Origin of the sequence: Rhodococcus sovatensis (assembly GCF_037327425.1) — a bacterium.
Lineage (GTDB): Bacteria > Actinomycetota > Actinomycetes > Mycobacteriales > Mycobacteriaceae > Rhodococcoides > Rhodococcoides sovatense.
This window is the reverse complement of sequence record NZ_CP147846.1, coordinates 2,472,213-2,529,883: the sequence shown is the minus strand read 5'-3', so window position 1 is coordinate 2,529,883 and position 57,671 is coordinate 2,472,213. Positions and strand designations below refer to the sequence as shown.

Sequence of the window (57,671 nt, the reverse complement as noted above, 5' to 3'; positions counted from 1 at the left end):
GAGACCGATTCGCTCGCTGCGGAACTCATCGCGAAGTACCCGGCGGCCGGCTTGACCAAGATCGTCGTCTCCGAGGCAGGTGCATCGGTGTACTCGGCGTCGGCGTACGCGTCGAGCGAGCTGCCCGAGCTCGACGTCTCGATCCGCGGCGCAGTGTCTATCGCGCGACGTCTCCAGGATCCGCTGGCCGAATTGGTGAAGATCGATCCGAAGTCCATCGGAGTCGGTCAGTACCAGCACGACATCTCCGAGTCTCTGCTCGCTCGATCCCTCGGTGCGGTGGTGGAAGACGCCGTGAACGCGGTTGGGGTCGACGTCAACACCGCATCCGTGCCGCTGCTGTCGAGGGTCTCCGGCATTGCAGGCTCGCTGGCGGAGAGCATCGTCGCGCATCGCGACGAGCATGGGCCGTTCTCGAGCCGTACCAAGCTCAAGGACGTCGCACGACTCGGCCCGAAGGCGTTCGAGCAGTGCGCGGGATTCCTTCGCATCTCCGGCGGCGAGGATCCGCTCGATCGATCGAGCGTGCACCCAGAGGCGTATCCGGTCGTTCGGCGCATCGTCGACTCAGCCGGCATCGGCGTACGTGAGGTGATCGGCAATAGCTCGTTGCTACGGTCACTGAATCCGGAGCAGTTCGCCGACGACCGATTCGGCGTCCCGACCGTCACCGACATCATTTCGGAGCTCGAGAAGCCTGGTCGAGACCCGCGCCCGGAGTTCAAGACCGCCACGTTTGCTGCCGGAATCGAAAAGGTGGCCGACCTGTCGCCGGGTATGACGCTCGAGGGGGTCGTCACCAACGTCGCAGCTTTCGGAGCATTCGTCGATGTCGGTGTGCACCAAGACGGCCTCGTTCACGTGTCGGCTATGTCGCACAACTTCGTGAAGGATCCCCGCGAGGTAGTCAAGTCCGGCGATGTTGTGAAGGTGAAGGTGATGGAGGTCGACATCCCGCGTCAGCGCATCGGGCTGAGCCTGCGTCTCGACGACGAACCAGGGGCAACCGCGAAGGACAAGTCCCGTGGCGGTGGCGAGAGTCGCCGCCAGCAGAGCGGGCCGCCTAGCGAGAACCGAGCTGGCCGTGACAACCGGGCTGGCCGTGACAACCGAACTGGCCGTGACAATCGAGGGGGCGGCAAGCAGGCAAGCACGCCTGCGGGCGGTTCTATGGCCGACGCGCTACGGAAGGCGGGGTTCGGCAAGTAGTCTCGGAGTCCTTCGGGATCGACGGGGTCGGAAAGGTTTGGATGCCGGCGTGAGATGGCTGGATCACGAGATCATCGCGCACGGACGGTTGCCTCTGTTGTGCTTCCTTCTGGGGTTCCTCGGAGGTTTCCTGCTGATTCGTCTGAGCGTCAGGATGATTCGGGCCCAGGTGAAGTGGTGGCCGGGCAACATCACCCCGGGCGGGCAGCACATCCACCACGTGGTGTTCGGAATCGTGTTGATGCTCGTCTCCGGTATTTCGATCATCGCGGTGTTCGAAGACGGGACCCAGGAGACCGGTGCGATGCTCGCGGCGCTCTTCGGAATCGGCTCGGCTCTCGTACTGGACGAATTCGCGCTGATCTTCTATCTGAAGGACGTCTACTGGTCGGAGCAGGGGAGGACATCGGTCGATGCGGTGTTCGTCGCCGTGGCAGGGACCGGCCTCCTCCTGCTCGGCTTCCATCCGTTGGAGCTGCTGAACGTCACCGAGATCAGGCGTGACCCGGATCCACTGATGCGGTTCGCGCTCGTGACTCTGGCGTTCGGGCACCTGGGGCTATGTGCTGTGGTGTTGTTCAAGGGAAAGATCTGGAGCGGGTTGATCGGTCTGTTCTTCGCTCCGATACTCGTTGTCGGTGCCGTGCGCTTGAGCCGGCCAGGTGCGCCGTGGGCGCGGTGGCGGTACACACTCCGACCGAAGAAGATGGAGCGTGCGCTCCGGCGCGAGCGAACCATCAGGCGGCCCGCAATTCGAGCCAAGATCTACATCCAGGATCTGGTGGCGGGCAAGCCGAACCTCGACCATGTCCTCGCTGCCACCGAGGACGAGCTGGACAGGACTGTCCACGCGGCGCCTGCTCCCGCCGTCCCGTCGCCGATGACCGACGCGATTTCGCGACCTGCTGAGTGATCTGGCATGATGGACAGGTTGCCTGTACCAGGCACAGACCTAATCGGAGTACGAACCAGCCGAGTGCCACGAAGTCGTGGTGCCGCTCGGTTCCTCTACTCGTGCGAAGAACGCAAGGATGGCACTACCTATGAACACTCTGGACTTCTTGGACAAGCAGTCGCTGCGCAGCGACATTCCTGATTTCCGCCCCGGCGACACGCTCAACGTGCACGTCAAGGTTATCGAAGGCTCGAAGGAGCGCGTGCAGATCTTCAAGGGCGTCGTCATCCGTCGCCAGGGTGGTGGCGTCCGCGAGACCTTCACCGTTCGTAAGGTCTCGTTCGGCGTCGGTGTCGAGCGCACCTTCCCCGTCCACAGCCCGAACATCGCGCAGGTCGACGTCCTCACCCGCGGTGACGTCCGGCGCGCCAAGCTCTACTACCTTCGCGATCTTCGTGGCAAGGCTGCCAAGATCAAGGAAAAGCGCTGAGAGCAGAGTTACCTCCAGCATTGAACTCGAGCGCCGCATCGACCGTCACGGTCGGTGCGGCGCTTGTCGTTCGAGAGTGTGCAGCTAATCTGGTGCGGTGTCAGATTCCCCGCAGGATCCTCACGGCCGGTCAGACTCGTTGAGCGAGGATGAAAACACCAAGCGTCGTGAAAAGAAGCCCAGATCTTTCTGGCGTGAACTGCCCATCCTCATCCTGGTAGCTCTGGTTCTGAGCTTCCTCCTCCAGACGTTCATCGCCCGCGTCTATCTCATTCCGTCGGAGTCGATGGAGCCGACATTGCACGGGTGTGCAGGGTGCACGGGTGACCGCATAGTCGTGGAGAAGATCGGATATCACTTCGGAGATCCACAGCCCGGGGATGTCGTGGTCTTCCGCGGCCCGGAGTCATGGAACAGTGAGTTCGTTTCCACGCGCTCGTCCAATGCAGTCATTCGTGGTGCGCAAGAGGTGGGTTCTCTCATCGGAGTCGTCGCACCCGACGAGAACGACTTGGTCAAGCGTGTGATCGCCACCGGCGGACAGACTGTCGAGTGCTGCGACGAGCAGGGAAGGGTGCTCGTGGATGGTAAGCCACTCGACGAACCGTACATACAGATGGATTTTCCGTTCACGCCGGGAGTTCTGACCTGTGACACCGAGTTGAAGTCCGGTCGGTGCTTCTCGGCCGTCACCGTGCCCGAGGGAAATCTCTGGGTGATGGGTGACAACCGCAGCAACTCGGCCGACTCACGGTTTCATGTGACGGACGAGCTGATGGGAACCGTCCCGGTCGACAATGTCATCGGCAAGGCATTCCTCATCGCGCTGCCGCCTTCGCGTTTCGGAACCCTCGATTCGCCGGACATTCAGGGGCAATGAGCCGGGGAGTAGCAATGACCGGTACCAGCAGTCGTGCGCGTAGCCGCCCACCGTGGCCGCCCCGACCTGTCATTCGCAGGTCGTCAGGTTTGCGGACGATGGAATCTGCACTCGACCGAAATGGCCTAGGACCCGTTGCCGGAGTCGACGAGGCCGGTCGAGGGGCGTGTGCCGGACCGCTGACTGTCGCGGCGTGCGTATTGGGCCCGAAGCCGTACGCTTCGCTCGCCGATCTCGACGATTCCAAGAAGCTGACCGAGAGGCGTCGGGAGGAGCTCTTCCCGAAGATCAAGCGGTGGGCACGCGCATGGTGTGTGGTGTTCATCGAAGCCGAGGAAGTAGATCGAATCGGCGTGCACGTAGCCAATATCGAGGGTATGCGGCGCGCGGTAGCTGGTCTCGGTATGACGCCTGGCTACGTGCTGACCGACGGTTTCAGGGTGCCCGGCCTCTCGGCGCCGTCACTGCCGGTGATCGGTGGAGACGCTACCGCGGCGTGCATTGCTGCGGCCAGCGTTCTCGCGAAGGTCTCACGTGATCGTGTGATGGTCGAGATGGACGGTCGCATTCCCGGATATGGATTCGCCGTGCACAAGGGATACAGCACGAGGGCACACGCAGCTGCGCTGGCGGAGCTCGGGCCGTGCGCAGAGCATCGAATGTCCTACGCGAATGTTTCCGCGGCCGGGAATCGGCTGCGGGACGCCGCCCCGAGCCCGGGCCGAATGGACTGCGACGAGCCGAGTGCGAGATGATTGTCTTTCACGCTATGAGGACAGGATGAGAGAAAACCGATGAGTGCCGAGGATCTCGAAAAGTACGAAACCGAGATGGAACTCTCGCTGTACCGGGAGTACCGAGACATCGTCGGCCAGTTCAACTACGTCGTCGAGACCGAGCGTCGCTTTTATCTAGCGAACTCGGTGGAGCTGATCCCGCACAATGCCGATGGAGAAATCTATTTCGAGCTGCGAATGTCCGATTCCTGGGTGTGGGACATGTACCGGCCCGCTCGTTTCGTGAAGCACGTCCGGGTGATCACCTTCAAGGACGTCAACATCGAAGAGCTGGAGAAACCCGATCTCAGGCTGCCCGAGTAAAGACGCACGTGACCCCCACGCTGTGGCTGCTGCTCATTGCGTCCGCGATGTACGTCGTCGGCCGTCGTCGGTCCCGGACGAAGCTGGTGATGTGTGCACAGTTGATCGGAGCTGCGACGGTGTGCCTCGTCGTCGGGCAAGTCGTCTGGGCGATTCTTACGCAATGAACGACACTGAGTGAATTGATTTGTCGTAATCTATTGACCTGCAGTGCTTTTCGAATTGATTTGAGGGTCGAGTAGTGGCTGATTCATGGTGTCGAATACCTGAAAGACGACTGTGGATTTCAGGTTTCTTTTGTATTCGACAGTATCTAGTGGTAGAAACGCATTCATCAGCATATTCCCTTCACTGTTAGAGGTTCGGACATGGCGCGCAAGACACTCGTCCAAATGATCGATGATGTCGACGGTTCCGTCATCAAAGATGGACAGGGAGAAACCATCGAATTCGGTATAGGCGGCACCCAGTACCGGATCGATCTGAACCTGAAGCACGCGAACGAATTGCACGAACAGCTTGCGTTCTGGATCGAGCACGCAGAAAAGGTATCTGCCCGTCGTGGGCGCAAAGCGTCGAGCGGCCAGGCCCGCGGTAAGGCGGATCTGCAGGACATCCGGACGTGGGCACGTGAGAACGGTCATGACGTGAGCGCACGTGGGCGGATCAGCCAAGAAGTGCAGTCCGCGTACGAGGCTGCTCACTGATCGATAGAACTCTTCCTGATCGGTAGCACTCTCACTGCTCCCTGGAAACATCGCGGTGCCCCGGCGCTCAGGCCGAAAAGCCTGTTTGCGACCGGGGCACAGTTGTATCCGCCGAATGCACATCGGTCCGACAAATCCGGTTTCTCGGCCAGCGCAAAGTCTCGTTTGTCCACAGGTCCATTCTTTGTGCACAGGGCAATTGTCGACCTGCTGGTTCGCGAGGTATCCACTCCGGTGACGGTGCACAGTCGGATCTGGGTTCGGCAGTCGGCGAACCGATGACCGCAGGGGGACGACGATGTCGAAGTCGAGTTCGGAATTGGGAGCGCGGGGGGAAGCGCTGGCGGCGTTGCACGTAGCCGACAGTGGGATGGAAGTAGTCGATCGTAATTGGCGGTGTAGGTACGGCGAATTGGACATCGTGGCCAGAGATGGCGACACCATGGTCTTCGTCGAAGTGAAGACCCGATCCGGCATCGGCTTCGGGACGCCTGCAGAGTCGGTGACGTATTCGAAGCAGTTGCGCATCAGGCGGTTGGCGTTGGCGTGGCTCGACGAGCGCGGTAGCCCGTGGGTTCGTATGAGATTCGACGTCGTGGCAATTCTGATGACCGGTGACGGTGATCCAGTGATCTCGCATCTGCGCGGGGCCTTCTGATGGCCCTGGGGCGCGCCTTTTCGGTTGCGGTGAGCGGTGTCGACGGTCAGGTGGTGGAGATCGAGGCCGACATCGGACGCGGACTCCCTGGGGTCCACCTGGTGGGTCTACCCGATGCGGCGCTGAACGAGTCGCGCGATCGAGTGAAAGCCGCCGTGAGCAATTCGGGCGGAAAGTGGCCCGACTCGCGGGTGATACTCGCTCTGTCGCCGGCGACACTGCCGAAGGTGGGTTCGGTCTACGACCTGGCCCTCGCGCTCTCCGTTCTGGACGCGGACAAACAGATTCCGCGTCGTGCTCTGGAGAAGACGGTATTCCTCGGAGAGTTGGCGCTCGACGGCCGGCTTCGTGGAGTGCGAGGGGTTCTGCCGGGAGTGTTGGCGGTCAAACGGGCAGGATGGCGCCGGGTTGTCGTCCCGTTGGCCACTCTGGCCGAGGCGGGTCTTGTCGATGGCATCGAGGTTCTCGGCGCGGTGTCGTTGAAAGAAGTCGTCTCCTGGCTACGTGGTGAGACTGTCCTCGATCACCCAGTGCCCGCAGTGTACGACGACGGCACTACGTACCCCGACATGAGCGAGGTCGTCGGCCAGCAGGATGCTCGATGGGCTCTCGAAGTCGCGGCGGCGGGAGCCCATCACATCATGCTGACCGGACCCCCGGGAATCGGTAAAACGATGCTTGCGCAACGGCTTCCGGGGATCCTGCCGCCATTGACCGACGAGGAGTCGCTGGAGGTGACTGCGATTCACTCCGTGGCGGGAACATTGACCGGGGATCGCCCGTTGATCTCGTCGCCGCCGTTCATCGCTCCACATCATTCGACCACAGTGAGTGCTTTGGTCGGCGGAGGCACCGGCATGGCCAAACCAGGTGCGGTCAGCCGAGCGCACAGGGGAGTGCTGTTCCTCGACGAATGTGCCGAAATGGGTGTGAAAGCGTTGGAAGCGTTGCGAACTCCCCTCGAGGACGGTGAGATCAGGATCGCGCGTAGAGATGGAGTCGCTCGCTATCCGGCACGCTTTCAGCTGATTCTCGCAGCCAATCCATGCCCGTGCGCGCCGGCCAGAAATGCCGATTGCGTGTGTGCTCCCACTGCCCGTAGGAAGTACTTGGGAAGGCTGTCAGGGCCACTGCTAGACCGGGTCGATCTGCGAATCGCCATGCAGACAGTGGCAACCGGGGCTCTGGCTGACGAGGTGGGGGAAACGACCGAGGAGGTGCGCGCAAGGGTGACCGGTGCGCGCGACGCTGCAGCAGCACGATGGGCCGAGTACGGCTGGCGTACCAACGCCGAGGTGCCCGGACCCGCGCTGAGGCAGAAGTTTCGGCTGGGGAACGAGGCGTTGCGTCCACTCGAACGGTCGTTGCGAAATGGCTCTTTGACCGCACGTGGCGCAGACCGCGCACTGCGAGTGTCGTGGACACTCACCGACTTGGCCGGTGGCGATATGCCGGGACTCGACGAGGTCGGGGCAGCTCTCGACTTTCGAGACAGGGGGATGATGTGAGCGCACACGATCCGCGCCGTCTTGCGTGGGCGTATCTGTCGCGGGTAGCCCAGGGGCCGCACCGCGCCCTTCTCGAATTCGCTGCAGCGGCGGGGCCCGAGGAAGCGCGGGCTGCTGTCATCGGAGGAGGTCTCGGCGAACGGCTCCAGGTTCGGTCTGGCATCGACACCGCAGCAGTCGATCTCGACCTCGTGGCAGCCATTGGGGGTCGGTTGGTGACTCCGGACGACGAGGAATGGCCAATGTGGAAGTTCCTGGCCTTCGACGGTGTGGGGATGCCCGTCGGGTCGGATCGATGTGCGCCCTGCGCGTTGTGGGTGCTCGGCAGCAGGCCGGTGGCCGAGCTGGTGGACCGGGCGATTTCGATTGTCGGGACTCGGGCCGCCAGCGCCTACGGCGAACACGTGACGGCAGAAATCGCCGGCGATCTGGCGGTGGACGGCTGGACGATCGTGTCGGGCGCGGCCTTCGGCATCGATGCAGCCGCCCACCGCGCAGCGCTCGGGGTTGCCGGAACGACTGTTGCGGTCCTGGCGTGTGGCGTGGACCGTGCCTATCCGTCCGGTCATTCGAGGCTCCTGCAGAGGATCGCCGGCAGTGGTGCAGTCATCAGTGAGTACAGCCCAGGGACCACGCCCGCGAAACACAGATTTCTGGCTCGCAATCGAGTCGTCGCTGCATTCGGATCCGCAGTGGTGGTGGTGGAGGCCGGATGGAGAAGCGGAGCACGAAACACTGCGGCCTGGGCGCACAAGCTCGGCAGGCCAGTCCTGGCGGTGCCTGGGCCGGTGACATCGGCGTCGTCCAAGGGGTGCCATCGAATGATCAGAGAGGGTGAAGCCCGTCTTGTCGCAGATGCACACGATGTGGTTTCGGAGGCAGGTCCCTCGGGTGAGGTGGGCGAAGGTCGGCCGTCGATGTTCCGCGACATCGACGCTCTGTCCGACAATGCCTTGCTCGTCTACGAGGCGCTACCCGCGACTGGCACGCGATCACCTCGGGAGCTGTCGGAACTGTCGTCGCTGCCGTTGACCAAGGTGCGTTCGGTACTTCCACTGCTCGAACTCGAAGGCTTCGCGGCCAGCGACGAAACGGGCTGGTTTCGTGTGGTCACGTCGTGAGCCGGATACGATGCAAGCGAACAACCCACGCTGACATTGACTTCTGGGAGCCCAGTTGGCAGCAGATGAGGGTCCGCAGCCTGCTGCAGACGGCCGCGCCGCACACCTGACAAGATGGTTCACGCTCGTGGTCTCGGTGGCGGCAATCGTCTCGGCGTCCGTTGTCGGAGTGATCACGAACAGTCGGGCAAACGACACCGCCATTGCGACGGCACGTATCAATGCCGAAAACTACGACCGGAACCAAACACGGTCTTTTCTTCGTGTGCAGCGTCAAGACGCGTACTCGAGATTCGATACCGCCGCACAGCGCATGTTCCTCACTCAAAAGGACTATCTCGACACCTTCCGAGCCGAGGGTGACCCATCGGCTCGAGCCGCGGCGGCGGATGCCGCACACAATGCACTGGTCGAGTACTACGCCGTGGTTCCACAGGTCGAGATGTTGGCTTCGCCGGAAATGTACGACTTCGTGCACGCCCTGGAGTCGTCGTTGCGAGGGTATCTCTCGTTGGTAACCGACACGATCGCCTCACTCGAAGCCAATCCTGGACAGAACGTCGACGACATTCTGTCCAGGATTCAGCGGGAGCGCTATCCCGACTCGGCCATCGATCCGAGTGATAGTGAACCGGGGTATGTATCGAGCGACTTCTTGGATATCGCTCGGAGGGATATGGGGAACACCGATGGGTTCTGAGCCGTGAGGCACACCGAGGCAGACGGGATGCCGGTAGCCTGTTTAGGTAACACTTACTAGGTGGAGAATTTCTCACTCACAGTCGTGACAGCTCGGAAAGGCTGAACTACGTGGCACGAAGCACAACAACCCTGACCGTCCTCCGCACCGAGGAACTGACGCCGCACATGCAACGGGTGTATCTCGGAGGTCCGGGATTCGGGGACTTCGAACCGGTTGAGTACACCGATTCGTACGTGAAACTGATCTTCGGTTCCGGCGACGATGAGATCAAGCGCACGTATACGGTCCGATCCGTCGATGCTGCAGCACGAGAAATCGCCATCGACTTCGTCGTCCACGGAGACGAAGGGGTCGCCGGACCGTGGGCTGCACGCGTCGAGCCGGGAGAGGAGATCAGTATGTACGGGCCGTCGGGTGCGTACTCTCCGCGACCGGATGCGGACTGGCACTTGTTCGCCGGCGACGAGTCCGCTATCCCGGCCATCGCCGCAGCAGTGGAGTCGCTTCCCGAGGATGCGATAGCCAAGGTGTTCATCGAGATCTCCGACCGGAAGGATGAGATCTACCTCGAGACCCTCGCCGTCGTGGACGTGAATTGGATTCATCGTGGAGCGCCGTCCAACGTGATCGGCGAGGACAAAGCAGGAGACAATGCGCCGTTGATCGCGGCCGTTCGCGATACGGAATGGCTGCCAGGCCAAGCTCAGGTCTTCATTCACGGCGAGGCCCAGGCCGTGATGCACAACCTTCGTGGATACATTCGAAAGGAACGAGGCGTCCCGGCGGAATGGGCGTCGATCTCGGGCTATTGGCGTCGCGGGCGGACCGAGGAGAACTTCCGCGTGTGGAAGCGCGAGCTCGCCGAAGCAGAATCGGTCTCGGGCACCTGACCGATTCATCTCCGAGGGGCAACGTCGGGCGCGTCAGGTTGCCGATGCGCGCGCCGCGGGCAAGGCTGTGTGCATGGTCGACGCGCTTCCACCCACAGTGACGGTGCATCTCGAGGATTACTCCGAGCACCTCACCCTGGGATGCGGATTCTCGGCGCACACCGTCCGTGCGTACGTGCGGGACGCGGAGTCGCTACTCCGACATCTCGCGGATGCGGATGGCTCGGCAAGCCTAGATGCGCTGGACCTACGTGTTCTCCGATCGTGGCTTGCCAAGCAGGCACGTGACGGATCCGCACGAACATCGATGGCGCGTCGAACGTCGTCGGCGCGAACTTTCACAGCGTGGCTGCAGCGGAGCGGCCGGATTGCGACGGATCCGTCGCTTCGACTGTCGGCCCCGCGAGCTCGCCGGACGTTGCCCGGGGTGCTGAAGCAGAACCAGGCGGCGGAGGCGATGTCGTGGGCCGAGCTGGGGGCGCGCGAACTCGATCCGATTGCGGTGCGGGATCGACTTGTGATGGAGATGCTCTACGCGACCGGGATACGGGTAAGCGAGCTGTGTGGCCTCGATGTCGACGACGTCGACAGCGAGAGGCGCGTCGTGCGTGTCGTCGGAAAGGGCAACAAGGAAAGGTCTGCTCCGTACGGCGATCCTGCCTCACAGGCCCTGGACGTCTGGACGACGTACGGTCGTCCGAGTTTGGTATCTGAACGTTCGGGATCGGCCTTGTTCCTGGGACGTAGAGGTGGGCGCCTCGATCCTCGGCAAGCTCGGACCGCGGTACACGACGTGCTTGCCTCGGTACCGGGTGCTCCGGACCTCGGTCCGCATGGACTTCGGCATTCCGCGGCAACTCATCTCCTCGAAGGTGGCGCCGATCTCCGTGTTGTCCAGGAATTGCTCGGGCACTCCTCGTTGGCGACAACGCAGATCTACACCCATGTCTCCGTCGACCGATTGCGCGCTGTGCACGACCGCGCACATCCCCGAGCGTGACCCGTGCCACGTGCTGATTCGCCAGTGTTTGGTAGGTTCGTTGGAAACAGACCGCTTGCGAAGAATTCTCGGCTCCACAGGGAGTGAAGTCGAAGTTCTTCGCCGAAATCCGGATACGGGGGGACCGTGGGCCGCGACCATCCGCACGGAACTTCGGCCTCGTGGTCCATCCGTGCCGAGCCTGGCTCGACTCCGCCGTCGCGTCCGAACACCACGCCTGTCGAACCTGTCAGGAACACCGGAGGGTCGATGAACGGTGACCGTCAGTCTCCGCCATGGCAAACCCCGCGGGGATCGGACCGCCAGCCCCCGCCGCGGTACACGCCCCCTGCAGAGCCAGGTCCACCGCCACAGGTGCAAGAGTGGACACCGCCGTGGGCGAGCGGCCCCGCGCAGCAACACTCGAACGACCCTCGCTACCAGCCGACAAGTCAGGATCTCGCACCCGACAGTTTGCTACGGCGGCCAAAACGCGCATCGACGTCGGGGTGGCGTCGTGGCGTGCACCGGCTCACCGGGGGAGTCATCAATCCAGGTGAGTCGACGGCGGAGGAACGGTATCGCAATCAGGTCGAGCGGATTCGTCAGCCGGTCCTCGGTGACTACCGGATAGCGTTCTTGTCACTCAAGGGCGGAGTAGGCAAGACCACGACGACCCTTGGGCTCGGTTCGACCTTCGCATCGCTCCGCGGTGACTGCGTCATCGCCGTCGACGCGAACCCGGATTTCGGCACGCTGGGTGAGCGGGTCCCGAATCAGACCTCGTCCACTGTCCGCGACTTGCTGGCTGACGCCGACAACATTCGCCGATACTCCGATATCAGAGCGCATACCTCGCAGGCGCCTAGCCGGCTGGAAGTGCTTGCCGGTGAGCGGGATCCGGCGGCATCGGAAATGTTCGGCGAGCAAGACTATCGCTCGGTCATCGAAATGTTGCAGGTCTACTACAACTTGATTTTGACCGACTGTGGCACCGGCATCATGCACTCGGCGATGAACGGTGTGCTGCAGTTGGCCAATGCACTGGTACTCGTCTCGTCTCCCGCGGTGGACGGCGCGCGGAGTGCGGCAGCAACTCTGGACTGGCTGCAACTGCACGGTTACGGACACCTGGTCGAGCGAACGGTGGTCGTCATCAGCTCCGTCCGTCCGGGATCGTCGGCAGTCGACATGAATCTGTTGACACAGCACTTCCTCGAGCGCTGCCGGGCCGTGCTCGTCGTGCCTTTCGACGAGCACTTGGCGGAAGGCGCCATCGTGGATCTCGAACTGCTGCGGCCGCAGACGAGGGCAGCGTTCGTCGAGCTCGCTGCCATGGTCGCCGACGATTTCCCGGCAGCTTCGGGGCGACACTCCGGGTCGAACTGGCGGTAGGTCAGCTGGGCGTCAGCGGCTTGAGCCGAATCGGCGTGGTCCGCATCAACGCCAAGGGGTCGAGATAGGTTCGGTCGCGCCGCACTCCCCAGTGCAAGCATGGCGTGACACATCCGGCGTGACCTGAAGCCAGCGTGCCTATGACGTCGCCTCCTCTGACTCGAGAGCCCGGCGTGACCGAACTGACGACAGGTTCGTACGTGGTGCGTAGCCCGCTCGGATGGTCCACGGAGACAACTGGTTTGGTAGCGACGATACCGGCGAAGACCACGACGCCGTCGCCTGCGGCTCGAACACTCTGGCCTTCGCGGCCGGCCAGGTCCACTCCTCGGTGCCCGGGCAACCACTCGCGCTCGGGTGGGTCGAAAGGTCGTACGACGAGCGGTCTCGGTTCGAGCGGCCATACGAACGGCGTCGCCTGGGCGTGGGACGGGGGCGCGAACAGAATCGCAACGGTGAGCACCGTGAACAGGCGAGCGACGACAAATCTCATCGTCTCAGCATCCCCGCGAAGTATCCGAGTTCGTCCGCGAAATACCGATCTGTGGACAGAGATCGGATTCATCCACAGGTGGTCCGAGGTCTTGACGGATGGGCCTGGTTATGTGCTGGGGAAACAACGACGTACACTGTGTGAGCGACCTGTGCCTGCACAGGTCGACTTCGCGCGTCCGCGTATCTGTGTGCCCGTCATTCGACGGTACCGCACTGAAACCGGTTGTCGGCGGTCCCATGTCCAGCTCGTATGGGTCCGGCAACCAGCGGACGCCAGGGCAGGGGTCATACGACACTCTGCGTCAACCGGCAATCGAAAGCGAGTTATTCAGCCATGGCTGTAGTAACCATGAAGCAGCTGCTCGACAGCGGCACCCACTTCGGACACCAGACTCGTCGCTGGAACCCGAAGATGAAGCGGTTCATCTTCACCGACCGCAACGGCATCTACATCATCGACTTGCAGCAGACTCTGACCTTCATCGACAAGGCATACGAGTTCGTCAAGGAGACCGTCGCCCACGGTGGCACGGTTCTGTTCGTCGGTACCAAGAAGCAGGCGCAGGAGTCCATCGCCGCTGAGGCAACTCGCGTAGGCATGCCCTACGTGAACCAGCGCTGGCTCGGTGGCATGCTCACCAACTTCCAGACGGTCCACAAGCGTCTGCTTCGCCTCAAGGAGCTCGAGGCAATGGAGCAGACCGGTGGCTTCGAGGGACGCACCAAGAAGGAAATCCTCATGCTCACGCGTGAGATGACCAAGCTGGACCGCACCCTCGGTGGTATCCGGGACATGGCCAAGGTTCCCTCGGCCATCTGGATCGTCGACACGAACAAAGAGCACATCGCCGTCGGCGAAGCTCGCAAGCTGAAGATTCCGGTCATCGCGATCCTCGACACCAACTGCGACCCCGACGTCGTCGACTACCCGATCCCGGGTAACGACGATGCAATCCGTTCGGCCGCACTTCTGACGAAGGTTGTCGCATCGGCCGTCGCCGAGGGTGTCCAGGCTCGTGCGGGCCTCAATACTGCATCCGACGCCAAGCCTGAGGTCGGCGCAGGCGAGCCGCTCGCCGAGTGGGAGCTGGAACAGCTTGCACAGGCGTCGCCCGCTGCCGAGGCCACCACGGAAGCAGCAGCCGAGGCTCCCGCAGCAGAGGCTCCCGCTGCAGACGAAGCACCCGCCGCGGAAGCACCAGCAACGCAGGCTTGATTCAAGGGGGTCCCGACCGGAGTGAAACGATCCGGTCGGGACCTTTCTGCGGCACCGACCTTTTTGCATGCTTTGCCCACCCACAGCATTTTCAGGAGGCTCGCACACCATGGCGAACTACACCGCCGCTGACGTCAAGCGGCTCCGGGAGCTCACCGGCTCCGGAATGATGGACTGCAAGAACGCACTCGCCGAATCCGACGGCGACTTCGACAAGGCCGTCGAGCAGCTTCGTATCAAGGGCGCCAAGGACGTCGGCAAGCGCGCCGAGCGGTCCACCGCCGAAGGCCTCGTCGTCGCCAAGGGCGGCGTTCTGGTCGAAATCAACTCCGAGACCGACTTCGTGGCCAAGAACGAAGAATTTCAGACTTTTGCCGACTCGGTCGCTGCGGTTGCAGCCGAGGGCAAGCCTGCCGACGTCGACGCTCTCAAGGCGCTGGACCTGAACGGCAAGACTGTCGACACTGCACTGCAGGAGCTGTCGGCGAAGATCGGCGAGAAGCTCGAGATTCGTCGTGTCGTGTCCTTCGACGGACCCGTCGCCACGTACTTGCACAAGCGCAGCGCAGACCTTCCGCCCGCTGTCGGCGTGCTCGTCGAGTACACCGGTGACGGCGAAGCGGCTGCAGAGGCCGCTCGTGGCGCAGCGATGCAGGTTGCAGCACTGAAGGCCAAGTACGTCACTCGTGACGAGGTTCCCGAGGATGTCGTCGCTTCCGAGCGTCGAATCGCCGAGGAAACTGCTCGCGAAGAAGGCAAGCCCGAACAGGCGCTGCCGAAGATCATCGAAGGCCGCGTAAACGGCTTTTTCAAGGATGTCGTGCTGACCGAGCAGTCGTCGGTGCAGGACTCCAAGAAGACCGTCAAGGCGATTCTGGACGAAGCAGGCGTGAAGCTGACACGTTTCGCTCGCTTCGAGGTCGGCGCGAGCTGATCGCCCGATACTGACTGGCTTCATCAGATGCCGCCCGTCCGACGCGAGTCGAACGGGCGGCATCTTGCATGTCGCAGGCGGTGTCGTCTGCGACACCGCCGATAAGGCAGGATAAGGGTACGGGTGCTTCAGCGCGCCCATTTATCGTGCGCATTCGAGACGGCGAGAACCGAGGAGAGCAATGACCGATCCCGCCACCGACCGCCCCGGGTTCAAGCGAGTGATGCTCAAGCTGGGTGGTGAGATGTTCGGAGGAGGCCAGGTCGGCCTCGATCCTGATGTCGTCAACAACGTGGCCGAGCAGATCGCCGAGGTCGTGTCCACCGGTGTTCAGGTGGCCGTGGTCATCGGCGGCGGCAACTTCTTTCGTGGCGCAGAACTGCAACAGCGAGGCATGGACCGGTCACGGTCCGACTACATGGGCATGCTCGGAACGGTCATGAACTGCCTCGCCTTGCAAGACTTCCTGGAAAAGCAGGGCGTCGCGACACGTGTGCAGACAGCCATCACCATGGGGCAGGTCGCCGAGCCGTATCTCCCGCTGCGTGCGCGTCGACACTTGGAGAAGGGGCGCGTCGTCATCTTCGGCGCAGGCATGGGAATGCCGTACTTCTCCACCGACACCACCGCCGCTCAGCGTGCGCTCGAGATCGGGGCAGAGGTGCTGCTCATGGCGAAGGCAGTCGACGGCGTGTACTCGGCCGATCCCAGGGAAGATCCCAACGCGACCATGTACGACACCATTACCCACCGGCAGGTGATCGAGAAGGGCCTGAAGGTCGCCGATGCAACGGCATTCAGCCTCTGCATGGACAATCAGATGCCGATCATGGTGTTCAACCTGTTGACCCAGGGGAACATTGCTCGCGCAGTCGCAGGGCAGAGCATCGGAACCTTGGTTACGTCGTGAGCATGACGAAGAAACGAACGAGGACACGCCGGTGACACCGGCACGGACGATGGAGGACAGATCGTGATCGACGAAGCGCTCTTCGACGCAGAAGAAAAGATGGAGAAGGCGGTCACCGTCGCACGCGACGATCTGTCCTCCATTCGAACGGGTCGAGCGAATCCCGGCATGTTCAACCGCATCGTCGTCGAGTACTACGGTGCTCTCACCCCGATTACCCAGCTCGCGAGCATCAACGTTCCCGAAGCTCGCCTCGTCGTCATCAAGCCGTACGAGGCATCACAACTGGGCCCTATCGAAACTGCGATTCGTAATTCCGATCTGGGCGTCAACCCGACCAACGACGGCAACCTGATTCGTATCGGCGTGCCTCAGTTGACGGAGGAGCGACGTCGTGAGTTCGTGAAGCAGGCCAAGGGCAAGGGTGAGGACGCGAAAGTGTCCATCCGCAACGTCCGTCGTAAGACGATGGAAGAACTCAAGCGGATCCAGAAGGACGGCGAGGCGGGCGAGGACGAGGTGGTGCGAGCCGAGAACGAGCTCGACAAGACCACAGCGAAGTACACGGCGTCTGTCGACGAGCTCGTCAAGCGCAAGGAAGCCGACTTGATGGAGGTCTGATCCTCCCGCAGAACCGAGTATGAACATGAAGCAAGGAGACAGCGTCGTGGTGGGTTCGGAACGACCATTGGGGTCTGCCGCACCCGACCCATCGGCGCCCGACGGGTCGGCGACCACAAAGTCACAGGGGAAGGCCGGGCGCAATTTGCCTGCAGCGATCGCTGTGGGTGCCGGCCTCGGAATTTCGCTCATCCTCATCATGGTGTTCGCGCCGCTGGTGTGGATCGGTGTGGTCGCGCTCGCGCTCGCTGTGGCGACGTACGAGGTATCGAAACGGCTCCGCGAGGCAGGGGTGCTCGTCCCTCGCATCCCGTTGATCGTCGGCGGGCAGGCAATCATCTGGTCCGGGTGGCCGTGGGGAACCACAGGTGTCTTGAGTGCCACTGCAGGAACGGTTCTGGTCTGTATGGTGTGGCTGCTGCTGCACCAGGGCCTCGGGTCGGCACCGAAGAACTATCTCCGCGAACTGGCCGTCACGATCATGGTCGCGTGCTGGCTGCCCCTACTCGCGTCGTTCGCTGTTCTTATGGTTCTCGACGACAATGGAGCGGGCAGGGTCCTCGTCTTCCTGATTGCGGTCGTGTGTTCCGACGTAGGTGGATATGTCGCCGGTGTGTTGTTCGGAAAGCACCCGATGGCGCCCGCGATCAGTCCGAAGAAGTCCTGGGAGGGGCTCGCCGGGTCATTGCTGTTCTGCGTCATCGGGTGCCTGCTGACGGTCACCTTGATCCTCGAAGCGAACTCGCTGATCGGCGTTCTTCTCGGTGTCGTTCTCGTCGTGACCGGAACCCTTGGTGATCTCATCGAATCTCAGGTCAAGCGCGATCTGCGTATCAAAGACATGGGGACGTTGCTTCCCGGTCACGGCGGCATCATGGACCGCCTCGACTCGCTCTTGCCGTCGGCGTTCGTCGCCTGGTTGGTCTTCGCAATTCTGCTGTGAGCGACCCCCACACAATCCCGAGTCCGAACATCTGGCACTGGCCACGGGTGTACGAGGCCGAGAATCGCGCGCAGGATCCCGACGGTCGGATTGCACGTGTTCTACGAACAATCGCTCCGTTGCAGAACAAGACCATCGTCGACGTGGGCTGTGGCACAGGCTTTCATCTGCCGCAGTTTGCCGTGGAAGCCGAGCGGGTGATCGGCGTCGAACCGCACGATCCACTGCGGCGGGACGCACTCCGGCGGGTCGCCGAACTCGACACTGTCGAAGTCCTGGCAGGGCACGCCGAGTCGTTGCCACTGCCGGACGAGTCGGTCGACGTAGTCCACGCGAGGACCGCGTACTTCTTCGGTGTCGGGTGCGGGCCCGGGATCACCGAGGCGATGCGCGTGCTTCGACCAGGAGGCAGCTTGATCGTGGTGGATCTGGACGTATCCGCGTCCCCGTACGGAGACTGGATGCGATCGGACCTTCCGAAGTACAACTGCGAGGCTGTGGAGTCGTTCTTCGAAGCACAGGGCTTCGATCTCGAGCGCGTCGATACCCGGTGGAGCTTCCCGGACCGCCTGACACTGCGCTCGGTGTTGGGCATCGAGTTCACCGAACGCACAGCGGCCAGGGCTGCGCGGAGCATCCCTGGCCTCGACATCGACGTGCGGTACCGAGTCCACTGGCGTCGCAAGCCGCGGGGACTCGAACTCGCTTGACCTAGTCTGCGTGAATCCCGAACACTTCGGCCGCTTCGCGGATTTTCAGAGCCTTCGCCAGTCGGGGGAGGTCACTGCCGTCCTTGACGTGTGCACCGTCTGCGCCCAATGCGTCGACGACCTCGTCGGCCCAGGTCACATCACTCGGAGCGGGGGCGAGTTCACGGTTGACGGTCGGGGCCTGTTCGGAGTGCATGCACAATTTGCCCGTCATCCCCATCGACAGTGTCAACGCCGAGTCACGAGCAAGGATGCTCTCGTTCGCGGTGAGGGTCGGTCCGTCGATGGGACCGGGCAAACGGGCTGCTCGTGATGACACGACCAGACGTGAACGCGGATATGCCATCGCGAGAGGCTCGTCGCTCATGCCGGTATCACGACGGAAGTCGCCGCTGCCGAAGGCGAGACGGAACGTCGAGTCCGCGCGAGCGATTTCCGGCGCCGCTTCGAGCCCAACAGCAGATTCGACGAGAGCGAGAATGCGGGTACCGGGCGCGAGGCGTGCCGCGGTGGCTTCTACCTGGCTTCCGCTTTCGGTCTTGGCCAGCATGACCCCGGCGAGGCCATGTAACCCCGACAATGCCGCGAGATCGTCGGCCCAGAAACTGGTGGTTGCGTCGTTGATGCGAACCCATGCCGAATTTCCGGCTTCGAGCCATGCCACGACCGCGTCGCGAGCGGCGGGCTTGGCTTTGGGCGCGACTGCGTCCTCGATGTCGAGGATCACGGCGTCGACCTCGGATTCGATGGCGGCAGTGAATGTGTCCGGCTTGCTTGCCGGAACCAACAGCCACGAGCGTGCGCGCTCGGGCGCCACGCCGGATGTCACTGGGGTTTCCATGAAAGTGGTCACGTCAGACTCCTAGCGGTGATATCGGGCACGCACCAAGCATTATCGATTCAGTTCGATGATGCCAGCTTGTGTGCATACTGTTCACTCGGGTCGGTGTCTACTTTCGCTTTGCGGCGCGTCGGATCTGCAGGATCCGCACTCCGCCCGCAAGAGCCATGACGAGGGCACCCGCGATAGCCGCGAGTAGCATCCCGACTCCGAGTGGCAGCTCGAAGGTCCACACGAAGATGCTGACTGGGACAGAGTCCAGGTTCTGGAGAATGAAGATCAACAGAATGATCAGCACGATCGCGCCGACGACCAATCCCGTCCAGGTCGCAGCAGCCTTGGTATGGGCGATGCCGTCCGGTGACTTCCCTGCCGGACGCCTGGTGTCGCGTACTGCCTCGGGATCCGGCGCGCTGTGATCGCCGGAATCGGGTGTCGTGATCGCGGACGGTGCAGAATCCTCGTACGTCGCGGGAACCCCGGTGGGATCGGCGAACGAGCCGTCGTGCTTGTCGCCTGTTGGTGTTGACATCGTCTGATCCTTTCGCACGCGAGTCTCGGATGCACGCGTATACGTTGTCGATTCGGTTACCCTTCCGATTCGAACTGGAAACAGCAGTGCGGCCGAGACCGGAAGGTTGCTGAAATAGGAGAGATCGCTCGGTAGTGGGACACTGGAAGCACTATGAGTGACTCCGCTACTGCACCCGACGCCACTGACGCCACCGCCACGGCGGAGAACCCCGCGCCGAAGAGTCGCCCGTCGTTGCCGCTTGTGTTCGCGGATCGTAAGCGCGGGATGCCCCCGCGCCACCTCGCGGACCTCGATCGCGACGGTTTGAAGGACGCCGTCAAAGCGCTCGGACTACCGGCATACCGTGCGGATCAGCTGGCACGCCATTACTACGGTCGGCTCGAAGCCGACACCACGAACATGACGGATCTGCCGGCTTCGGTGCGCGAGAAGGTGGGCGCGGATCTCTTTCCGACGCTGCTGACGCCGATCAAGCATCTGGCCTGCGACAACGGGGACACCCGCAAAACACTGTGGAAGGCCAACGACGGCACGCTGCTCGAGAGCGTACTGATGCGGTATCCCGATCGTGCGACGTTGTGCATCTCGAGCCAGGCCGGGTGCGGGATGGCTTGCCCGTTCTGTGCTACCGGCCAGGGCGGCCTCGACCGCAATCTCACGACCGCTGAGATCGTCGACCAGGTGCGTTCCGCGGCTGCCGACATGCGTGACGGTGCGGTGGCCGGAGGCGAAGGCCGGTTGTCCAACGTCGTGTTCATGGGAATGGGGGAGCCGCTGGCGAACTACAAGCGTGTTGTCGCCGCGGTCCGCAAGATCGTCTCGCCTGCACCCGACGGGCTCGGTCTGTCGCAACGATCGGTCACCGTCTCGACGGTCGGGTTGGCTCCCGCGATTCGCAAGCTGGCCGACGAAGGTCTGTCGGTCACGTTGGCCGTGTCTCTCCACACTCCGGACGACGAGCTCCGAGACACTCTGGTCCCGGTGAACAATCGTTGGTCCATTGCCGAGGTCCTGTCGGCCGCGCGGTACTACGCGGATCAGACCGGTCGGCGGGTCTCGATCGAGTACGCCATGATCAAGAACGTCAACGATCAACCGTGGCGCGCGGACCTGCTCGGCAAGAAACTGCACAAGGCGCTCGGCTCGCGTGTCCACGTGAATCTGATTCCACTGAATCCGACTCCGGGCAGCGAATGGGACGCAAGTCCCAAGGACGTCGAGCAAGAGTTCGTCAGAAGAGTGATCGCGCAGGGTGTCTCGTGCACCGTTCGAGATACCCGCGGACAGGAGATCGCTGCGGCCTGCGGCCAGCTGGCAGCCGAGAACTGACTCGCTGCCAGCAGGTGCCTATCGGGGCTTGCGGCGCACGATCACGTCGCGCACCACGATGCCGACGAGTGCGATTGCAAAACCGATGAGCCACAGATCCTCCACCAGACCGGTGTGATTGCCGTGAATCATGAAGACCAGGAACACGGCGACGACGATCGCTGCCACGCGCATGGCCTTGTGCGATTCGCCACTCCATCCCCACTCGGCGGACGGCACCTCGGCGATGTCCTCGTGGGTGTACTCGACCGGGTCGTACGAAGCGGGGTTCAGCTCGGCTTGTGCCACCGGTCGATCCTCTCGGGTAATTCTCGCGCCGTCGGCTCGGCGCGCACGTAAGTGAGAACAATATTTGCATACGACCGCCCGTCGTAGCCACCAGGGTCCACCCGTCCCCGGCGAACCGGGCGCAGAAAGCCGATTGCTGGGAGACTGTCGTTTCGTGACCCCGGAACGACTGTCTCACCCTCCTGTCCCATACCCGCGCGACATGGTCGGCTACGGTGCGACACCGCCGGATCCGAAGTGGCCAGGCGGCGCCCACGTCGCCCTCCAGTTCGTTCTCAACTACGAGGAGGGCTCGGAGAACAACGTTCTCGACGGTGACACGAAGTCCGAGACCTTCCTGTCCGAGATGGTCGGAGCGCAAGCCTTCCCGAACCGACACATGAGCATGGAGTCGTTGTACGAGTACGGCTCTCGAGCCGGTGTGTGGCGCGTCCTCCGTGCCTTCGAGCGTCGTGGCCTTCCACTCACCGTGTTCGCTGTTGCACGTGCGATGCAGCGGAATCCGGAGGCCGTCGCGGCGTTCGTCGAGCAGGGCCACGAAATCGCAAGCCACGGTCTGCGGTGGCTGAGCTATCAGCTCATCGACGAGCACGTCGAACGCGAACACATGGCCGAGGCCATGGAGATCCTGACCGACCTGGCCGGTAGCGCACCACTGGGTTGGTATACCGGGCGCGACTCACCCAACACTCGCTCCCTGGTAGTCGAGCATGGCGGGTTTCTCTACGATTCCGATTCCTACGCGGACGACCTGCCGTACTGGACGCGCGTGGCCCGCGGATCGGAGACGGTCGATCACTTGGTCGTTCCGTACACGCTCGACACCAACGACATGCGGTTTTCCTCACCCGGCGGCTTCTCGACCGGTGACGAGTTCTTCGCACACCTTCGAGATGCTTTCGATGTGCTGTACGCGGAGGGTGCGGCAGGCGCGCCGAAGATGCTGTCGATCGGGCTGCATTGCCGGTTGGTCGGGCGTCCGGCACGGATCGCTGCACTGGAGAGATTTCTCGACTACGTGCAGTCGCACGAGAAGGTCTGGATCGCCAGGCGCGTCGACATCGCTCGTCATTGGATCGAGAACCATTCACCGCAACGCAGTTAGACATCCCAGGGCCGTAATTTGTCAAGCGGCGGTGGGTTGTTGTTCAGTTCGGTGTGCCCAGGCGATGTGTTCGTCGTATTTGGTGCGATGTCGTAGGCAGCCGTGCAGTAGTCCGACGAGTCGGTTGGCGAGCGCGCGGAGTGCTTGGTGGTGGAGGTCCCCGGCGGTGCGGTGTTGGTCGTAGAACGCGCGAGCTCCCGGGCTTTGGCTTATGGCGCAGAATGCCCATTGGTCGATTGCGTCGTAGAGCCGCCGGTTGCGCACGTGCCTGGACAGAACGGCCCGTTTTTTGCCGGACGCGATCGTCAGCGGTGACGTTCCGGCGTAATTTTTGCGAGACTTGGCGGTGGTGTACCGGTTGACGTCGTCACCGAATTCACCGAGCACCCGGGCGCCGAGGATGACACCGAGTCCTGGCAGGGAGAGGTAGATGTCGGCGTCCGGGTGTGCTTCAAAATGGCGTGCGAGTTCGGCTTCGAGGTCGCCGATCTGACGGTTCAGTTCCGCGATCAGCGCTACCGCCGAGCGGGTGGTGGCCGCGAATGCAGCCGCAACGGGCGGCGGTGCTGCGAGGTGCTCGGTGCGTAGCGCAGCTTGGATCTCTGCAGCTCGTGATTCGATATTGCGTTGCCGCCCTGCCCTTTTCAGTATCGCTCGGATGCTCGCTGCACTCAGGTGTGCCGCTTCGGCGGGCGAGGCGGCACGCGAGAGGACGGCGACCGCGTCGCGGTGGTGGAGACTGTTGAATGCTTCGAGTGCGGCGGGGTAGTACTCGAGGAGCGCTGAGCGCAGTGCATTGATTTGTCGGTTGCGGGACCAGATCAGGTTCTGGTGCCCGCGGGCCAACACCTTGATCGCGGCGGCGTCTGCGGTGTCACCGGCGATGGTGCGGTGGTTGTGTCGGTCGGTGCGCACCAGGTCGGCCAAGAGTTTGGCGTCACCGGCGTCGGATTTCGCACCCGAGAGGTGGTGGCGGTCTCGGTAGCGTGCGGCGGCGAGCGGGTTGATCGCGTAGACGGTGTATCCAGCTGCGAGCAGAGCCGATACCCACATGCCTCGGTCGGTTTCGATGCCGACGACGACGTCGGCAGGTTCGCGGGCATGGGAGGCCACCACGTCGTGAAACCCGCTGATGCCTGCCAGACCTTCGGGTAATCGGCGGGACGCCAAACGTTTTCCGTCGGCGTTCATCACGTGGATGTCGTGGTGGTCTTCGGCCCAGTCGTCTCCTACGAAAATCACGGGCAGTTCTCCTCACGTCCGTTTCGGTCACTGGCGGTGAGCCTCGAGGGATCCGGACGGCGACCTAATGGATCAGTGCTCGACTGGCACGACACCCCATCAGCGTTCTGGGAACCCTCGCCGGCCGGTGGGGCCACGATCTAACCTTAGGAGTCGATCTTCTCTCCGGGGCCATATAGTGATCACCCACCAGCGGCTCGGTGATCAGCTTTCTCCGACTAACTTCGCTACTGTCGAAGACTCGCCGATCAAGTCCCATTAGGTGCCGGCGAGGTGTTTCAGCGCGGCGATGTACCGGTCGGTGAAGAGCTGCTGTACACCTCGTCCGACTGGTCCGCCGACCTTCGTGAACCATCTGCCGGGGCGTGAGAAAGCACGTATGTGGGCGTATACGACGGCATCGTCGTCAGACGCACTGTGTTCATCCATTTCGACGAGGAAGCACTCTTCGCCCTGCTCTGGGTGCCCGGCGAGCGTTCCGTACGCGAACCCGGCTCGGTGTGTCTCGTCGATCACGTAGACGACCCGGCACGGTATCCGTATTGGACCGAGTCTCAGAACCACGGTCGCTCCGGTGTCGGCCGTTCGGGTGTCGGATTCGACGCGAAGTCCAGCACGTCGGTGCATGTCCCAGTTCGTCAAACCGGCCACTGCTGCTTCGTATGCAGCCCGGCCGGTCCCGATCGGAACGCGTCGGTCGATGTGGTGAAAGCCGTCGGGCAGCCGGCCGCGGGTAGCGCCCACGTCGTCGTACGAAAGGTCCATGACATCCGAGCCTGCCACGAGAGGGAGTACGCATAGGAGACTCTCAGGCTCGATCAGGAACAATGGACGCCGTGCCAGAGCCTCGAACACCTGCCGAGCCGTCGTCGAATACTCCCAAGCGCGTTCTCCTGCTCGGCAGTACCGGATCGATCGGCACCCAAGCCCTCGACGTCATCGGCGCCAATCCCGACCTGTTCGAGGTGGTGGGGCTGGCTGCGGGTGGTGGAAACGTCGAACTGCTCCGTCAGCAGATCAGAGAAACAGGAGTCGACGCGGTGGCGGTGGCGGACCCCGCCGCGGGGGCAGAGCTGAACCATCCGAACACACTTGTCGGAGACCGGGCCGCCACCGAGTTGGTGGAGTCGACGTCTGCTGACATCGTGTTGAACGCCCTCGTCGGATCCCGCGGCCTCGAGCCGACTCTGGCTGCCCTGAAGACCGGCGCCACGTTGGCACTCGCCAACAAGGAGTCGCTGGTGGCGGGCGGCGAGCTGGTGATGGCCGCAGCGGCGCCCGGGCAGATCGTCCCGGTCGACTCGGAGCATTCGGCGTTGGCTCAATGTCTGCGGGGAGGGCGCGCCGACGAGGTCGAGCGCCTGATCCTCACGGCGTCGGGCGGGCCGTTCCGAGGGTGGTCGGAGGTCGAGCTGAAATCGGTGACACCGGAGCAGGCAGCTGCCCACCCGACGTGGTCGATGGGCCCGATGAACACCCTCAACTCCGCGACCCTGGTGAACAAGGGCCTCGAACTCATCGAAACGCACCTGCTTTTCGGAGTGCCGTACGACCGAATCGACGTGACGGTACACCGGCAGTCCATCGTCCATTCGATGGTCACGTTCTTCGACGGGTCCACCATCGCGCAGGCCAGCCCTCCGGACATGCGACTACCCATTGCGCTGGCTCTCGGCTGGCCGAACAGAGTTCGCAGCGCAGCGCGCGCGATCGACTTCACAAGGTCGTTCACCTGGGATTTCCAGCCTCTCGACGACCGAGTTTTCCCCGCGGTTCAACTTGCACGTGAGGCGGGTATCCTCGGCGGCTGCATGACCGCGGTGTACAACGCTTCGAACGAAGTGGCCGCGGAAGCCTTCCTTGCCGGACGAATCGACTTTCCGCAGATCGTGGACACCGTCAGGAAGGTCGTCGACGATGGCAGTGGCGAATGGGTGGCCACGCCTACCAGTGTCGGCGAAGTACTCGAAGCCGACTCCTGGGCTCGCCGCCAGGCCCGCACGCTCTTGAACCAGAAGGACTGAACCAACCATGGTGTTCGCATTCGGCGTCCTCCTCTTCGCGCTGGGCATCACGGTGTCCATCGCTCTGCACGAGGCGGGGCACATGTGGACCGCCCGCGCCACGGGAATGAAGGTGCGACGGTTCTTCATCGGGTTCGGACCGAAGGTCTTTTCGTTCCGCAGAGGCGAGACCGAGTACGGATTGAAAGCGATTCCGGCGGGTGGCTTTTGCGACATCGCAGGTATGACCGCGATCGACGAACTCGCACCCGACGAAATCGAGCGGGCGATGTATCGGCAGAAGACCTGGAAGCGTCTCGTGGTCATGATGGGTGGAATCGGGATGAATCTCATCCTGGGGTTTCTGCTGATCTTCATCCTCGCGATCGGGTGGGGGTTGCCGAATCTGAATCCGCCGACCTCAGCGCTTGTCGGCGAAATGCCGTGCGTCACCGCAACCCAGAACGACGACCTGACCTACCCCGAATGTTCCGGTCCGAGCCCCGCGTACGAGGCAGGGATACGCGAAGGCGATGTCATCGTCTCGGTGAACGGCACCCCGACCGCGAACTTCACCGACGTGGTGAGGGCTACCCAACCTCTCTCCGGCACAGTGGATTTCGTTGTCGAACGTGACGGTGCCGAATTGACGTTCCCGGTTCAGGTTCAGCAGGTTCAGCGCTGGGTGTCCGACGGCACCGAGACCGGCCGAGAGTCGGCAACGGTGGGCGCAGTCGGTGTTCAGCTCGCGCAGTTCTATCCGACCCAGTACAACGCACTTGCCGCGATTCCGGCGTCGTTCGCGTTCACCGGTGACATGTTCGTCGAGACCGCGCATCGGCTGGTGCAGATGCCGAGCAAGGTTGCCGACCTGTGGACCTCGGTCACCGGCGGCGAGCGCGATCCAGAAACTCCGATCAGTGTCGTCGGCGCCAGCGTCATCGGCGGACAGCTGGTCGAGCGGTCCATGTGGCCGGTCTTCGTCTTGCTCCTGGCGAGTTTGAACTTCTTCCTCGGCATCTTCAATCTGCTGCCGTTGCTGCCGCTCGACGGTGGGCACATGGCGGTCACTGTGTACGAGCGAATCCGCAACTTCTTCCGGAACAGGCGCGGACTGCCCAACGGTGGGCCCGTGGATTACATGAAGCTCATGCCAGTCACCTATGTGGTGATCGTCATCGGCGGTGCGTACATGTTGCTCACTCTCACCGCGGACATCGTGAACCCGATCCAGTTGTTCTAAGTAGACTCGCTCGTAGAGCTCAGGGAAGAAGGCAACGAAGTGACTGTGTCAGTCGGATTGGGAATGCCGGCGCCGCCGGTTCCCGTACTCGCACCTCGACGTAAGACGCGTCAACTGCAGGTCGGATCTGTTGGAGTGGGAAGCGACCACCCCATTTCCGTGCAGTCGATGTGCACGACCAAGACCCATGACATCAATGCGACTTTGCAGCAGATCGCCGAGTTGACGGCGTCCGGTTGCGACATGGTTCGTGTGGCATGCCCCACACAGGACGATGCCGACGCACTGTCCATCATCGCGAAGAAGAGCCAGATCCCGGTCATTGCGGACATCCACTTCCAGCCCAAGTACATCTTCGCTGCGATCGACGCGGGCTGCGCCGCGGTCCGGGTGAATCCGGGCAACATCAAGGAATTCGACGGCCGCGTCAAGGAGGTCGCGAAGGCCGCCGGTGAAGCGAACATTCCGATCCGTATCGGCGTCAACGCGGGTTCGCTCGACAAGCGGATGATGGACAAGTACGGCAAAGCGACCCCGGAAGCGCTCGTCGAATCGGCGCTGTGGGAGGCCGGTCTGTTCGAAGAACACGGGTTCGGCGACATCAAGATCTCCGTCAAGCACAACGACCCCGTCGTCATGGTCGCCGCCTACGAGCAATTGGCCGCGCAGTGCGACTATCCGCTGCACCTCGGCGTCACCGAGGCGGGCCCAGCGTTTCAAGGCACCATCAAGTCGGCGGTGGCGTTCGGCGCGTTGCTCGCACAGGGGATCGGCGACACCATCAGAGTGTCGCTGTCTGCACCGCCGGCCGAGGAGATCAAGGTCGGCACACAGATTCTGCAGTCGCTCAATCTGCGTCCGCGCAAGCTGGAGATCGTGTCGTGCCCGTCCTGCGGACGAGCACAGGTCGACGTGTACAAGCTGGCCGACGAAGTCACCGCGGGCCTGGACGGCATGGAGATCCCGTTGCGCGTGGCAGTGATGGGCTGTGTCGTCAACGGACCGGGTGAAGCCCGCGACGCCGACATCGGTGTGGCATCGGGTAACGGCAAGGGCCAGATCTTCGTCAAGGGAAAAGTCATCAAGACCGTTCCCGAGGCACAGATCGTGGAGACCTTGATCGAGGAAGCGATGCGCATTGCCGAGGAATTCGACAATGATGAAGGTGCGGATGCCGGAACTCCGGTGATCACGGTCGGGTAGGTACTGGGTGGGGCCGAACTTCCCACCGAGCCGGCTTCATCTGGCAATCTGTCTCAGTGAGGGTGGATGCGGGTACCGGTGGATGCGTTGGTAGGAGGTGACACGAGGTGCTGAAACTCCTCGGCGCCAAGCCATTGAGCAACAAGGACACAGCCAATGTCCTCCGGGTGCTCGATGCCGACCCCATCGCGACGTGCATGATCGCCGCGCGAGTCCAGGAATTCGGTCTCGACCCGCGCGCGTTCCACGGTGAGATGTGGAGCCGTGGCGGTCCGGACGAATCCCTGTGCTTCTACGGCGCCAACCTCGTGCCGCTTCTCGGTTCGGTCGACGATCTACGTTCCTTCGCCGATCGTGCGTGTCGTGGTCCCCGGATGTGTTCCTCGCTCGTCGGTCGCGCCGAGTTGACGCTGCCGCTGTGGGAGATGCTCGAAGCTGACTGGGGCGCTGCCCGGGAACTTCGATGCGAGCAGCCCCTCCTGGCGGCCTCCCAGCTGTCCGAGCATGCGGCCGATCCAGGCGTTCGGCTCGTACGTGCCGATGAACTCGACGTCTATCTGACCGCTGCTGTCGCGATGTTCATCGAGGAGGTCGGGGTCGATCCGCGAGCGAACGACGGCGGCCGCGGATATCGACGTCGAATCGCCGGTCTTATCGCCGCAGGCCGAGCCTGGGCGCGGTTCGAGGACGGTCAGGTGATCTACAAGGCCGAAATAGGCTCGCAATCGGTCACCGTCGGCCAGATCCAAGGGGTGTGGGTACATCCTCTGTATCGAGGCCACGGACTCGGCTCTGCCGGCACAGCAGCGGTCGCGAATGCGGTGGTTCGCAGCGGCCGCATCGCCAGTCTGTACGTCAACAGCTTCAACTATCCGGCCCGCAGAGCGTATGCGCGCATCGGTTTGAAACAGGTAGCGACGTTCACGACGGTTCTTCTGGACTGAGTGCGATTCGGTCACCGTTGTTGCGTCGCGGTCGAACTACGATGAGCGCGATGAGATTCTCGGATGTACGGCTGTCTCGCCGTCTCGCCTCCGCTGCAGCGGTCTGTGTGGCGGTAGTGGGTTCGGTGACCGCATGTACTCCGAGCCCGGATGGTCCCGAACCTGCCGCCCAAGCGTTCCTTGCGGCGTTCTCGGCTCGCGACATCGGCGGCGCGTCCGGAGACACAGATCGGCCCGATTCGGCGGCCACTGCACTGAACGACGCCTGGGAGAACCTGCAGGCGGAATCCCTCGACGCCAGAACGACTTCGGTGCGCGTCGACGGTGACACCGCGACGGTGGGCTACACCTATCGATGGCACCTGCCGAAGGATCGCGTGTGGACGTACGACGGCGAGTTGCAGATGGGCAGGACCGACGGCCGATGGGGAGTTCGGTGGACGTCGACGGATATTCACCCTGGTCTCGGTGAGACACAGACGATGGCCCTTCGGTCGACTGCGCCGCCGCGAGCGAGGGTCAACGAACGCTCGGGAACCGATGTTCTCGTCCCTGGTGTGGTGCACCGCGTCAAGATCGATGCCGACGAGTCGTATGACATCGTGGCATCTGCCACCGGTCTGGCGCGGATACTCGGCCAGTTCGACGAGACCATTTCTGCACAGAGCATCGTCGAGTCTGCAACGTCGATCGACGGGGACTACCCGGTTGCGCTCCTGCGTGACGAGGACTACCAGACCGTGGCAGCGTCCTTGTCCGGACTGTCCGGGGTGACGGTCTCCGACGAGTCGGATCTCATTGCGACCGACCGAACGTTCGCACCCGACCTCGTGTCGCAGGTCAAGAAGTCCGTGATCGACGAAGTGGACGGCAAAGCTGGGTGGAGTGTCGTCACCGTCAACCGCAACGGTGTCGACATCGAGGTCTTGACCGATACGCCTCCCGAGCCGGCACCGTCGTTCTCCATCACCCTCGATCGCAATATTCAGGTGGCCGCACAGAACGCGGTCAACGTTCGCGCAGAGCAGGCAATGATGGTGGTGATCCAGCCGTCGACCGGTGCGGTTCTGGCGGTCGCGCAGAACGAGGAAGCCGATCGTGACGGACCCGTTGCCTCGGCGGGGTTGTACCCGCCGGGATCGACGTTCAAGATCGTCACCGCGGGTGCAGCGATCTCGATCGGCCTCGCCGGGCCCGAGTCCACTGTGCCGTGTCCGGGCCGAATTGTGATCGGCGAGCGGAGCATTCCCAACTACAACGAATTCGCTCTCGGCAACGTCTCCATGAGTACGGCATTCACCCGCTCGTGCAATACGTCCTTCGCGAAGCTTGCCAGCGAAATGCCCGCGGACGCATTGACGATCGCGGCGTCGCAGTTCGGCGTCGGTCCGGAGTACGGCGTGGTCGGTCTGCCCACCGATTCGGGGTCGGTTCCGCCGGCCGAGGAACTGGTTCAGCGCACCGAAGACGGATTCGGCCAGGGCAAGGTGGTCGTCTCGACGTTCGGTATGGCGCTCGCCGCGGCAACAGTCGCCAACGGTTCGACCCCTGTGCCGACGCTGATCGCCGGGCGGGAAACGACCATCGAGGGTGAGCACCCGGCCATCGAACCCGCCATGGTCGAAGGACTTCGAACAATGATGCGCTCAGTGGTCACGAGCGGTACTGCGGAGCGCATCGCAGACCAGGGTGAGGTGTACGGCAAGACAGGGGAAGCCGAAGTCGAAGGCGGATCCCATGCGTGGTTCGTGGGGTATCGCGGCGATCTTGCGTTCGCGACGCTCGTGGTTCGTGGTGGAAGTTCCGACAACGCCGTCGCGGTGACGCGTGAGATGTTCGAGCAATTGCCCGAGGGGTATTAGGACAACAGGGTATTAGGGCAACAGGCCGAGCTTGCGCACGGCGACGACGGCTTCGTGCCGCGTCCGGGTTCCGGTCTTGTTCATGACGCTACGTAGGTAGGACTTGACGGTTTCCGGTTTCAACGACAGCCGTGCGGCAGCATCGGCATTGGTACACCCCAGCGCGACCTGAGCCAGCACGTCCAGCTCGCGTGCAGACACCGCAATGCTGTCGTCGCCGACTGCCGGGCGGAATGCGAGGGCGATCCGTTCCGACAGGCGCGTCAACTTCGACTGCAACACCGGATCCTCGGCCGAGCCGGTCAACGCCCGAATCTCGGCGTGGACCTCACGTAGTGCTTCCATGGCCGCAGCCGAATCGACGTTGTAAGGCCGCGTGCCTAGGAGTCGCACGCGCCGGTCCACTTCGTCTCGGATCGCGATCTCCTGCGAAAGGCGCCGCGAGGCGCGGACCATCGCGTCTGCGACGCGGTCGCCGATCGGGCCACGTTCCCGTACCGCCGCATACATGACTGCGCGCGAAGCACCCTCTACGACGACCGGCACAGCCAGCACGGACCGAAGGCCTTCACTGAGGACCGGTTGGTCGTAGTCGTGCGTGATGTACTGCGAATTGCCGTAGTCGCTGACTGCTGCGGGGCGACGCTGATCCATGACTCGACCGCCGAGACCGGATCGACTCGGAATCATCAGTCCCTGAAGACCGCGGGTCCTGGTGCCGTGCAATTCGCTCAGGTACAGAGTGTGACCCGTCACCTCGCCGCCGAACACCACCGGAATGCCCGATGACCTCATCACCTCACGTAGTTCTGCGCGCAGGGCGTCACCATCGCGTGGTCGTAGTAGATCGGTGGACGGCACGAGTCGACCCCTTCGTCGGTTCTGTGAGCTGAATCATAGCCGCGTGCACGCAGGCGGTGACGTGGCATGTGCAGCGACTAGCCTGATCACCATGTCTGTGACCGCCGAGAGCAAGCCCCGTCAGCCACTCGTGCCGGGCGTAGTGTCGCCCGTTCGGTCCGTGCCGAAGTCGATCGAGCGACCGGAGTATGCATGGAAACCGACGGCGGACGAAGGCCACGAACCGTGGGTTCAGACGCCGGAAGTGATCGAAAAGATGCGTGTCGCCTCGAAGATCGCAGCTCGGGCGCTGCAGGAAGCGGGCCGAGCGGTCGCGCCCGGTGTGACGACCGACGAATTGGACCGCATCGCGCACGAGTACATGATCGACCACGGGGCCTACCCGTCGACGCTCGGCTACAAGGGATTCCAGAAGTCGTGCTGCACATCGCTCAACGAGGTCATCTGCCACGGCATCCCCGACTCGACCGTCATTCAGGACGGTGACATCGTCAACATCGACGTCACCGCATACATCGATGGCGTCCACGGTGACACCAACGCTACGTTCCTCGCGGGCAACGTATCCGAGGAAGCACGCCTGCTTGTCGAGCGAACGCACGAAGCCACGATGCGGGCGATCAAGGCCGTCAAACCAGGTCGCGCGCTGAGTGTGATCGGTCGGGTCATCGAGTCGTACGCCCACCGCTTCGGTTACGGAGTCGTCGAGGACTTCACCGGCCACGGCATCGGAACCACGTTCCACAACGGACTCGTTGTTCTGCACTACGACCAGCCGTCGGTCGAGACAGTCATCGAACCGGGGATGACGTTCACGATCGAGCCGATGATCAACCTGGGAAAGATCGACGCCGAGATGTGGGACGACGGGTGGACCGTGGTGACCCGAGACCGCAAGTGGACTGCGCAGTTCGAGCACACCCTCGTTGTCACGGATACGGGTAGCGAGATCCTGACACTGCCGTGAGCGGAGCCTGCGGAGTGAATAGCGAATGACTGCCGTGAGCGGAGCGGGTGAAACCGGCGGAGCGTTGCTGGTTGCGGGGACCACGTCCGACGCAGGCAAGAGTGTTCTGGTTGCGGGTCTGTGCCGGTTGCTTGCTCGACGGGGTGTGTCCGTAGCGCCGTTCAAGGCGCAGAACATGTCCAACAATTCGGTGGTCACCCTCGACGGAGGTGAGATCGGCCGTGCGCAGGCGATGCAGGCACGTGCCTGCGGTCTCGAACCCAGTGTGAGATTCAATCCGGTCCTGTTGAAGCCGGGAAGCGACCGCACGTCTCAGCTGGTGGTACGCGGCCGTGCGGTCGCGCAAGTGTCTGCTACGAACTACGTCGAGCATCGGCACGCGCTGCGTGCCGTCGTCGCGGCAGAACTGCAGTCACTACGCGAGGACTACGCAGTGGTGATCTGTGAAGGCGCTGGTTCTCCTGCCGAGATCAATTTGCGGTCGACCGATCTCGCCAATATGGGTTTGGCGACGGCGGCATCGTTACCGGTGATCATCGTCGGTGACATCGATCGTGGGGGAGTGCTGGCGCATCTCTACGGGACAGTAGCCGTGCTCTCCCCGGAGGATCAGGCGTTGATCAAAGGGTTCGTGATCAACAAGTTTCGTGGCGATCCCTCGCTGTTGGCACCTGGCCTCGAACAACTCGAAAGCCTCACCGGTAGACCGACGTACGGCGTCGTTCCGTACTCCGAGGACCTGTGGATGGATGCCGAGGATTCGTTGGGGACCGTCGCGGATGCGCCCGTCGGTCGACCTGCCCGCCCGGTCGGGTCGCAATGGTTGCGGGTGGCTGCGATCCGCCTGCCGCGCATCTCGAACACCACCGACGTCGAGGCTCTGGCGTGCGAACCTGGCGTATCGGTTCAATGGGTGACCGAACCGTCTCGATTGACGGATGCGGACCTCGTTGTTCTGCCCGGAACCAAGGCGACAGCCTCGGATTTGGATTGGCTCCGCCGAACGGGTCTGGCGGACGCATTGGTGGAGCGCGCGCGGCACGGGCGTCCTGTTATCGGAATCTGTGGCGGCTATCAGATGCTCGGGAGGTCGATACGGGATGGAATCGAGTCGGGAACGGAGAAGGTCGCGGGTATCGGCCTGTTGGATTTCGATGTCGAATTCGCGCCGGACAAGGTCCTCGACCGCGTGATCGGCACTTCTCCGAGGTTTGCCGATGTCGCCGTCGCCGGATACGAGATTCACCACGGCCGAGTGGTCCGTGGTGGCGACGATCCATTGCTGCGATTCTCCGATGGACGAGCCGAAGGCAGTGTTTCCGGTTCGGTCCTGGGAACCCACTGGCATGGATTGCTCGAGTCGGATGATTTCCGACGAATGTTCCTTCGTTGGGTCGCCGAGCTTTCCGGCCGCGACGGATTCGAAGTAGCCGATGCGACGTGTGTCGTGGCGATGCGTGAGCAACAACTCGACCTGTTGGCAGACCTCGTGGAGAACAACGTGGATGTCGACGCTGTGCTCGACGTGATCGAGCACGGCGTCGACTCGCATCGGGGTGTGCAGTAGCGTCGTATCCCATGGATTACAAGTTGCGGATCGCCGGACCGGATTCGCGGCACGCGGTATTGCTGCTGCCCGGCGTCGGCGACCCTCCGGACGTGTTCGACGCCGTGGCCGAGCGTCTGCACAACTCGGACCTGAAAACGGTTGCGGTGGAGGACATCAGCGGCCTCGACCACGATGCGGTGCTCGAGGTACTGAACGAAGTGGCGTTGCCGTGGGTGCACCTGGTCGGCAACCGGGAAGGCGCCGAGTTGGCGTGGGGGCTGGCGGCACGAACCTTCGGCAAATTCGCGAGCCTGGTGGTGTGTGATCGGACGCATCCGGCGATAGCCGACGACACCGGTACCGTGCTGGCTGCCGACTGCCCGCCCGTCGAATTGCCGACGACACTGGTGATCGGCAGTTCACTGCGTCGCGCCGGCGCCGACAGCAGCGGCAGGCGTGTATACGGCGACTTCCGCGTCGTTCAACTCGACGGTGTCGAGAACATTCCGTCGGATGCCCCAGCCGCGCTTGCAACCGAGATCGTGCTCCGCACCAGCCCCTGGTAACCGAAGCAGGTGAGTGTCAGATATCGAGTCCGAGTAGCGCGTTCTCGACGACCTCGGGTAGGCCGGGATGGATCCAGTACTGGCCACGCGCCATCTCGGTCACCGTCGTACCGAAACTCATCGCCTGGATCAACGGCTGGATGACGGTGGGTGCCTGAGCGCCGATCACGTGCGCGCCCAGAATTCTGCCGGTTCCCTTCTCGGCGACGATCTTGCAGAAGCCTTCCTGGTCTTCCATGGCCCAGCCGTAGGCGACGTCGCCGTAGTTTTGCACCTTCACAGCGATATCGAATCCGGCGTCGCGTGCTTCGGCCTCGGTCAGCCCGACCGCGGCGATCTGAGGATGAGTGAACACCGCGGCGGGCACGAATCGATGGTCGAACGCGCGGAAGCTCGAGGTGTCCTCCCACGCGTGCTGCAGGAGGTTGTACGAGACGACCCGCGCTTCGTGGTTCGCCACGTGTTTGAGTTGGTACTCGGAGGACACGTCGCCGATCGCGAAGACGCCGTCGGCGGTGGTGCGGCCGAACTCGTCGACGACGATTCGGCCCTCGTCGTCCAGTTCGATTCCAGCCGCCTCGGCGCCGATGTGGTCACCGTTCGGCTCGCGGCCGATCGCGACGAGCAATGCGTCACCGAGCACCTTGGTCCCGTCGGCGAGTTCGAGCCCGACGAGACCGTCCTCGGACACCGCCTCGGACTCGCCGGAGTTCAGGTGTACGTCCCAGTTCTTCTGCGCCAGCTCGGTGAATCGCGTCGACACATCGGTATCGAGCCCACGCAACAACGTGTCCTTGCGCGCCACGATCGACACTTTCGATCCGAGCGCGCCGAATACGTGTGCGAATTCCGCTGCGATGTAGCCGGATCCGAGGATGACGAGATGTTCGGGGAGTTCGGGGAGGCGCATCACGTCGTCGTTCGTGTGGAATTGCACGCCCGATCGACGCACCTGCTCCGGGATCACGGGTCGCGAACCGGCGGCAACCACCACTTGGTCTGCTGTGATCACTCGACCGGTGCCGGTGTCGATCGTCCGGGGTCCGGTGAACGTCGCGTGTCCGGAGAACAGCGTCACGTTGGGACTACCGCTCTCGCGGTAGCGCTTTCCGCCTGCAGCGATGGGATCGATGCGACCGAACACTCGATCGACGATGTCGGGCCACCGCACAGCATCGAGTGTGGAGTCGACACCGTAGCGAGAGGAGTCGCGGATCGTCCGAGCCACCTCCGCGGCGTAGACGAACATCTTCGTCGGAATGCAGCCGACGTTGAGGCATGTGCCGCCGAACGGGGAATGCTCTTCGAAGAGCGCGACTTTCAGGTCGGCGAAGCGGTCGTCGGCGATCGAGTTACCCGAACCCGAGCCGATGATCGCGACATCGAAATGGTCGGTGTCGGATCGGTCGGTGTCGAGATGGCTCATGAGATGGTTCCGATCTCGGAGTGGTCCTTGCCCGACTCACGTTCGATGTGGGCACTTCGGTACAGCCAGTCGAGCCATTCGTCCACTTCGTCGAATGCGCGTGTCCGCGCCTCCTCTCGGGAGAGGAACACGTCGTGGCGAGCGCCTTCGATGGGGACGATCGTGGTGCGGTCACCCAGACATCCGGCCCATCGCGCAATCTGTCGTACATCGAGCACTGCATCGGCGACATCGATCTTGGAGCTGTACTTGCGCGAGAAGTGTGTGACCTTCGACCGCAGAATCAGCGACGGGATTCCGATGTCGAGACCGCGATGCAACTTCGCGTGGCCGTGCCTGATCGCGCGGATCCACCCGAACGTGATGGGAAAACCCGACAGCGGTTTCCATTCGAGGTTGTAGTCCCACTCACCATGGTGGTCTTTGGAGAGGGAGAGTCCGTACGTGTCGAGTCCTTGGCCTGGAACGGCAGTCTTGGACTTGACCCTGCCGATCACATCGATCGCGGCCGTGCCCACGCTGCGGACGGCCGACGGCCCTTGCAGATCGAACCAGGGGCTGTTCAGAATCACCCCGTCGATGCCGAGGCCCGCTGTTCCGCCTTCTCGACGATTGAGCCGGTCCAACCACAGGGGCAGAATCAGTCCGCCGGTGGAATGGGCAATCAATACGACGGAGCCTTCCGTCGCCTCGCGAACCAACGCCAGTGCCCGGTTCAGTTCTTCGTCGTAGAACGCCAGATCGGTCACGAAGTGCGGAGTATGACCCTCGCGCAGGGACCGGCCACATTTGCGCAGATCGAGTGCGTAGAAAGCAAAGCCGTCGGCTGCGAAGTGCTCGGCCAGGTGCTGTTGGAAGAAGTAGTCGGTGAACCCGTGCACGTAGATCACCGCCCGGCCCGTCGAATCCGACTCGGCTGGTTGGTACCGGACGAGGGTGGCCTCGACCTGCCCTTCACCGTCCGGGTCTTCGCCCAGGTCGATAGTGGTCTGTTCGTAGCCGTCGCCGAGGACATCGGGCACCCAGGTAGTCACAGATCACAACTGTAGTAGGCACTGCCGGCGGCGCATCAGGAGCACAATCGAGTCAGGGCTTTTCGAGTGTGTCGGAATGGGTACATACGGACGGGTAACGTAACCGCCACCTGAAGCAGATTTGCCAGAGAACTCACGGACAAGGAAGTCGATTCTCCAGTGTCGAATGAACAGCGGTCGAACGAAGAGCAGGTCAAGCAAGTGAAGACCGACGTGGTTCTCGTCGGCGCCGGGATCATGAGCGCCACCCTCGGCGCGTTGCTGAAGCAGCTCGAGCCCGAATGGTCGATCGACGTGTACGAGCGACTCGATGCCGCTGCTGCCGAAAGCAGTGACGCATGGAACAACGCAGGTACCGGCCACTCCGCGCTGTGTGAGTTGAACTACACCCCGCAGAACAAGGACGGGTCGGTCGACATCGCCAAGGCGCTCAACGTGAACGAACAGTTCCAGGTCTCGCGTCAGTTCTGGGCACACAGCGTCGAGTCGGGAGTGCTCAGCGACCCCAAGAACTTCATCAATCCCATTCCGCACGTCAGCTTCGTCCACGGCGAGTCCAACGCGAAGTACCTGCGGGCCCGCTACGACGCACTTGCCTCGAACCCGCTGTTCGAAGGTATGGAGTACATCGACAGTCCGGACGAGTTCACCCGGCGTCTCCCGTTGATGGGCACGGGACGAGACTTCTCGGACCCGATCGCGCTCAACTGGAGTGATGCGGGAACCGACGTCGACTTCGGAGCCCTCACCCGTCAGCTGCTCAACTACATTTCCGGCTCCGGTGGCACCGTCCACTTCGGCAGCGACGTCCGGAACATCACCAAGCAGTCCGACGGCACGTGGAACCTCAAGATCGCCAACCTGCGGACAGGCGCGAAGAAGACCGTCAATGCCAAATTCGTCTTCGTCGGCGCCGGCGGCGGCGCGCTTCACCTACTGCAGAAGTCCGGGATCAAGGAGATCAAGGGCTTCGGCGGCTTCCCGGTCAGCGGCGAATGGCTGCGATGCACCAACCCCGATCTCATCTCGCAGCATTCGGCCAAGGTGTACGGCAAGGCGTCCGTCGGCGCCCCGCCGATGTCCGTTCCCCACCTCGACACCCGCGTCATCGGAGGCAAGGCCGGCTTGCTCTTCGGGCCGTACGCCGGATGGTCGCCCAAATTCCTGAAGCAGGGCAAGCTCACCGACCTACCCAGCTCGGTCAAGCCCGGGAACTTGATGTCGATGCTCGGCGTCGGTGTCACAGAGTTGGGACTGGTCAAGTACCTCGTCAGTGAGCTCGCGCAGTCCGAAGCCGACCGTGTCGAAACTCTTCGTGAGTTCGCGCCGAACGTGATCGGCAAGGATTGGGAACTCGTCACCGCCGGCCAACGCGTGCAGGTGATCCGCAAGAAGGGCCGCGGCGGCGTCCTGGAATTCGGCACCGCTGTCGTCAACGCGGCAGACGGCACCATCGCGGGACTGCTGGGCGCGTCACCCGGAGCCTCGACGGCCGTGCCGGCAATGCTCGACGTTCTGCAGCGATGCTTCGGTGACAAGTACGCCGGATGGCAGCCCAAACTCGAGCAGATGGTTCCGTCGCTGGGCCGAAAGCTGGCCGAGGATCGGTCACTGTTCCGTGAGATCTTCGACTGGACCTCGCAGCGATTGCAGCTCGAACAGACCTCTCGATTCGCACAGCCCAGTGGCGTGTGATAGCAACAGCTGATGACTACGCAAGCTGCTGCCCTCAAGCGGTCCTGGGCCTTGGACCTGTCCAACAACACCTTGTACGACCTGTTGAAGCTGCGTGTCGAGGTCTTCGTCGTCGAGCAGGCGTGCGCCTACCCTGAGCTCGACGGCCGCGACCTCCTGACCGAAACGCGACACTTCTGGCTCGAACGCGACGGTGAGGTCGTGTGCACCTTGCGTCTGCTGGAAGAGCACGACGACGGCGAGAAGGCGTTCCGAATCGGACGGCTGTGCACGCAGCGGTCCGCCCGCGGACAAGGCCACACGACGCGAATCCTGCGCGCCGCGCTCGCGGAGGTCGGGTCCGCTCCGTGTCGAATCAACGCACAGAGCTACCTCGTCGACATGTACGCCAAGCACGGGTTCTTGCCCGACGGCGAAGAGGTACTCGAAGACGGAATCCCACATACTCCGATGCGCCGCGGCGGCGGTACTCCGTGGAGCGAGAGTTAGATTCGGATCGGCAACAAAGAACGACACCGGAGCTGGTGCGGGGAAGTCCTGTGCGAATCAGGCGCGGTCCCGCCACTGTGTAGGCACCGGGCACACTGCCCGGCACCGAAGTCAGATCGCCGCACAGCTTCGTAGCACGGCCCGTCTGTCCGGCGGGTCATTCATATCCGGCGGCGCGGAGTCCGCCGGGACGAAGGAGATCATCAAGTGCAGCAGTCCGGCTATCCGTTCAGTGCGATCGTCGGTCAGGATCAGCTGCGCCTGTCCCTGGCCCTGTGCGCAGTTCACCCCGGTATCGGGGGAGTGCTCGTGCGCGGCGAGAAGGGCACGGCCAAGTCGACGGTGGTTCGTGCGCTCGCAGCACTGCTGCCCGAGGTGGAAGACGAAGGCGTCACGCGGCCGGCGCGGCTGGTCGAACTACCGGTCGGGGCGACCGAGGACCGCGTTGTCGGCTCGCTCGACCTGGAGAAGGTGCTGCGCGACGGTGAGCGCGCGTTCCAGCCAGGTTTGCTGGCCGCCGCACACCGGGGAGTCCTGTACGTCGACGAAGTGAATCTGCTGCACGATCATCTCGTCGACGTGCTTCTCGACGCTGCCGCGATGGGCCGAGTACACATCGAACGTGACGGTGTATCCCACTCGCACCCCGCACAGTTCGTTCTCGTCGGGACGATGAATCCCGAGGAGGGCGAACTGCGCCCCCAACTCCTGGACCGGTTCGGACTCGCAGTCGACGTCAGAGCCTCTCGTGACGTCGACACCCGAATGGAGGTTGTTCGGCGGCGCCTGAACTACGAACGCAACCCGGAGGTGTTCGCCGCCGCGTACTCGGCCGAGGACGAAGAGGTCGCCGCTCGAATCCGTCGGGCTAGAGCCGTCGTCGACGATGTCGTGCTCGACGACACCGAACTGCGTCGAATCGCGGCGCTGTGCGCGTCGTTCGATGTCGACGGTATGCGAGCTGATCTCGTCGTTGCTCGAACGGCTACCGCGCATGCGGCGTGGCGCGGCTCGGCCGTGGTGGAGGAAGCCGATGTGCGGGTCGCCGCCGAACTTGCTCTGCCGCACCGTCGTCGGCGAGATCCCTTCGACGAACCGGGGATCGACGACGGGGCACTGGACGAGAAGATGCGTGATGCCGCCGAACAGGCCGACGCGCATCGCCCGGATACCGACCCCGACCCGACCGACCCGACCGATCCGGATACCGACCCCGACCCCGACCCCGAGGGAGGCGGAGCTCCGGAACCGGGTGAAGAACCGAACGCGGAGTCACCGCCGCGCAGCGGAGGTTCGCGTGAACGGGACGCCGCAGCACCGGGCGCGCAGTTTCGTGCCCGCACGATAGAGCTGACGGGCATCGGCGAAGGGGCGCCCGGGCGCAGGTCTCGATCACGTTCGGCGCAGGGGCGTGCGGTACGGCCGACGACGGAGCGCGGCAAAGGAATCCACGTGATCGGGACACTCTTCGCAGCCGCGGAGGAGCAGGTGAGTCGCGGGCGCACCGAGGGTCGATTCAAGCTCGAACCGGCCGACCTCAGGGGGGCGTTGCGCGAGGGTCGCGAAGGCAACCTGATCGTCTTCGTCGTCGATGCGTCCGGGTCGATGGCCGCGCGTGATCGTTTGGCCGCGGTCACCGGCGCAGTCCTGTCGCTGCTCAAAGATGCCTATCAACGCCGCGACAAAGTCGCAGTCATCACGGTTCGTGGACGCGACGCCGAGCTCGTGCTTCCGCCCACGTCGAGCGTCGACGTGGCGGTCACGCGGCTTCGCCGAATGAAAACCGGCGGCAAGTCGCCCCTCGCGCAGGGCCTCCTGAAAGCACGTGAGGTGGTGCTTCGTGAAAAAGTTCGCGATCCACTGCGGCGTGCGCTCGTAGTAGCCATGACGGACGGTCGTGCCACCGGGGGGATCGATCCCGTCGGACGCGCACGTATCGCGGCCGACCGCATGGCCGGCGACGGAATCGCATCGGTGGTCGTCGACTGCGAAACTTCGCTGGTGCGACTGGGTCTCGCCGCCGACATGGCCAAGCATCTGGGGGCGGGATACGTCCGATTGGCCGATCTGTCGGCGGAGCAAGTCGCCGCAGTCGTCCGCGCGGCTGCGTGAGGAGCGGGTAATGCCACAGGGAGTCCCACTCGCAGGGTCGGTTCCGGAAGACGGACTCACGACCCGTCAGCGTCGCAACCAGCCTGTTCTGGCGGTGCACACCGGGCCAGGCAAAGGAAAATCGACGGCCGCATTCGGGATGGCGCTGCGGGCCTGGAACCAGGGATTCGATGTCGGAGTCTTCCAATTCGTGAAGAGCGCGAAGTGGAAGGTCGGCGAAGAAGCCACGTTCAAGATGCTCGGTGAACTTCACGAGTCCACCGGTACCGGTGGCGCCGTGGAGTGGCACAAGATGGGCGAGGGCTGGTCCTGGACGCGCAAGAAGGGCTCCGAGGTCGATCACGCCGCCGCGGCTGCCGACGGGTGGACCGAGATCGCTCGCCGATTGTCCGAGGAGACCCACCGCTTCTACGTCCTGGACGAATTCACCTATCCACTCAAGTGGGGATGGGTCGACATCGACGAGGTCGTCGAAGTCCTGACGAACCGCCCGGGCAATCAGCATGTCGTCGTGACCGGGCGCGACGCGCCCCAGGCGCTGATCGACGCCGCGGATCTCGTCACCGAAATGACGAAGGTCAAGCATCCGATGGACGCAGGCCGCAAGGGCCAACGCGGCATCGAATGGTGACCGCCTCCGTTCCTGCAGTCGTCATCGCTGCTCCGGCATCAGGCAGCGGCAAGACGACGGTAGCCACTGGTCTGATGGGCGCTCTGCGCGCAGCCGGCCGTCGGGTCGCCCCGTTCAAAGTAGGACCGGATTACATCGATCCTGGCTACCACGCACTGGCCACTGGACTGCCCGGTCGCAACCTCGATGCCGTCATGGTCGGCACTCGACGAATCGGACCGCTGTTCAGGCACGGCACCGCCGGGTGTGACATCGCGATCGTCGAAGGCGTCATGGGCCTGTTCGACGGAAAAATCGACATGTCGGGTGCGGGTGCCGCGTCCGCCGAAGGGTCGACGGCCGCCGTCGCTGCGATGCTCGGTGCGCCGGTCGTGCTCGTCGTGGACGCACGCGGACACAGTCAGAGTCTTGCGGCGGTGCTGCACGGTTTCACGACGTTCGATTCGTCGGTCCGGATCGGCGGCGTCATCCTGAACCGAGTCGGGAGTCCCCGGCACGAGGAAGTACTTCGACAAGCTTGCGAACGCGTGGGTGTACCGGTGCTCGGTTCACTTCCTCGGATGACCGAACTCGCCGTGCCGTCACGCCATCTCGGGCTGATCACCGCGCTCGAGCACGGTGGTCGCGCACGGGATGCTGTCGATGCCATGGCCGACCTCGTCCGTACCCATGTCGACTTGGGTGCGATCGAGGCTCTGGCATCTTCCGCAGTCACCGACACCGCGTGGGACACGGACGTCGAAGTCGGCGGGCGTCACGACAGTTCTCCCGTCGTCGCGATCGCGGGCGGACCTGCGTTCACGTTCGGATATGCCGAGCACGTCGAGTTGTTGCGCGCGTCGGGGGCCGAGGTCGCGGTGTTCGACCCGCTCACCGACGCTTTGCCGGAGCGCACTGCGGGAGTGGTGATTCCAGGCGGATTCCCCGAAGAGCACGCCGAGGCCCTCGCGGCGAACACTGCCCTGTTGAGTGGCGTGAGGGACGCTGCCTCTCGCGGCATTCCGATCCATGCCGAATGTGCAGGTCTGCTCTACCTGACTCGCTATCTGGACGGTCACGCGATGGCTGGGGTGATCGACGCCGACGCTCGTTTCGGATCCGTTCTCACGCTCGGGTATCGCGACGCGGTTGCTGTGGAGTCTTCGGTGCTCTTCGAAGCCGGTCAACGAGTGACCGGCCACGAATTCCATCGAACGATGTTGGTGGACAGCGATGGTGTGCATAGTGCCCCGGCGTGGGGATGGCGATCGACCGGTCCAGATGTCGGCGTCGTTCGCGAAGGTTTCGTGCAGGGCGGTGTCCATGCGTCGTATCTGCATACCCACCCCGCCGGAAATCCGCGATCGATCGGGCGATTCGTGAGTGCATGCGCACGTTATTGCAGCCTCGATGTCTGAACGGGTCGTTCTCGGGCTCGGCATGACGAGTTCGGCCACGCCGGTGGACGGTCTGGCCGTGTTCGACGAGGTGTCGTCTCGGGACTGGGTTGTAGTTGCAGTCTCGACCCTCGAGGGGAAAGAACCACAGGCACAGCCCGTCGCCGATGCGCTCGGCGTCCCGTTGCTCGTATGGTCGGCGGCGCGGCTGAGCCAGGTGGACGCACCTCATCCGTCGGACCGGGCGCGGGCCGAAACGGGTACCTCCAGCGTCGCCGAGGCCGCGGCCATTCTCGCCAGCGGCGGCGGTGAACTGATACTGGGCAAGACGAGTTCGCGGGGTGTGACGCTCGCCGTTGCTTGCGTCGAAGACTAGAACACGTTCTAATATTGCATGCGCTTCGGACTGGTCCTGTTCACCTCGGATCGTGGAATCACACCCGCCGCTGCCGCTGCCGCGGGTGATCGGCTTGGCTTCGCGTCGTTCTACGTTCCCGAGCACACCCACATTCCGGTTCGGCGGGAAGCGGCTCATCCGCAGACCGGCGATGCATCCTTGCCCGACGACCGCTACGCGAGAACCCTGGACCCTTGGGTGTCGCTGTCCACTGCCGCTGCAGTCACCTCGACCATTCGCCTCGGCACAGCCGTCGCGATTCCGGTCGAGCATGATCCGATCACGTTGGCGAAGTCGATCGCCTCGCTCGATCACCTCAGCGGCGGCCGGGTCAACTTCGGCGTCGGCTACGGCTGGAACACCGACGAACTGGCCGATCACGGTGTCCCGGCGGGGCGTCGCCGCACGATGCTTCGGGAGTATCTGGAAGCGATGCGTTCGTTGTGGGCGAGCGAGGAAGCGGAGTATCACGGCGAGTTCGTGAACTTCGGCGCAAGTTGGGCATGGCCGAAACCTGTTCAGGGCAGCGCGATTCCCACCCTCGTCGGCGCGGCGGGAACGGACAAGAATTTCGCGTGGATCTGCCGGTCGGCGGATGGCTGGATCACCACCCCGGGGGAGCGGGACATCGAGTCGAGAGTGTCCACACTGCAACGAATGTGGACGGAGGCCGGCCGCGACGGGAAACCGCAGATAGTCGTTCTCGATTTCAAGCCCGACGAGGTCAAACTCGACCGTTGGCGCGAGCTGGGCGTGACCGAAGTGGTGTATGGGATGCCCGACAAGTCGGAGGACGAGGTGCTTGCGTATCTCGAGCGACTGGCAGGCAGGCTGCTCACACGTCTGTGACCACCCGCAGTAGCGCGCGGCGACTCGGTAGGGGCATCGTGTGAACGATGACGTCGTCCACACCTCTCGTTCTTGGTCCGCTAGTGCGCTACGTCGGCGCACACGACGCAACGTTCTGGTTCGAGTTCGATGGGCCGGGAACCGTGCGCGTCACCACAGACATGGGTGTCCACGGTGAAGCGCCGACGTGGGGAGTTCACGGTCACCACTTTGCACTCGTTGCATTGACCGATCTGCCGGCGAACACTGCGATCACCTACGATGTGTCGTTCGAAGCTCAGGTGGTGTGGCCGGAGGCCGGCAAGACAGCCGCAATTCACACCATCGACCGCGACGGTCCGGTCACCTTCGCTTTCGGCTCGTGTCGGCGCGGAGACAACTACGGCGACGAGTCACTGCAACGAATCGGTGCGGACGCGTTGGCCGGGCTCGGTACGAGAATGGCCCACCAGGATCCGAGCGAGTGGCCGCAGGCTTTGCTCCTGCTGGGCGATCAGGTATATGCCGACGACCCGTCACCGGAGATCATCGAGCGGTTGCGGGCGCGCAGGGCGTCGGGCGCCGGACCGGACAGTGCCCGCGGCACCGATGCGGAGGACGAGATCTGCGACTTCGAGGAGTACTCGTGGCTCTACCGCGAGTCCTGGGGTGTCGAGCCGGTACGGACGTTGCTGGCCAGCGTTCCCTCGTGCATGATCCTCGACGACCACGACCTGCGCGATGACTGGAACTCGTCTGCGTCCTGGCGCAGGGACATCGAGACGAGGCCGTGGTGGAAGGACCGAGTGATAGGTGCTTTCTCGTCGTACTGGGTCTATCAGCATCTCGGGAACCTCTCGCCGAAAGAACTCGCCAGCGACGGTTTGTACGAGGCCGTTCGCACTGCGGCGTCGGATTCCGATCGAGAAAGCGTGCTCGCCGATTTCTCGTTGCGGGTCGACGCCGTTCCCGACACCGGACGGTGGAGCTTCTACCGGGACTTCGGCGACACTCGCTTGGTCATGATCGACTCGCGTTGTTCACGGGATCTCGATCCGGCGAACCGCGCGATGGTCGACGACGCCGAGTGGGCATGGGTGCGGGAGCGAGCACTGGAGACCTCCCCGCGGCACTTGCTCTTCGGTTCTTCACTCCCGTACCTGATGCTCCCTGCGCTGCACCATCTCGAGCAGTGGAACGAGGCGGTGGCACAGGGGAGTTGGGGCAAGCGTGCGGCAAGAGTGGGGGAGAAGCTTCGCATCGATCTCGATCTGGAGCACTGGGCTGCCTTTGGAAAGTCGTTTGCGGACATGGCAACTCTGACTAGGGAATTGTCCCGGAGTGACACCGCACCGGCAACCATCATGTGGCTCTCGGGTGACGTGCACTGCTCGTACGTCGCGCGGGCGGAGTTCGGCGTCGGCGGCGAGGTGCCGGCGACGTATCAGCTGACGATGTCACCGTTCCGCAATCCTTTGAACCTGCCGATCCGAGCCGTGAACCGTCTGGCGATCAAGAAGCCGGTCGCGCGGATCCTCTCTCGGCTCGCGCGGGCTGCGAAAGTGGCGCCACCGGATGTGACGTGGGGTGCCGAGGCGGGCCCGTGGTTCGACAACGGAGTGATGCTGTTGACCACGGAGGGGGACTCCGCGCGTCTGCGCGTCGAACACGCGCACGTCGACGCAGAGGGTAGGCAGACGCTGAACACCACTCATGCGATGACGTTGGCATAGATTCGTAGGTGTGGCCCACCTCGAACTGACCGATATCGACTACTTCCTGCCCGACGGCAGGCAGCTCCTCGGTGGGGTCGGTTTCCGCGTCGGCGATGGTGCGAAGACCGCACTGATCGGGCCGAACGGAACCGGCAAAACAACGTTGACGCGGATCATCGCCGGCGACGTGTCGCCCGAAGACGGCAGCGTGACGCAATCCGGTGCCCTCGGAGTGATGCGACAATTCGTCGGTCAGCTCCGCGACGATTCGACAGTTCTCGATCTGCTGCTGTCTGTGTCCGCACCTGCGGTTCGCAGCGCAGCGAAGGCCCTCGACGATGCCGAGAACGCGATGATCGAGATGGACGACGAGAAGACACAGCTCAAATACGCAGCGGCACTGTCCGATTGGGGAGATGTCGGCGGCTATGATCTGGAGCCCTTCTGGGACAAAGTCACGATGTCCGCGCTCGGCATGCCATTCGATTCGGCGAAGTGGCGCGCAGCGGCGACGCTGAGCGGCGGCGAACAAAAGCGCCTGGTACTCGAAGCACTGTTCGCGGGTAGCGACCAGCTACTCCTGCTGGACGAGCCGGACAACTATCTGGACGTCCCGGGAAAGCGGTGGTTGGAGAAAACGATTCGTGAGTCGGACAAGTCGGTTCTGTTCATCAGTCACGACCGCGAGTTGATTGCCAACGCTGCCACCCGAATCGTGACCCTCGAACCGGGTATCAACGGTGCGACGTCGTGGGTGCACGGCGCTGGTTTCGATACCTACTACGACGCGCGCGACGATCGGAACGCTCGCCTCGACGAACTGAGAAGACGGTGGGACGAAGAGCGCGTGAAGCTGCGTGCACTCGTCCTTCGGCTGCGCGAGAAGGCAAAGTTCAACGATGGTGTCGCGGCCCGCTACCACGCTGCGCAGACGCGCCTTGCTCGGTTCGAGGAGGCAGGGCCACCGGAGGCGGTGCCGCTGAAGCAGAGTGTGACCGTACGACTGCACGGGGGCCGGACTGCCAAGCGCGCACTCGTGTGTACCGGGCTCGAGATGACCGGACTGATGAAGCCCTTCGACGCGGAGATCTGGTTCGGCGACCGTGTCGCTGTGCTCGGTTCCAACGGCTCGGGCAAGTCGCACTTCCTTCGCCTCCTCGCCTCGGGCGGTACCGATCCGGAACGCGAGCACGAGCCGGTCCAAGAACTCGCGCTTTCCCCGGTTCCGCACACCGGCACGGCTGTCCTCGGGGCCCGCGTTCGTCCAGGACTGTTCGCGCAGACTCACACCCGTCCCGATCTGACCGGAAAGACCTTGCTCGACATCCTCCATCTCGGTAACGAGCACCGCGACGGGATGGGACGGGAAGCTGCAAGCCGAGCCCTCGACCGCTACGGCCTCTCCCGTGCCGCGGAGCAGCTGTACGACAACCTCTCGGGTGGGCAGCAGGCGCGCGTGCAGATTCTTCTCCTCGAGCTCTCGGGAGCAACCTTGCTTCTGCTCGACGAGCCGACCGACAATCTCGACCTGTTGTCGGCCGATGCACTGCAGGATGCGATCGCTGCGTTCGAGGGGACTGTGATCGCGGTAACTCACGACCGGTGGTTCGCGCGCAGTTTCGAACGATTTCTCGTGTTCGGGTCCGATGGACAGGTGTACGAATCCGATGAGCCGGTATGGGACGAAACACGTGTCAGGCGAGAGCGCAGCCTGCGGAGTGACCAGTCGAAGCGAGAGCGCAGCCTGCGGTAGCGTTTGCGCCGTGAATTCCACTGACTCCGATGTGACCGACTCCGATGCGACCGATTCGCCTTATCTCGTCGGCCTGAATCTGTCGGGAAAACGTGTCGTGGTGTTCGGTGGTGGCACCGTCGCGCAGCGACGCCTACCGCTGTTGATCGGTTCCGGCGCGCTGGTGCACGTCATCACGCGGGAAGCGACGCCGGCCGTCGAGGCGATGGCTACAGGCGAGCAGGTGACGCTCGAGCTGCGCGATTATCGCCGCGGCGACCTGGATGGAGCGTGGTACGCGATCGCGTGTACCGACGAGGCGGACACCAACGCGGCGATCGTTGCCGAGGCCGCGCGTTCCAGAATTTTCTGTGTTCGCGCAGATGTCGCTCGCGACGGCACCGCAGTCACGCCCGCTTCGGCGGACTACGACGGACTGACGCTGGGCGTCCTCGCAGGAGGCGAGCATCGGCGATCGGCGGCCGTCCGCAATGCGGTCCTGGAAGCTCTTCAATCGGGTGTGATCACCGATACCGCCCATGTTCCTCACACCGGCGTCGCACTCGTCGGCGGAGGACCCGGTGACCCGGACCTCATTACGGTGCGGGGCAGGCGACTGCTGGCGTACGCCGACGTGGTTGTCACCGATCGTCTCGCGCCACCCGAACTGCTCGCCGAGCTGGGACCGCACGTCGAGGTGATCGATGCGTCCAAGATCCCCTACGGACGGGCCATGGCTCAGGAGGCGATCAATCAGGCGCTCATCGATCGCGCGAGGGCAGGGAAGTTCGTCGTCCGACTCAAGGGCGGTGATCCGTACGTGTTCGGCCGGGGGTACGAGGAGCTCGAGGCACTGACCGAAGCCGGGATCGCTGTGACGGTGGTGCCTGGAATCACGAGTGCGATCTCGGTACCGTCCGCCGCGGGCGTCCCTGTGACCCACCGCGGTGTCACACACGAGTTCGTCGTGGTGAGCGGGCACGTCGCCCCCGATCATCCCGACTCTCTCGTCGACTGGGATGCGCTTGCCCGGCTGAAGGGGACGATCGTGCTCTTGATGGCTGTGGAGAGAATCGACAAGTTCGCTGAAGTTCTGATCCGGGGTGGCCGGCCGGCGACGACGCCGGTACTCGTCGTGCAAGAAGGGACGATGCGCACCCAGCGTGAAGTGCGCGCGGACCTGTCCACGATCGCGCAGCGTGTGAAGGACGAGGCGATACGCCCGCCTGCGATCGTCGTGATCGGAACCGTTGCTGGTTTTTCCGTGGACTCTCGGTAACGTGAACTCTCGTGCCTGACCACTCGCAGCCCGCAGCGCCGTCCACGCAAATTGTTTACCCGGTGACGACCCGGGCATTCGGCCTGGCCATCATCGTACTCAGCGGACTGCAGTTGATGGTGGTGCTGGATGGAACGGTTGCCAACCTTGCGCTTGCGCCTCTGCAGGCCGATCTCGGGCTGAGCGACGCGGGCCGCAACTGGGTGCTGACGTCGTATGCGTTGGCGTTCGGTGGACTCATGCTGCTCGGTGGGCGTTTGGGCGACGCGTTCGGCCGAAAGAAGATGTTTCTCGGCGGCGTGATTCTGTTCACCATTGCGTCGCTGCTCTGTGGTCTGGCTGTGAACGAGGCGACACTGGTGGCAGCGCGGGCGTTGCAAGGCGTCGGTGCCGCGGTCGCCTCCCCGACGGCTTTTGCACTGGTGGCAACAACGTTCGCACCAGGTCCCGTACGCAATCAGGCAATCGCGATCTACGCCGCGATGACCGGTGTCGGTTCGATCGCAGGTCTGATCATCGGCGGAGCGTTGACCCAGGTGTCGTGGCGATGGATCTTCCTCATCAACGTGCCGATCGGGATCATCATCGTCATCTTGGCTCTGGTGTCCCTCCGGGAGACCGCGGGCGTTCGGCTGGCCCTCGACTTCCCGGGCGCGATACTCGGCACACTTGGATGCACGGGTGTAGTGCTTGCGTTGAGTGAGGGAACCGAACTGGGCTGGCTCAGTCCGTTGGTGCTCGGATCGCTCGTTTCAGGTCTCGTGTTGCTTGGATTGTTCCTGGTCGTCGAACGCCGGGCCGACAACCCGCTACTGCCGTTCTCGCTGTTCTCGGACATCAATCGCGTTGCCACGTTCGTTGCAATCTTTTTCGCCGGCGGCGTGATGTTCTGCCTTGCCGCGTTCGTCGCGCTGTTCGTTCAGGACATCCTCGGCTACAGCCCACTGTCCGCCGGCCTCGCGTTCGTGCCGTTCGCGTTCGGCCTCGGTGCGGCGGCGTTCATCACCTCGCAACTTGTCGTGAGGGTGCAGCCGCGCTGGTTGGTCATGGCAGGCGCGGCCATCATGGTCGGATGGTTGCTGTTCTCGGTGGCGACCATGAACGCGGACTCGTCGTACTTCCCGGGCATCTTCTTCCCGGTCATCGGTATCGGATTCGGTGTAGGCATGGCATCGATACCACTGCCGCTGTGCGCTATCGCAGGTGTCCCGGCTACCGAGATAGGGCCGCTGACGGCAATTGCACTCGTCGCCCAGACTCTCGGTGGACCGGTAGCACTGGCGATCGTGGGTGCCCTGACCACCTCACGCACATTGTCCCTCGGCGGGACGACCGGACCAGCCACTCTGATGAACGATGTCCAGTTGGACGCACTGAGCTCGGGCTACATGTTCGCGCTCTTCTGCTGCGCGGTCTGCGCTGTCGTGGCAGGCATCGCGGCCTTCTTCATCCGTTTCACTCCGCAGCAGGTAGCCCAGGCGCAGGCCGCCCAGGAAGACGCGCAGTCGTCCTAGGGCTCGACCGTGTCGCCCAGCGAAATCAGCAGCTTTCGTAGTAGCCGGTTCAGCTCCGTTCGTTCTACAGGTTCGAGATCGGCAACGAGACGTGCCGCGTTTGCCACGTGGCCGTCGACGACTCGCTCCACCAGTTCGTGTCCTGTGGCTGTCAGGGTGATCAACACACTGCGGCGATTGTTCGGATCGGTTTCGCGGGTGACCAGTTGTTTGGCCACGAGCCGGTCCACGCGGTTGGTCATGGCAGCCGAGCCGACCATCGTCCGCGCGACCAGACGTTTCGGAGTCAGCGTGTAGGGAGCGCCGGAACGGCGCAGTGTCGCGAGCACGTCGAACTCCCAGGGCTCCATGCCCTGGGCTACGAAGTACTCGCTGATATCGTGCTCGACCAGGCTCGATGCTCGTGAGAGTCGACCGACCACGCCCATCGGGGTTGCGTCCATCTCGGGCCGTTCGCGCTGCCATTGCGCGAGGAACGAATCTACTGCGTCGGTCATCGGTCCTCCAAGAAAGATTCGACATCGAACTGTTTGACGAACCGTAGCATCCCGCCTACTATCTCGATGTCATATTGTTTGATATCGAAATATTGGGAGCAAGTGTGGTTCTCTCGTCGTCCTTTCGCAATTCGTTGATCACTGTCGTCGCGCCAGTCGTCTGGGGTAGCACCTATCTCGTGACGACCGAGCTGTTGCCGCCGGATCGGCCGCTGCTGGCTTCCGTTGTGCGTGCGTTGCCCGCGGGTCTGATCCTCGTCGTTCTCGGTCGTGCGCTGCCTCGTGGACGCTGGTGGTGGCGCACCTTGGTGCTCGGGATCCTCAACATCGGCGCCTTCTTCTACTTCTTGTTCGTCGCTGCCTATCATCTGCCGGGTGGCGTCGCAGCGCTGGTCATGAGTGTCCAGCCGATGATCGTGCTGCTCATGGGTGCTGGACTGCTCGGTGCCCGAATACGGGCTGTGCACATCTACTCGTGCATCCTCGGCGCCGTCGGTGTCGGCCTCCTCGTAGTACAACCAGGCGCAAGTCTCGATCAGATCGGTGTGCTCGCCGGTCTGGCGGGCGCTGCAAGCATGGCTTCGGGCATCGTGCTCACAAAACTCTGGGGCAGGCCCGACGGTGTGGGCGTGCTGACGTTCACCGGCTGGCAACTCACCGTCGGCGGCGCAGTCCTGCTGCCGTTCATGATGATAGGTGAAGGAATCCCCAGAGTTGTTACAGCAGAAAATATCTCGGGCTTCCTGTATCTGAGTGTGATCGGTGCGTTGCTTGCGTACGCAGTGTGGTTTCGTGGAATCGAGAAGCTCCCGGCCCTCGCCGTGTCGTTTCTGTCGTTCGCCAGCCCGCTCGCCGCAGCATTGTTGGGCTATCTGGTTCTGGGGCAGTCACTCTCACCGGTTCAGCTGATCGGCGCTGCTATCGTCGTAGGGGCTGCCATCATCGTGGTTGCTGCAGGTTCGCATCCGTCGAAAGGAGGACGCGGCACAGTGGGGATCGCCACTAGCGTCGAGGTGTGACGACCGATGCGCGCTACCGATCTCTCGATGTCCTTCGCGGGATCGCGATTCTAGGCACGTTGGGAACCAACGTGTGGATCTTCACCAGTGGCTCCGGGCTCGTCGGGTACCTCGAGACGCTGGGAACAGCGCAGGGTGGCTGGGGCATCGCCGAGCGGGTGCTTCAACAACTGGCACAGGGCAAGTTTCTGGGCCTGCTGACGATCATGTTCGGAATCGGGTTGGCGATTCAGCAACGGTCGGCACTGCGAAACAACGTGCGGTGGCCAGGGCGATATCCCCTCCGAGCTGCCCTCTTGTTCGTGGACGGGCTGCTGCATTTCGTCTTGTTCACCGAGTTCGACGTGTTGATGGGATATGCGATCACCGGCCTCGTCGTGGCGTACGTGCTCGTGACAAGCGAACGCGCACAACGGAGATGGATGGTATGTGCTGCCGTGGTCCATGTCTTTCTCATTACCGCAATCGCCGCCGCGATGTTGACACTGGCGTCGAGTGCATCAGGTGACCCCTTGTCCCCGAACCCGTACGCCGACGGTTCGTTCTGGGATCTGATGGTCTTTCGCCTCGACAACGCGCTGGCGTTCCGGGCCGAGACAATCCTGATTCTGCCCATGTCGATCGCCCTTTTTCTACTGGGCGCAAGATTGTTTCGAGCGGGTGTTCTCGGTGAGGAGGGGGCCGTTCTTCGCAGGCGCCTCCTCCTCGTCGGTCTCGTCGCTGCGCCGGCGGACTTCGTCGTAGGAATGTTCGGTTCCAGTGCGGGACTCATCGTCTCTCGCTACCTTCTTGCGCCGCTGGTGTCGTTGGGAATTCTTGCCCTCGTTGCGCAGCACTACATCGGTCGCTCGGGCATGACCTTCGTGACCGGACGGCTGTCGGAGATCGGCCGGATGGCGTTGTCCGGCTACGTCCTGCAGAACGTCGTGGCGTCGACTCTGTGCTACGGCTGGGGGTTCGGCATCGCGATCGGACTCGACACCGGTCCGTTGCGGGTTCTGGGAACTGTCTCGGTCTACATCGTCACAGTCGTCTGTGTCAGCACCTTCGCACATGTGTGGCTGCGCCGGTATCAGCGTGGTCCGATCGAGTGGTTGTGGAACTACTCGTTCGAGAGGATTCCGCTACGTACTCTTTAGATCGGCTTCGTCGGCGGCCGCGTGGCCGGACTCCCATCCCTCGGCGTCGAGCCTTGGTCCTCGCATCATTCTGACCCGGGGAAAGAGTCGGTCGAACTCCTCTTCCACTGCCACGGTCTGCGCTGCGAGCATCGGAAGCAGCTGCTCCGACCGAGTCGTCGCCTCCTCCAGCGCAGTCGCGTCCACCTCGGCGAGCCGTTCACCGATCCTGATCGCATACGCGTACAGAAAAGCCTTGCCGAATGCGGCAGAGGCAGATCCTTTGCGGTTCTTGGCCTTCGGCGAGTGCGCGAGAGCGCGGGTTGCCTGGATCAGCAACGACGTGAACAGGACTTCCGTTTGCTCGACATCGACGGGTGATCCCACAAGTGTGGCAACCGCGAACCCGGAGTCCCAGATGCTCTTCACCCGATTGGCCGTGCTGACCCCGTGCAGCAGCTGCGCTTTCGGTGGAGCATGGGGGTTGTCCACGTGCAGTCTGCGGCTGACGACATCGACGTTCCCCTCCGTCAGCAGTAGGGAATCGATGGAATACCGCGTCATCAGTTCCTGCGCCTTGGCGGTGAGGGTTTCGGCCTCGAGGTCGAAATCGGTGGCGTCGGCTTTCGCGAGCAACCCGCGAATGCGGACCAGCACCTTGTCGTTCGGTGATCGAGCGCCTGGAACCTGCCGGTCGGTTCGGGGTATTCGCTTTTTCGGCCATTGCGAAGGAAGAGGGCCGATCTGCGGCCACCTGGGTAAGGACTGCCACTGACCGAGCAGAGTGAGAACGGCGACCCATTGATTGCTGGCGGCGATGTAGTCCCACCGCCCGCCCGGCCTCGGCAACGCGGCCAGGAAATTGGGGGTCGTGTCCACAGTGGCCGCCGCTGCGGGGTACAGAGCACAGATCTCGGACAACTGTCCGACCCAATTCTCCGGCGCGCGGTCGTCGGCGGACGTCAGGTCGGATTCGTGCAGGATCACTGCCGCCGCAAGCGAGGACACAGACGTGGTGTTCTGTCGCCGAACGACATGCAATAGATCGAACGGTTGCCAACCGTTCTCGTACATCGTCGAAATCATGTTCGTCAACGCCAGAGAACCCAACGCCTGGGCGTCGAACTCTTCGAGTCCGACAAGCTGGTCGGCGACATCGTCGACGAGTCGGGGATTCTTGGTGCGGCCGCTCGCAGCGTCGGCGCCCTGACGTAGCAGACCCGGTACCGGATTCATTCGGTCAGCACGATCAATTCGGTGGGGGAGCCGACTTCGACCCGAAGCCCTGCTTTGGAGGCGATCCGCGCTAGGGCCCGCACGTCCTTGGGCTCGGCCGTCGTCAAGGTCAGCGCGCGTGCCAGTAGACCCTTGTGGTGTTTGTTGAAGTGACTGACCACGGATCTGCTTCCGTCCGGCTTTTCGGTCAGAACAGTCGCAGTGACGGCACCGGGGACGGGACCGAGTTGCTGATAGGTCCCGGATCGAAGGTCGACGACGAGTCCATTCGCCTCGCCGACCAGTGCTTCCGTCAGCTCCGGTTTCCAATGGGATCTGAGGGTTCCGAAACCGGGGATCTTCGACGTGCCGGACAACCGATACGACGGGATGGGGTCGTAGGCGCGCACTGCCCCGAACAACGCCGAACCGATCCACAGGCGCTCCGCAGCGCGAGTGCGGCCTGCCTTGGTGAACCCACGCGCATCGAGCGCGTCGAAGAGCACCCCGGTGTAGCGGCTCAGCGCAGGTGTGGTGGGCGAGGTCCACAGCGCCACGTTGCGTTCGATTTCGTCGGCCTGCGTCGGCCCCAGTCCCAGGGCAGCACTCGATGCGTCGACGTCACCGGCCAGCTCGACGAGCGCATCTGCGAGCTTCTGCCGAAGTGGAGTCAGCGCAGGAAGTGACAGACCGTGCAGATCGAGAGGAGAGCCGTCGCCACCGTCGGACTTCGTTTCGGAGGGGGGAAGCAGGATCAGCACGGGGAGCAACGTTACCGTTCCGCTGGGCACCGACTACGCTCATACCCCGTGATCACCCGTCTCTCGCAGCTGTTCCTTCGTACCCTTCGCGACGACCCGGCCGACGCCGAAGTCGACAGCCACAAGCTGTTGGTGCGCGCAGGCTACGTCCGTCGCATAGCGCCGGGCGTGTACTCGTGGCTGCCACTGGGCCTCCGAGTGCTTCGGCAGGTCGAGAAGGTGGTTCGTGAGGAGATGAATGCAATTGGGGCGCAGGAGATCTCGCTCCCGGCGTTGCTGCCCCGTGACCCGTACGAGACCACAAATCGGTGGACCGAATACGGCGACGCACTGTTCCGCCTCCAGGACCGCAAGGGCACCGACATGCTGCTCGGACCCACGCACGAGGAGCTTTTCGCGCTTACGGTCAAGGGTGAATACAACTCCTACAAGGATTTGCCGGTCACCCTGTACCAGATCCAGACCAAGTATCGCGACGAGGAACGTCCCCGTGCGGGCATCCTGCGCGGACGCGAATTCGTCATGAAGGATTCGTACTCCTTCGACCTGGACGAGGACGGGCTCAAAGCGTCGTACCACGCCCACCGCGAGGCATACCAGCGGATCTTCGCTCGCCTCGGTGTCAAGTACGTCATCGTCGCCGCAACGTCGGGGGCTATGGGCGGCAGCGCGTCCGAGGAGTTCCTGGCCGAAAGCGACATCGGCGAGGACACCTACGTCCGGTGCATCGAGTCGGGTTACGCGGCCAACGTCGAAGCGGTCACCACCGCTGCTCCCGACTCGCTCCCGATCGAGGGGCAGCCGGCCGCCGTCGACTACGAGACCGGTGACACTCCGACCATCGCGACACTCGTCAGCTGGGCCGAGACTGCGGATCTCGGCCGTACCGTCACGGCGGCGGACACACTCAAGAACATCCTGCTCAAGGTGCGCCAACCAGGTGGCGAGTGGGAACTACTCGCGATCGGCATTCCCGGAGATCGCGAAGTGGACGAGAAGCGTCTGGAGGCCTCGCTCGAGCCGGCCGAGTTCGAACTCCTCGCCGACGCAGACTTCGAAGCCAATCCGTTCCTGGTGAAGGGCTACATAGGACCACGAGCTCTGCAGGCCAACGGGGTTCGCTACCTCGTGGACCCGCGAATTGTCGACGGCACGTCCTGGATCACCGGGGCCGATGTCAAGGGCAAGCATGTGGTGAACCTCGTCGCAGGCCGTGACTTCACTCCGGACGGCACGATCGAGGCAGCGCGGGTGCGCGACGGCGACATGTCCCCGGACGGTCGAGGACCCCTGGTCAGCGCTCGCGGAATCGAAATCGGGCACATTTTCCAACTCGGTTACAAGTACACCGATGCGTTCGCCGTCGACGTCCTCGGGGAGAACGGCAAGCCGGTCCGCCTTGTGCAGGGTTCCTACGGTGTCGGTGTTTCTCGCCTGGTCGCCGTGATCGCCGAGCAGATGCACGACGACAAAGGTCTGCGTTGGCCCGCCGCGGTGGCCCCGTTCGATGTCCACCTCGTCATCGCCAACAAGGACGGGGTCGCCCGGGAGGGTGCCGAGGCGATCGCTGCCGAGCTGGACATCCAAGGATTGGATGTCCTTCTCGACGACCGCAAGGCCTCGCCAGGGGTGAAGTTCAAGGACTCCGAGCTGATCGGGATGCCTCTCGTCGTCGTCATCGGACGCGGATGGGCGGACGGCAAAGTCGAGATTCGTGACCGGTTCACCGGCGAAAGCCGAGAACTGGACAAGGAGACTGCGACTGCCGAGATCGTGAAGGCCGCCCGCACGAGGAACTGATTTCACAGTCCTGGTCGGTTACTCGCTGGTAGCTTCGAGTAACCGACTAGGAGAGGTGACAGCGTGGCGCACGTTGCTTTGTTCGATCCCACAAAATTCGACACGACCCGATTCGATGACGAGACCGCCCG

The 57,671-nt window shown here is 63.2% G+C and carries 58 protein-coding genes and 1 riboswitch (2 of these 59 cut by a window edge); of the genes, 46 read left to right on the top strand and 12 right to left on the bottom strand.

What is annotated here, in order from left to right; translation table 11 throughout:
* From WDS16_RS11825 to WDS16_RS11755, 15 genes are all read left to right on the top strand, one after another.
* Positions 1–1,209: the 3' portion of a Tex family protein gene (locus WDS16_RS11825; RefSeq protein ID WP_338892837.1), read on the top strand. It extends 1,149 nt beyond the left edge of the window; the window shows 1,209 of its 2,358 coding nt (coding positions 1,150–2,358); the start codon falls outside the window, past its left edge; the stop codon is at positions 1,207–1,209.
* Positions 1,210–1,267: 58 nt separating this feature from the next.
* Positions 1,268–2,122, top strand: a complete 855-nt coding sequence (locus tag WDS16_RS11820; protein ID WP_338893372.1) for a hypothetical protein — start codon at positions 1,268–1,270, stop codon at positions 2,120–2,122.
* Between the two features lie 130 nt (positions 2,123–2,252).
* Positions 2,253–2,594: a 50S ribosomal protein L19 gene (gene rplS, locus WDS16_RS11815; RefSeq protein ID WP_338892836.1), complete on the top strand. Its 342-nt coding sequence runs from the start codon at positions 2,253–2,255 to the stop codon at positions 2,592–2,594.
* 139 nt (positions 2,595–2,733) lie between these two features.
* A complete protein-coding gene (lepB, locus tag WDS16_RS11810; protein WP_338892835.1) occupies positions 2,734–3,474 on the top strand; it encodes a signal peptidase I in 741 nt (246 codons plus the stop codon).
* Between the two features lie 14 nt (positions 3,475–3,488).
* The gene (locus WDS16_RS11805; protein WP_338892834.1) at positions 3,489–4,229 is read left to right on the top strand and encodes a ribonuclease HII; all 741 of its coding nucleotides are present in this window, start codon (positions 3,489–3,491) and stop codon (positions 4,227–4,229) included.
* 39 nt (positions 4,230–4,268) lie between these two features.
* Positions 4,269–4,574, top strand: coding sequence for a DUF2469 domain-containing protein (locus WDS16_RS11800; protein ID WP_068375452.1), 306 nt, complete (start codon positions 4,269–4,271; stop codon positions 4,572–4,574).
* Between the two features lie 8 nt (positions 4,575–4,582).
* Positions 4,583–4,741 (top strand): hypothetical protein, encoded by a 159-nt coding sequence (locus WDS16_RS11795; RefSeq protein ID WP_338892833.1) that lies wholly within the window; start codon positions 4,583–4,585, stop codon positions 4,739–4,741.
* A 201-nt stretch (positions 4,742–4,942) separates the two neighbouring features.
* Entirely contained in the window at positions 4,943–5,281 is a 339-nt protein-coding gene (locus tag WDS16_RS11790; protein ID WP_338892832.1) for an Lsr2 family protein, read from the top strand.
* Between the two features lie 298 nt (positions 5,282–5,579).
* Entirely contained in the window at positions 5,580–5,939 is a 360-nt protein-coding gene (locus tag WDS16_RS11785; RefSeq protein WP_338892831.1) for a YraN family protein, read from the top strand.
* Positions 5,939–7,447: a YifB family Mg chelatase-like AAA ATPase gene (locus tag WDS16_RS11780; RefSeq protein ID WP_338892830.1), complete on the top strand. Its 1,509-nt coding sequence runs from the start codon at positions 5,939–5,941 to the stop codon at positions 7,445–7,447. Before WDS16_RS11785 ends, WDS16_RS11780 begins: the two co-directional genes overlap by 1 nt.
* Complete coding sequence (dprA, locus tag WDS16_RS11775) at positions 7,444–8,568, top strand: DNA-processing protein DprA (protein ID WP_338892829.1); 1,125 nt, start codon at positions 7,444–7,446, stop codon at positions 8,566–8,568. The genes WDS16_RS11780 and dprA overlap by 4 nt, the downstream gene beginning before the upstream one ends.
* Before the next feature lie 55 nt (positions 8,569–8,623).
* Positions 8,624–9,268: a hypothetical protein gene (locus tag WDS16_RS11770; RefSeq protein ID WP_338892828.1), complete on the top strand. Its 645-nt coding sequence runs from the start codon at positions 8,624–8,626 to the stop codon at positions 9,266–9,268.
* Positions 9,269–9,378: 110 nt separating this feature from the next.
* Complete coding sequence (locus tag WDS16_RS11765; RefSeq protein WP_338892827.1) at positions 9,379–10,161, top strand: siderophore-interacting protein; 783 nt, start codon at positions 9,379–9,381, stop codon at positions 10,159–10,161.
* 73 nt (positions 10,162–10,234) lie between these two features.
* Positions 10,235–11,161 (top strand): tyrosine recombinase XerC, encoded by a 927-nt coding sequence (locus tag WDS16_RS11760; protein WP_338892826.1) that lies wholly within the window; start codon positions 10,235–10,237, stop codon positions 11,159–11,161.
* A 126-nt stretch (positions 11,162–11,287) separates the two neighbouring features.
* Positions 11,288–12,535, top strand: coding sequence for a MinD/ParA family protein (locus tag WDS16_RS11755; protein ID WP_338892825.1), 1,248 nt, complete (start codon positions 11,288–11,290; stop codon positions 12,533–12,535).
* A 1-nt stretch (position 12,536) separates the two neighbouring features.
* On the opposite strand, the gene WDS16_RS11750 is transcribed toward WDS16_RS11755, so the two are convergent.
* Positions 12,537–13,028, bottom strand: a complete 492-nt coding sequence (locus WDS16_RS11750; protein WP_338892824.1) for a M23 family metallopeptidase — start codon at positions 13,026–13,028, stop codon at positions 12,537–12,539.
* A gap of 336 nt (positions 13,029–13,364) precedes the next feature.
* Here WDS16_RS11750 and rpsB point away from each other — a divergent pair, with 336 nt between their 5' ends.
* The 6 genes from rpsB to WDS16_RS11720 all read left to right on the top strand — a co-directional run bounded on the left by rpsB (position 13,365) and on the right by WDS16_RS11720 (position 18,364).
* Complete coding sequence (rpsB, locus tag WDS16_RS11745) at positions 13,365–14,246, top strand: 30S ribosomal protein S2 (RefSeq protein ID WP_338892822.1); 882 nt, start codon at positions 13,365–13,367, stop codon at positions 14,244–14,246.
* A gap of 109 nt (positions 14,247–14,355) precedes the next feature.
* On the top strand, positions 14,356–15,180 hold the full coding sequence (gene tsf / locus WDS16_RS11740; RefSeq protein ID WP_068375481.1) for a translation elongation factor Ts: 825 nt from the start codon (positions 14,356–14,358) through the stop codon (positions 15,178–15,180).
* A 181-nt stretch (positions 15,181–15,361) separates the two neighbouring features.
* Positions 15,362–16,090 (top strand): UMP kinase, encoded by a 729-nt coding sequence (gene pyrH / locus WDS16_RS11735; protein ID WP_338892821.1) that lies wholly within the window; start codon positions 15,362–15,364, stop codon positions 16,088–16,090.
* Between the two features lie 63 nt (positions 16,091–16,153).
* Positions 16,154–16,711, top strand: a complete 558-nt coding sequence (gene frr / locus WDS16_RS11730) for a ribosome recycling factor (protein WP_068375486.1) — start codon at positions 16,154–16,156, stop codon at positions 16,709–16,711.
* Between the two features lie 19 nt (positions 16,712–16,730).
* Positions 16,731–17,654, top strand: a complete 924-nt coding sequence (locus WDS16_RS11725; RefSeq protein ID WP_338892820.1) for a phosphatidate cytidylyltransferase — start codon at positions 16,731–16,733, stop codon at positions 17,652–17,654.
* Entirely contained in the window at positions 17,651–18,364 is a 714-nt protein-coding gene (locus tag WDS16_RS11720) for a class I SAM-dependent methyltransferase (protein ID WP_338892819.1), read from the top strand. Before WDS16_RS11725 ends, WDS16_RS11720 begins: the two co-directional genes overlap by 4 nt.
* Position 18,365: 1 nt before the next feature.
* Here the strand turns inward: WDS16_RS11720 and WDS16_RS11715 are convergent, their stop codons facing one another.
* Complete coding sequence (locus WDS16_RS11715; protein WP_422395784.1) at positions 18,366–19,217, bottom strand: HpcH/HpaI aldolase/citrate lyase family protein; 852 nt, start codon at positions 19,215–19,217, stop codon at positions 18,366–18,368.
* 97 nt (positions 19,218–19,314) lie between these two features.
* Positions 19,315–19,737 (bottom strand): LapA family protein, encoded by a 423-nt coding sequence (locus WDS16_RS11710; RefSeq protein ID WP_338892818.1) that lies wholly within the window; start codon positions 19,735–19,737, stop codon positions 19,315–19,317.
* A 267-nt stretch (positions 19,738–20,004) separates the two neighbouring features.
* On the opposite strand from WDS16_RS11710, the gene rlmN reads away from it, so the two are divergent.
* Positions 20,005–21,069 carry a 23S rRNA (adenine(2503)-C(2))-methyltransferase RlmN gene (gene rlmN / locus WDS16_RS11705; RefSeq protein ID WP_338893369.1) on the top strand — a complete coding sequence of 355 codons (1,065 nt, stop codon included), beginning with the start codon at positions 20,005–20,007 and terminating at the stop codon, positions 21,067–21,069.
* 18 nt (positions 21,070–21,087) lie between these two features.
* On the opposite strand, the gene WDS16_RS11700 is transcribed toward rlmN, so the two are convergent.
* Positions 21,088–21,357, bottom strand: coding sequence for a DUF2631 domain-containing protein (locus WDS16_RS11700; RefSeq protein WP_338892817.1), 270 nt, complete (start codon positions 21,355–21,357; stop codon positions 21,088–21,090).
* Positions 21,358–21,559: 202 nt separating this feature from the next.
* On the opposite strand from WDS16_RS11700, the gene puuE reads away from it, so the two are divergent.
* Positions 21,560–22,462 carry an allantoinase PuuE gene (puuE, locus tag WDS16_RS11695; RefSeq protein WP_338893367.1) on the top strand — a complete coding sequence of 301 codons (903 nt, stop codon included), beginning with the start codon at positions 21,560–21,562 and terminating at the stop codon, positions 22,460–22,462.
* A gap of 21 nt (positions 22,463–22,483) precedes the next feature.
* Here puuE and WDS16_RS11690 read toward each other — a convergent pair whose 3' ends face one another.
* Complete coding sequence (locus WDS16_RS11690) at positions 22,484–23,704, bottom strand: IS110 family transposase (protein WP_338886216.1); 1,221 nt, start codon at positions 23,702–23,704, stop codon at positions 22,484–22,486.
* A 258-nt stretch (positions 23,705–23,962) separates the two neighbouring features.
* The gene (locus WDS16_RS11685) at positions 23,963–24,469 is read right to left on the bottom strand and encodes a DUF1990 domain-containing protein (RefSeq protein ID WP_338892816.1); all 507 of its coding nucleotides are present in this window, start codon (positions 24,467–24,469) and stop codon (positions 23,963–23,965) included.
* A gap of 62 nt (positions 24,470–24,531) precedes the next feature.
* On the opposite strand from WDS16_RS11685, the gene dxr reads away from it, so the two are divergent.
* From dxr to WDS16_RS11660, 5 genes are all read left to right on the top strand, one after another.
* The gene (gene dxr, locus WDS16_RS11680; RefSeq protein ID WP_422395783.1) at positions 24,532–25,728 is read left to right on the top strand and encodes a 1-deoxy-D-xylulose-5-phosphate reductoisomerase; all 1,197 of its coding nucleotides are present in this window, start codon (positions 24,532–24,534) and stop codon (positions 25,726–25,728) included.
* 7 nt (positions 25,729–25,735) lie between these two features.
* Positions 25,736–26,950, top strand: coding sequence for a site-2 protease family protein (locus WDS16_RS11675; RefSeq protein ID WP_338892814.1), 1,215 nt, complete (start codon positions 25,736–25,738; stop codon positions 26,948–26,950).
* Positions 26,951–26,989: 39 nt separating this feature from the next.
* Positions 26,990–28,153, top strand: a complete 1,164-nt coding sequence (gene ispG, locus WDS16_RS11670; RefSeq protein WP_338892813.1) for a flavodoxin-dependent (E)-4-hydroxy-3-methylbut-2-enyl-diphosphate synthase — start codon at positions 26,990–26,992, stop codon at positions 28,151–28,153.
* 107 nt (positions 28,154–28,260) lie between these two features.
* The gene (locus WDS16_RS11665) at positions 28,261–29,097 is read left to right on the top strand and encodes a GNAT family N-acetyltransferase (protein ID WP_338892812.1); all 837 of its coding nucleotides are present in this window, start codon (positions 28,261–28,263) and stop codon (positions 29,095–29,097) included.
* A gap of 50 nt (positions 29,098–29,147) precedes the next feature.
* The gene (locus tag WDS16_RS11660; RefSeq protein ID WP_338892811.1) at positions 29,148–30,959 is read left to right on the top strand and encodes a penicillin-binding transpeptidase domain-containing protein; all 1,812 of its coding nucleotides are present in this window, start codon (positions 29,148–29,150) and stop codon (positions 30,957–30,959) included.
* A gap of 12 nt (positions 30,960–30,971) precedes the next feature.
* On the opposite strand, the gene WDS16_RS11655 is transcribed toward WDS16_RS11660, so the two are convergent.
* Positions 30,972–31,820 (bottom strand): helix-turn-helix transcriptional regulator, encoded by an 849-nt coding sequence (locus tag WDS16_RS11655; RefSeq protein ID WP_338892810.1) that lies wholly within the window; start codon positions 31,818–31,820, stop codon positions 30,972–30,974.
* Positions 31,821–31,911: 91 nt separating this feature from the next.
* On the opposite strand from WDS16_RS11655, the gene map reads away from it, so the two are divergent.
* Genes map through WDS16_RS11640 form a run of 3 tightly spaced genes read left to right on the top strand, consistent with a single transcriptional unit; the run spans position 31,912 to position 34,902 of the window.
* The gene (gene map, locus WDS16_RS11650; protein ID WP_338892809.1) at positions 31,912–32,787 is read left to right on the top strand and encodes a type I methionyl aminopeptidase; all 876 of its coding nucleotides are present in this window, start codon (positions 31,912–31,914) and stop codon (positions 32,785–32,787) included.
* A 25-nt stretch (positions 32,788–32,812) separates the two neighbouring features.
* Positions 32,813–34,354, top strand: coding sequence for a cobyric acid synthase (locus tag WDS16_RS11645; RefSeq protein ID WP_338892808.1), 1,542 nt, complete (start codon positions 32,813–32,815; stop codon positions 34,352–34,354).
* Between the two features lie 11 nt (positions 34,355–34,365).
* Positions 34,366–34,902, top strand: coding sequence for an alpha/beta hydrolase (locus WDS16_RS11640; protein ID WP_338892807.1), 537 nt, complete (start codon positions 34,366–34,368; stop codon positions 34,900–34,902).
* Between the two features lie 16 nt (positions 34,903–34,918).
* Here WDS16_RS11640 and mtr read toward each other — a convergent pair whose 3' ends face one another.
* Together mtr and WDS16_RS11630 are read right to left on the bottom strand one after the other, a co-directional pair.
* Entirely contained in the window at positions 34,919–36,328 is a 1,410-nt protein-coding gene (mtr, locus tag WDS16_RS11635) for a mycothione reductase (RefSeq protein WP_338892806.1), read from the bottom strand.
* Positions 36,325–37,362 carry an alpha/beta hydrolase gene (locus WDS16_RS11630; protein WP_338892805.1) on the bottom strand — a complete coding sequence of 346 codons (1,038 nt, stop codon included), beginning with the start codon at positions 37,360–37,362 and terminating at the stop codon, positions 36,325–36,327. Before WDS16_RS11630 ends, mtr begins: the two co-directional genes overlap by 4 nt.
* 159 nt (positions 37,363–37,521) lie before the next feature.
* Here WDS16_RS11630 and mqo point away from each other — a divergent pair, with 159 nt between their 5' ends.
* From mqo to WDS16_RS11575, 11 genes are all read left to right on the top strand, one after another.
* A complete protein-coding gene (gene mqo, locus WDS16_RS11625) occupies positions 37,522–39,057 on the top strand; it encodes a malate dehydrogenase (quinone) (protein ID WP_338892804.1) in 1,536 nt (511 codons plus the stop codon).
* Between the two features lie 12 nt (positions 39,058–39,069).
* Positions 39,070–39,546: a GNAT family N-acetyltransferase gene (locus WDS16_RS11620; protein ID WP_338892803.1), complete on the top strand. Its 477-nt coding sequence runs from the start codon at positions 39,070–39,072 to the stop codon at positions 39,544–39,546.
* 14 nt (positions 39,547–39,560) lie between these two features.
* Positions 39,561–39,708, top strand: a riboswitch (adenosylcobalamin (AdoCbl) riboswitch).
* Between the two features lie 45 nt (positions 39,709–39,753).
* On the top strand, positions 39,754–41,658 hold the full coding sequence (locus WDS16_RS11615) for a magnesium chelatase subunit D family protein (protein ID WP_338892802.1): 1,905 nt from the start codon (positions 39,754–39,756) through the stop codon (positions 41,656–41,658).
* 10 nt (positions 41,659–41,668) lie between these two features.
* Positions 41,669–42,289, top strand: coding sequence for a cob(I)yrinic acid a,c-diamide adenosyltransferase (gene cobO / locus WDS16_RS11610; RefSeq protein WP_338892801.1), 621 nt, complete (start codon positions 41,669–41,671; stop codon positions 42,287–42,289).
* Positions 42,283–43,686, top strand: a complete 1,404-nt coding sequence (locus tag WDS16_RS11605) for a cobyrinate a,c-diamide synthase (RefSeq protein ID WP_338892800.1) — start codon at positions 42,283–42,285, stop codon at positions 43,684–43,686. The genes cobO and WDS16_RS11605 overlap by 7 nt, the downstream gene beginning before the upstream one ends.
* On the top strand, positions 43,679–44,041 hold the full coding sequence (locus WDS16_RS11600) for a cobalamin biosynthesis protein (RefSeq protein WP_338892799.1): 363 nt from the start codon (positions 43,679–43,681) through the stop codon (positions 44,039–44,041). The genes WDS16_RS11605 and WDS16_RS11600 overlap by 8 nt, the downstream gene beginning before the upstream one ends.
* An 18-nt stretch (positions 44,042–44,059) precedes the next feature.
* Positions 44,060–44,911, top strand: coding sequence for an LLM class F420-dependent oxidoreductase (locus tag WDS16_RS11595; protein ID WP_338892798.1), 852 nt, complete (start codon positions 44,060–44,062; stop codon positions 44,909–44,911).
* A gap of 47 nt (positions 44,912–44,958) precedes the next feature.
* Entirely contained in the window at positions 44,959–46,623 is a 1,665-nt protein-coding gene (locus WDS16_RS11590; protein ID WP_338892797.1) for an alkaline phosphatase D family protein, read from the top strand.
* Between the two features lie 10 nt (positions 46,624–46,633).
* On the top strand, positions 46,634–48,358 hold the full coding sequence (locus WDS16_RS11585; RefSeq protein WP_338892796.1) for an ABC-F family ATP-binding cassette domain-containing protein: 1,725 nt from the start codon (positions 46,634–46,636) through the stop codon (positions 48,356–48,358).
* Between the two features lie 10 nt (positions 48,359–48,368).
* A complete protein-coding gene (cobA, locus tag WDS16_RS11580; protein WP_422395782.1) occupies positions 48,369–49,616 on the top strand; it encodes a uroporphyrinogen-III C-methyltransferase in 1,248 nt (415 codons plus the stop codon).
* Positions 49,617–49,627: 11 nt separating this feature from the next.
* Positions 49,628–51,130, top strand: a complete 1,503-nt coding sequence (locus WDS16_RS11575) for an MFS transporter (protein WP_422395781.1) — start codon at positions 49,628–49,630, stop codon at positions 51,128–51,130.
* Here the strand turns inward: WDS16_RS11575 and WDS16_RS11570 are convergent.
* The gene (locus tag WDS16_RS11570) at positions 51,127–51,627 is read right to left on the bottom strand and encodes a MarR family transcriptional regulator (protein ID WP_338892794.1); all 501 of its coding nucleotides are present in this window, start codon (positions 51,625–51,627) and stop codon (positions 51,127–51,129) included. The genes WDS16_RS11575 and WDS16_RS11570 overlap by 4 nt on opposite strands.
* A 104-nt stretch (positions 51,628–51,731) precedes the next feature.
* Between WDS16_RS11570 and WDS16_RS11565 the strand changes: the two genes are divergently transcribed.
* Positions 51,732–52,646 (top strand): EamA family transporter, encoded by a 915-nt coding sequence (locus WDS16_RS11565; protein WP_338892793.1) that lies wholly within the window; start codon positions 51,732–51,734, stop codon positions 52,644–52,646.
* Positions 52,643–53,785, top strand: coding sequence for a DUF418 domain-containing protein (locus WDS16_RS11560; protein WP_338892792.1), 1,143 nt, complete (start codon positions 52,643–52,645; stop codon positions 53,783–53,785). The genes WDS16_RS11565 and WDS16_RS11560 overlap by 4 nt, the downstream gene beginning before the upstream one ends.
* Here the strand turns inward: WDS16_RS11560 and WDS16_RS11555 are convergent.
* On the bottom strand, positions 53,771–55,000 hold the full coding sequence (locus tag WDS16_RS11555) for a DUF2786 domain-containing protein (RefSeq protein WP_338892791.1): 1,230 nt from the start codon (positions 54,998–55,000) through the stop codon (positions 53,771–53,773). The two genes, WDS16_RS11560 and WDS16_RS11555, sit on opposite strands and share 15 nt — an antisense overlap.
* Positions 54,997–55,740 carry a peroxide stress protein YaaA gene (yaaA, locus tag WDS16_RS11550; RefSeq protein ID WP_338893363.1) on the bottom strand — a complete coding sequence of 248 codons (744 nt, stop codon included), beginning with the start codon at positions 55,738–55,740 and terminating at the stop codon, positions 54,997–54,999. The genes WDS16_RS11555 and yaaA overlap by 4 nt, the downstream gene beginning before the upstream one ends.
* A 48-nt stretch (positions 55,741–55,788) precedes the next feature.
* Between yaaA and WDS16_RS11545 the strand changes: the two genes are divergently transcribed.
* A complete protein-coding gene (locus WDS16_RS11545; protein WP_338892790.1) occupies positions 55,789–57,540 on the top strand; it encodes a proline--tRNA ligase in 1,752 nt (583 codons plus the stop codon).
* A gap of 63 nt (positions 57,541–57,603) precedes the next feature.
* Positions 57,604–57,671 carry the start of an acyl-CoA dehydrogenase family protein gene (locus WDS16_RS11540; RefSeq protein ID WP_338892789.1) on the top strand. Its footprint extends 1,654 nt past the window's final position, so only the first 68 of its 1,722 coding nucleotides appear in the window; it begins with the start codon at positions 57,604–57,606; the stop codon falls past the right edge of the window.

Coding starts and splice junctions, on each gene's coding strand:
- WDS16_RS11595 (WP_338892798.1), top strand. CDS start 44,060: ATGCGCTTCGGACTGGTCCTGTTCACCTCGGATCGTGGAATCACACCC.
- WDS16_RS11785 (WP_338892831.1), top strand. CDS start 5,580: ATGTCGAAGTCGAGTTCGGAATTGGGAGCGCGGGGGGAAGCGCTGGCG.
- WDS16_RS11660 (WP_338892811.1), top strand. CDS start 29,148: ATGAGATTCTCGGATGTACGGCTGTCTCGCCGTCTCGCCTCCGCTGCA.
- dxr (WP_422395783.1), top strand. CDS start 24,532: ATGGACGCCGTGCCAGAGCCTCGAACACCTGCCGAGCCGTCGTCGAAT.
- WDS16_RS11790 (WP_338892832.1), top strand. CDS start 4,943: ATGGCGCGCAAGACACTCGTCCAAATGATCGATGATGTCGACGGTTCC.
- WDS16_RS11590 (WP_338892797.1), top strand. CDS start 44,959: ATGACGTCGTCCACACCTCTCGTTCTTGGTCCGCTAGTGCGCTACGTC.
- WDS16_RS11805 (WP_338892834.1), top strand. CDS start 3,489: ATGACCGGTACCAGCAGTCGTGCGCGTAGCCGCCCACCGTGGCCGCCC.
- tsf (WP_068375481.1), top strand. CDS start 14,356: ATGGCGAACTACACCGCCGCTGACGTCAAGCGGCTCCGGGAGCTCACC.
- WDS16_RS11725 (WP_338892820.1), top strand. CDS start 16,731: ATGAACATGAAGCAAGGAGACAGCGTCGTGGTGGGTTCGGAACGACCA.
- WDS16_RS11780 (WP_338892830.1), top strand. CDS start 5,939: ATGGCCCTGGGGCGCGCCTTTTCGGTTGCGGTGAGCGGTGTCGACGGT.
- WDS16_RS11800 (WP_068375452.1), top strand. CDS start 4,269: ATGAGTGCCGAGGATCTCGAAAAGTACGAAACCGAGATGGAACTCTCG.
- WDS16_RS11600 (WP_338892799.1), top strand. CDS start 43,679: ATGTCTGAACGGGTCGTTCTCGGGCTCGGCATGACGAGTTCGGCCACG.
- WDS16_RS11645 (WP_338892808.1), top strand. CDS start 32,813: ATGACTGCCGTGAGCGGAGCGGGTGAAACCGGCGGAGCGTTGCTGGTT.
- WDS16_RS11555 (WP_338892791.1), bottom strand. CDS start 55,000: ATGAATCCGGTACCGGGTCTGCTACGTCAGGGCGCCGACGCTGCGAGC.
- rpsB (WP_338892822.1), top strand. CDS start 13,365: ATGGCTGTAGTAACCATGAAGCAGCTGCTCGACAGCGGCACCCACTTC.
- map (WP_338892809.1), top strand. CDS start 31,912: ATGTCTGTGACCGCCGAGAGCAAGCCCCGTCAGCCACTCGTGCCGGGC.
- pyrH (WP_338892821.1), top strand. CDS start 15,362: ATGACCGATCCCGCCACCGACCGCCCCGGGTTCAAGCGAGTGATGCTC.
- rplS (WP_338892836.1), top strand. CDS start 2,253: ATGAACACTCTGGACTTCTTGGACAAGCAGTCGCTGCGCAGCGACATT.
- WDS16_RS11685 (WP_338892816.1), bottom strand. CDS start 24,469: ATGGACCTTTCGTACGACGACGTGGGCGCTACCCGCGGCCGGCTGCCC.
- WDS16_RS11675 (WP_338892814.1), top strand. CDS start 25,736: ATGGTGTTCGCATTCGGCGTCCTCCTCTTCGCGCTGGGCATCACGGTG.
- cobO (WP_338892801.1), top strand. CDS start 41,669: ATGCCACAGGGAGTCCCACTCGCAGGGTCGGTTCCGGAAGACGGACTC.
- WDS16_RS11750 (WP_338892824.1), bottom strand. CDS start 13,028: ATGAGATTTGTCGTCGCTCGCCTGTTCACGGTGCTCACCGTTGCGATT.
- rlmN (WP_338893369.1), top strand. CDS start 20,005: ATGCCCCCGCGCCACCTCGCGGACCTCGATCGCGACGGTTTGAAGGAC.
- puuE (WP_338893367.1), top strand. CDS start 21,560: ATGGTCGGCTACGGTGCGACACCGCCGGATCCGAAGTGGCCAGGCGGC.
- WDS16_RS11760 (WP_338892826.1), top strand. CDS start 10,235: ATGGTCGACGCGCTTCCACCCACAGTGACGGTGCATCTCGAGGATTAC.
- WDS16_RS11620 (WP_338892803.1), top strand. CDS start 39,070: ATGACTACGCAAGCTGCTGCCCTCAAGCGGTCCTGGGCCTTGGACCTG.
- WDS16_RS11570 (WP_338892794.1), bottom strand. CDS start 51,627: ATGACCGACGCAGTAGATTCGTTCCTCGCGCAATGGCAGCGCGAACGG.
- WDS16_RS11605 (WP_338892800.1), top strand. CDS start 42,283: ATGGTGACCGCCTCCGTTCCTGCAGTCGTCATCGCTGCTCCGGCATCA.
- WDS16_RS11640 (WP_338892807.1), top strand. CDS start 34,366: ATGGATTACAAGTTGCGGATCGCCGGACCGGATTCGCGGCACGCGGTA.
- mtr (WP_338892806.1), bottom strand. CDS start 36,328: ATGAGCCATCTCGACACCGACCGATCCGACACCGACCATTTCGATGTC.
- WDS16_RS11710 (WP_338892818.1), bottom strand. CDS start 19,737: ATGTCAACACCAACAGGCGACAAGCACGACGGCTCGTTCGCCGATCCC.